Below are 56,685 nucleotides of genomic sequence, written 5' to 3'. Positions count from 1 at the left end.
GCTGCGCCTGGCTCAGGCCGACCGGGTCGCCGTACACGGCGTTGCCGACCGCGAAGACCAGCAGCACGCCGATCCCGAGGAAGGCCAGCCCGGCGAGCAGGCGCTGTCCGCGAATCGTCTCCACCAGGGAGTCGGACGCGTCGACACCGACCAGCATCAGCACGAACAGGAACAGCATCAGGATCGCGCCGGTGTAGACGATGATCTGTACGGCGAACAGGAACGGCGCGTCCTGCGCCGCGTACTGGACGGCCAGGCAGACCATCACCAGGGCCAGCAGCAGCGCCGAGTGCACCGCCTTGCGGACCAGGATCATCGCGATCGCGGCCAGCACCATGATCGGCGCCAGCATCCAGAACGCGACCTGGGTGCCGGTGACGAGTGAGGTCACTTCTCCGCACCACCCTCGGCGGGAACCGCCGCGCCGGTGAGGCCGCGGTAGTAGTCCTTGTCGGTGGTGCCGAGCAGCATCGCGTGCGGCGGCTCCTCCATGCCCGGCAGGAGCGGCGCCAGCAGGTCCTTCTTCTCGTAGATCAAGGACTCGCGGCTGCGGTCGGCCAGCTCGTACTCGTTGGTCATCGTGAGCGCCCGGGTCGGGCACGCCTCGATGCACAGGCCGCAGAGGATGCAGCGCAGGTAGTTGATCTGGTAGACGCGCCCGTACCGCTCGCCGGGCGACATGCGGCCGCCCTCCTCGTTGTCGGCACCTTCGACGTAGATGGCGTCCGCGGGGCAGGCCCACGCGCACAGCTCACAGCCGATGCACTTCTCCAGGCCGTCCGGCCAGCGGTTCAGCTGGTGCCGGCCGTGGAAGCGCGGCGCGGTCGGCTTCTTCTCGAACGGGTACTCCTCGGTGAACACCTTGCGGAACATCGTCCGGAAGGTGACTCCGAATCCCGCTACCGGATCCCAGAGGGACTCTTTGACGCTAGCCACGGCTGCCTTCCTTGCTACGACTTTCCGTCTCGCCTTGGCTCGGAGTGTTGACGAGCGGTGGGGGCACAGGGAACCCGCCGGCGAACGCGTCGAACTCCGCGTCGTCCACCTCAGGTTCGGGTTCGGTCTTCTTCTGCGGCAGGAACATCGTGATCACCGCGACCAGCGCGACGGCACCGGCCGCCAGCAGCAGCCAGTTGCGCTGGAACTCGACCTCACGGCCGACCGCGCGCACGGTGGCGACCAGCACGATCCAGCCCAGCGAGACCGGGATCAGGACCTTCCAGCCCAGCTTCATGAACTGGTCGTAGCGCAGTCGCGGCAGCGTTCCACGCAACCAGATGTAGAAGAAGATGAAGCACATCATCTTGCCGACGAACCACAGCACCGGCCAGTAGCCGGAGTTCGCGCCGTCCCAGATCGAGATCGGCCACGGCGCCCGGTACCCGCCGAGGAACAGCGTGGTCGCCAGCGCGGACACGGTCGCCATGTTGATGTACTCGGCCAGGAAGAACATCGCGTACTTCATCGACGAGTACTCGGTCAGGAAGCCGGCCACCAGCTCGCCCTCGGCCTCCGGGAGGTCGAACGGCGCCCGGTTGGTCTCGCCGACCATCGAGATCACGTAGATCACGAACGACGGGAAGAGCAGGAACGCGTACCAGCCAGGGATCGGGATGTCGGCGCCGAACAGGCTGACCGACTGGTGCGAGCCCTGCGCGGCGACGATCTCCGAGGTGGACATCGAGCCGGCGAACAGGAACACCGTCACCAGCGCCAGGCCCATCGCGACCTCGTACGAGATCATCTGGGCGCTGGAGCGCAGACCGCCGAGCAGCGAGTACGTCGAGTTGGACGACCAGCCACCGAGCACGATGCCGTAGATGCCGATCGAGGCGATCGCCATCACGTACAGCACCGAGACCGGCAGGTCGGTGATCTGCAGCCGGGTGTAGGTGTCGGTGAACGGGATCTTCACCGTCGGGCCGAACGGGATCACCGCGAAGGTCAGGAAGGCCGGGATCGAGACGATCACCGGCGCCGCGACGTAGACGAACTTGTCCACGCCCTTCGGCATCAGGTCTTCCTTGAACATCAGCTTCATACCGTCGGCCAGCGACTGGAGCAGACCGAACGGGCCGTGCACGTTCGGGCCGACCCGGTGCTGCATCCGCGCCACGACCCGGCGTTCCCACCAGATGTTGAACAGGGTGAGCACGACCAGGAAGACGAAGACCAGCAGCACCTTGATGCCGACGACCCACCAGGGGTCGTTGCCGAACCCGGCGTCCGGTACGTCGGCCGTCGCGGCGAGCGGGACGTGCATCATGAGTTCCCTCCGGCGATGGTCACGATCGAGCCGTGGTCGGCGTGCAGCGCGCGCCGTACGTGCGAGTCGGCCGAGTTCGTCGGCAGCCAGACCACGTTGTCGGTCATCGGGGTGATCACGACCGGCAGCCGGACCGAGCCGGCGTCGGTGCTGACCACCAGCTCGTCGCCGTCGGCCACGCCGACCCGGGTCGCGGTCGTCAGCGACAGCCGGGCGACCGGCGTGCGCGCGGTCGCGACCAGGTGCGGCTCACCGTCGTTGCCGCGGCTGGCGTCGATCAGCATCCGCCAGGTCGCCAGCCGGGTCGAGTCGAACGCGCCGAGCGACGGACCGGCCTGGTACGTCGGCTCCTGCGCGCGGTCGCCGTCCCAGCGGCCGAGCTCGTCGTACTCGCGCTTGGCGCCGGCCGGGGTGCTGAACCCGAGCGACAGGTCCATCTCCTGGGCCAGCGCGGCCAGCGCGCGCACGTCCGGCATCGCGGCCGGCACCTTGAGCACGACCGGGAACGGCCGCTCGCGGCCCTCCCAGTTCACGAAGGTGCCGTCCTTCTCGGCCGGCGGTACGACGGGGAAGATCACGTCGGCGTGCTCGGTGACCTGCGAGCTGCGGACCTCGAAGCTGACCACGAACGGCGCGGCCTCGAGCGCGGCCAGGGCGGCCGCCGGGTCCGGCAGGTCGTCGATCTCGACCCCCGCGACGACCAGGGCCTGCAGCGACCCGGCCGAGGCCAGGATCTCGCCGGTGTCCTTGCCTGCCGTGGTGGGCAGGTTCTCGACGCCCCACGCGGCCTGCAGGTCGACCCGGGCCTGAGCGTCGGAGACCAGCCGGCCACCGGGCAGCAGACCCGGAAGGCAGCCGGCCTCGAGCGCGCCCCGGTCACCCGCACGACGCGGGATCCAGACGAGCTGGGCGCCGGTGTCGAGCGCCAGCCGCAGCGCGGCGGACAGTGCACCCGGCACGGTCGCGAGCCGCTCGCCGACGATGATCACCGCGTCCGGACCGAGCGCCGCCTTGGCTGCCGCGCCGGTGTCGCCCTGGTTGCCCAGGTCCCCCAGTACGGCGGCCTCGGTGCCCGGCGTCGTCGAGACGACGACCCCGTCGAGCTTCTCGACCCCGCGCGACGCGAGCGCCGCGAGCGTGAACACCTTGGTGCCGCTGTTGCGCACGCCCTTGCGGAGGCGGAGGAACACCGTCGGCGCCTCCTCCTCGGGCTCGAACCCGGCGAGCACGACAGCGCCGGCCCGCTCGAGGTCGGTGAACGTCGTCCCGAGGCCCGTGCCGGCCACCGCGGCGGCCAGGAAGTCGGCCTCCTCCGGCGAGTGCGGGCGGGCCCGGAAGTCGATGTCGTTGGTGCCCAGGGCAACGCGGGCGAACTTCGAGTACGCGTAGGCGTCCTCCAGCGTCAGCCGGCCACCGGTCAGGACGGCGGCGTTGCCGCGCGCGGCGGTGAGCTTCTTGGCCGCGAAGTTCAGCGCCTCCGGCCAGGACGCCGGCCGCAGCTCGCCGTCCTCGCGGATCTGCGGGTGGGTCAGCCGGTCGCCGGTGCTCGCGTAGTTGAACGCGAACCGGTCGCGGTCGGAGATCCACTCCTCGTTGACCGCCGGGTCGTCGCCGGACAGCCGCCGCATCACCTTGCCGCGCCGGTAGTCGACCCGGATCGCCGCACCGGAGGCGTCGTGCTCGGCCACCGACGGAACCGACACCAGGTCGAACGGCCGCGAGCGGAACCGGTACGCCGCGCTGGTGAGCGCGCCGACCGGGCAGATCTGGATCGTGTTGCCGGAGAAGTAGCTCTCGAAGGGCTCCTTCTCGTAGATCCCGACCTGCTGCAGCGCGCCGCGCTCGATCAGCGCGATGAACGGGTCACCGGCGATCTGCTCGGAGAACCGGGTGCAGCGGGCGCAGAGCACGCAGCGCTCGCGGTCCAGCAGCACCTCGGCGGAGATGTTGATCGGCTTGGGGAAGGTCCGCTTGACCGCGTCGAAGCGGCTCTCGCCGTTCCCGTTGGTCATCGCCTGGTTCTGCAGGGGGCACTCGCCGCCCTTGTCGCAGACCGGGCAGTCCAGCGGGTGGTTGATCAGCAGGAACTCCATGATCCCGTGCTGGGCCTTGTCCGCGACCGGCGACGTCACCTGGGTACGCACGACCATGTTGTCGGCGACCGTGATCGTGCAGGAGGCCTGCGGCTTCGGCATCCCCCGGCCGTTGCCGGCGTCGGGGATCTCGACCAGGCACTGGCGGCAGGCGCCGACCGGGTCGAGCAGCGGGTGGTCGCAGAACCGCGGGATCTGGATCCCGGCCTTCTCCGCCGCCCGGATCAGCAGGGTGTTCTTCGGGACCTTGACCTCGATGTCGTCGATGGTCACGGTGACGAGGTCGACCTTCTCGACCTCGGCGCCCGAAGGAGGGTTGGCTTGGATGGTCATGCGCTTGCTCCAGCGGTCGCGAAGACGGTGGACGCCATCGGGTCGAACGGGCAGCCGCCGTGGGTGAAGTGCGCCAGGTACTCGTCCTTGAAGTGCTGGATCGAGCTGGTGATCGGCGCGGTCGCACCGTCGGCCAGCGCGCAGAACGAACGGCCGGTGATGTTCTCGCTCAGGTCGAGCAGGGTCTCGAGGTCGGCCTCGCTGCCCTGGCCCTTCTCCAGCCGCTCCAGGATCTGGACCAGCCACCAGGTGCCCTCACGGCACGGGGTGCACTTGCCGCACGACTCGTGCTTGTAGAACTCGGTCCAGCGCAGCACCGAGCGGACCACGCAGACGGTCTCGTCGAAGATCTGCAGCGCCTTGGTGCCGAGCATCGAGCCGGCCGCGCCGACGCCCTCGTAGTCCAGCGGGACGTCGAGGTGCTCGGAGGTCAGCAGCGGCGTGGACGAACCGCCCGGGGTCCAGAACTTCAGCTCGTGGCCCTCGCGGACGCCACCGGCCAGGTCGATCAGCTGGCGCAGCGTGATGCCGAGCGGTGCCTCGTACTGGCCGGGGCGGGTGACGTGCCCGGACAGCGAGTACAGCGTCATGCCCTTGGACTTCTCGGTGCCCATCGAGCCGAACCAGTCCACGCCGTTCTTGATGATGGCGGGAACAGAGGCGATCGACTCGACGTTGTTGATGACAGTGGGGCAGCCGTACAGACCGGCCACGGCCGGGAAGGGGGGACGCAGCCGGGGTTGACCGCGACGACCTTCGAGCGAGTCGAGCAGCGCCGTCTCCTCGCCGCAGATGTAGGCGCCCGCGCCGGCGTGCACGATGACGTCCAGGTCGTAGCCGGTGCCGAGGATGTCCGTGCCGATGAAACCGGCGGCCTTTGCCTCCTCGACGGCCTGCTGCAACCGCCGTACGACGTGCAGGACCTCACCGCGGACGTAGATGAACGCGGTCGACGCGCGGATCGCGTACGACGCGATGATCACGCCTTCCACGAGCGTGTGCGGCGAGGCCATCATCAGCGGGATGTCCTTGCAGGTGCCCGGCTCGGACTCGTCGGCGTTGACGACCAGGTACTTCGGCTTCGGGTTGTCCTGCGGGATGAACGACCACTTCATACCGGTCGGGAAGCCCGCGCCACCACGGCCGCGCAGACCGGAGTCCTTGACGGCGGTGACCACGTCGGCCGGCTGCATCCGCAGCGCGGTCCGCAACGCGTCGTACCCGCCGGAGCGCTGGTACGACGAGAGCTGCCAGGCGCGGATCTGGTCCCAGTTGTCGGACAGTACCGGGGTCAGCATGGTCAGTCCTCCTTCCGGGAGTCGGGGGTGGCCGGGGATCCGGTGCCGGACTCCTTGCCCGGCTGGTCCTCGGGCCGCGGGCCGGAGGCGGCCTCGGGCGAGACCGTCTGCTCGGCGGCCGCACCGCCACCGCCGTGGCTGCCGTTCGGGGCGGTCCAGTTGCGCTCGCGGGCCAGCCGGAGACCGGCCAGCGTCGCCTTGCCACCGGTCGGGCCCTCGTCGGCCCGGCCGTCGGGGAAGCCGGCCAGCACGCGCTCGGCTTCTTTCCAGGTGCAGATGGTGGCGCCGCGCGGCGACTTCACCTCGGTGCCCTCGCGCAGGTCGTCGACCAGCTGCGTGGCCGACTCCGGCGTCATGTCGTCGAAGAACTCCCAGTTCACCATCATCACCGGCGCGTAGTCGCACGCGGCGTTGCACTCGAGGTGCTCGAGGGTGATCTTGCCGTCCTCGGTGGTCTCGTCGTTGCCGACGTCCAGGTGGGACTTCAGCCGCTCGAAGATCAGGTCGCCGCCCATCACCGCGCACAGCGTGTTGGTGCAGACCCCGACGTGGTAGTCGCCGACCGGGCGGCGCTTGTACATCGTGTAGAAGGTGGCGACCGCGGAGACCTCGGCGCCGGTCAGCCCGAGCACGTCGGCGCAGGCCTCGATGCCTTCGGGGGTGACCCGGCCCTCGACCGACTGCACCAGGTGCAGCATCGGCAGCAGCGCGGAACGGCCGACCGGGTACCGGGCGGCCAGTTCGCGCATCTCCGCGATCGTGGTCTCAGTGATCTTCGAGTCGCCGGTGCTGTAAGGCACCTGCTTGTCGGTCGCCGTAGCGTGGTTCTCGGCCATTTAGCGGTCCACTCCACCCATCACCGGGTCAAGGCTGGCGACGGCCACGATCACGTCGGCGACCTGTGCGCCCTCGCACAGGATCGGCATCGCCTGCAGGTTTGCGAAGGACGGGTCACGGAAGTGCGCCCGGTACGGCTTGGTGCCGCCGTCGGAGACCAGGTGGCAGCCCAGCTCGCCGCGCGGCGACTCCAGTGCCACGTACGCCTGGCCGGCCGGTACCCGGAAGCCCTCGGTGACCAGCTTGAAGTGATGGATCAGTGCTTCCATCGACTCGCCCATGATGTGCTTGATGTGGTCGAGGGAGTTGCCCATCCCGTCGTTGCCGACGGCCAGCTGGCTCGGCCAGCCGATCTTCTTGTCGGCGACCATCACCGGCTCGCCCTCCATCTTGGCGAGCCGCTCGGCGCACTGCTCGACGATCCTGAGCGATTCCCACATCTCCTGCAGCCGGACCCGGAAACGGCCGTACGAGTCGGCGGTGTCCCAGGTGGGCACGTCGAAGTCGTAGGTCTCGTAGCCGCAGTACGGCTGGGTCTTGCGCAGGTCCAGGCCGTAGCCGGTGGCGCGCAGCGGCGGGCCGGAGATGCCCAGCGCCATGCAGCCGGCCAGGTCGAGGTATCCGACGTCCTGCAGCCGCGCCTTGAAGATCGGGTTGGCGTTGCAGAGCTCGGCGTACTCGGGCAGGTGCTTGTTCATCCAGGTGATGTAGTCCCGGATCTTGTCCAGGGCACCCGGCGGCAGGTCCTGCGCGACACCGCCCGGCCGGATGAACGCGTGGTTCATCCGCAGGCCGGTGATCAGCTCGAACAGGTCCAGCGTCATCTCCCGCTCGCGGAACCCGATCGTCATCACGGTCAGCGCGCCGATCTCCATCCCACCGGTGGCGATGCAGACCAGGTGGCTGCTGATCCGGTTGAGCTCCATCAGGAGCACCCGCATCACGTTGGCCTTCTCGGGGATCTGGTCCTCGATGCCGAGCAGCCACTCGACGGCCAGGCAGTACGCCGTCTCGTTGTAGAACGGCGACAGGTAGTCCATCCGGGTGCAGAACGTGACGCCCTGCGTCCAGTTGCGGAACTCCATGTTCTTCTCGATACCGGTGTGCAGGTAGCCGATGCCGCAGCGGGCCTCGGTCACCGTCTCGCCCTCGATCTCGAGGATCAGCCGGAGCACGCCGTGGGTCGAGGGGTGCTGGGGGCCCATGTTGACGACGATGCGCTCTTCGGGCTCGTCGGCCAGGCCCGCCACGACGGAGTCCCAGTCCTGACCGGTGACGGTGAAGACCTTGCCCTCGGTGGTGTCGCGAGCGTCGGCGTAGGGGTCGGTAGTGGTCATCAGTTGTAAGACCTCCGCGTGTCGGGCGGCGGGATGACGGCGCCCTTGTACTCGACGTCGATGCCGCCGAGCGGGTAGTCCTTGCGCTGCGGGTGGCCCGGCCAGTCGTCGGGCATCTGGATCCGGGTCAGCGCCGGGTGTCCGTCGAAGATGATGCCGAAGAAGTCCCAGGTCTCGCGCTCGTGCCAGTCGTTGGCCGGGTAGACACTCACGATCGACGGGATGTGCGGGTCGGTGTCCGGGCAGGACACCTCCAGCCGGATCCGCCGGTTGTGGGTGATCGAGAGCAGGTGGTAGACCGCGTGCAGCTCGCGGCCGGTCTCGTTCGGGTAGTGCACCCCGCTGACGCCGGAGCAGAACTCGAACCGCAGGCCCTCGTCGTCGCGGATGTGCTGGGCGACCTCGACCAGGCGCTCCCGGCGTACGTGCAGGGTCAGCTCGCCGCGATCGACGACGACCTTCTCCAGCGCCTGGTCGCCGACCAGGCTCTCGAGGCGCTCGGTCGCGCCGTCGAACCAGGAGCCGTACGGCTTCTCGCTGCCACCGGGCAGCGCGACCTGGCGGCGCAGGCCGCCGAAGCCGGAGGTGTCACCGGTGCCGCGGACACCGAACATGCCCTCGCGCTGGTCGACGACCTCGGCCGCCGGCGTCTGAGCGTCGCCGGCGGTGGTGGTCGCCGGCAGGTTCTCGGGTTGGGTGTCGCTCACCGGAGCAGACCCTTCAGTTCAAGCGTCGGGGACGCGGTCAGGGCAGCGGTCTCCTGCTCGGCCTGCAGCGCCTTCTTGTTCGCGCCGAGCTTGCCGTTCTGGATGTCCTCGTGCAGCTTGAGGAAGGCGTCCAGCAGCATCTCGGGCCGCGGCGGGCAGCCGGGCAGGTACATGTCGACCGGTACGACGTGGTCGACGCCCTGGACGATCGCGTAGTTGTTGAACATGCCGCCGGACGACGCGCACACGCCCATCGCCAGCACCCACTTCGGGTTCGGCATCTGGTCGTAGATCTGGCGCAGCACCGGGGCCATCTTCTGGCTCACCCGGCCGGCCACGATCATCAGGTCGGCCTGACGCGGCGAGGCCCGGAAGACCTCCATGCCGAACCGGGCGGCGTCGTAGCGCGGCGCGCCCGTCGTCATCATCTCGATCGCGCAGCAGGCCAGCCCGAAGGTTGCCGGCCACAACGAAGCCTTCCGCATGTAGCCGGACAGGCCTTCCACGGTGGTCAGCAGTACGCCGGCCGGAAGCTGTTCCTCAACACCCATAGGTCAGTCCCACTCCAGTCCGCCGCGGCGCCACACGTAGGCGTAGGCGACGAAGACGGTTGCGATGAAGATGACCATCTCGATCAACCCGAACAGTGCCATCTGGTCGAAGGCGACGGCCCACGGGTAGAGGAAGATGATCTCGATGTCGAACACGATGAACAGCATCGCGGTGATGTAGTACTTCACCGGGAAGCGGCCACCGCCGACAGGCTGCGGGGTCGGCTCGATCCCGCACTCGTAGCTGTCGAGCTTGGCCCGGTTGTAGCGCTTCGGGCCGACCACCGCGCTGGTCACCAAGGTGCCCGCCACGAAGATCGCCGCCAGTACGCCGAGCACGAGGATCGGTACGTAAGGGTGCATCGGTCGGTGCTCCCTCCTTCTTGCGTCGTCCTGCCGCCTGATTTACCTGTTGCGAGTCAGCACTGTGTTATCAGTACCGCTGTGGCTCACGTCACTCGCCCCGCCGCTTTTACGCCGCCGGGGCAACCTTTGTGAGTCCGTTGATGATCTTGTCCATCACGTCGCCGTCGCGCGGGTCGGTGAGGTTGGCCAGCAACTTCAGGGTGAACTTCATCAGCGTGGTGCGCGGCAGACCGTACTTGGTGCACAGCCGCATCACCTCCGGGTTCCCGATCAGCTTCACGAAGACCCGGCCGAGTGTGTAGTAGCCGCCGTACTCCTGCTTCAGCGCCTTCGGGTACGCCGACAGCGCGCGCTCGCGCTGGTTCGGCTGCCGGCGCAGCGCCTGGGAGGCGACCTCCGCGGCGAACGCCCCGGACTCCATCGCGTACGGGATGCCCTCGCCGTTGAACGGGTTCACCATGCCGCCGGCGTCGCCGAGCAGCATCAGGCCGAGGGTGTAGTGCGGCTGCCGGTTGAACCCCATCGGCAGCGCCGCGCCCCGGATCGGGATGGTCTGGAACTCGTCGCGGAACTGCCACTCCTCCGGCGTGTTCTTCAGCCACTGCTTGAGCAGGTCGGCGTAGTCGACCTTGCCGAAGGCGTCGGAGGTGTTCAGGATGCCGAGGCCGACGTTGACCGTGCCGTCGCCCATCCCGAAGATCCACCCGTAGCCCGGCAGCAGGTTGCGCTGGCCGGGGTTGCTCGGGTCGTCGGTCCACAGCTCCAGCCACGACTCGAGGTAGTCGTCGTCGTGGCGGGGGCTGGTGAAGTAGGTGCGCACGGCCACGCCCATCGGGCGGTCGTCGCGCTTGTGCAGGCCCATCGAGACGCTGAGCCGCGAGGAGTTGCCGTCGGCTGCCATCACCAGCGGCGCGCGGAACTCGACGTCCTCGCCCGCGCGGCGGCCGTTGTCGTCGACCGGCTTGGCGGTGACGCCGACGATGAAGCCCTTGTCGTCGAGGATCGGCGCGGTCACGTTGGTCCGCTCGCGCAGCTGGGCGCCGGCCTTGACGGCCTGGCGGGCCAGCATGTCGTCGAAGTCCATCCGGTTGCGGGTCAGCCCGTAGTTCGGGTGGCTGGCCAGGTCGGGCCAGTCCAGCTGCAGCTGGTGCCCGGCGCCCTGGATCCGCAGGCCGTAGTTCTTGATCCAGCCGGCCTCTTCGGAGATGTCGATGCCCATGTTGATCAGCTGCTTGGTCCCGCGCGGGGTGAGGCCGTCGCCGCACACCTTCTCGCGCGGGAACGCGGTCTTCTCCAGCAGCAGGACGTCGAGGCCGGCGTTGGCCAGGTGGTACGCCGCGGCCGAGCCTGCGGGCCCGGCGCCGACGACGATCACATCAGCGGTCTCGGCCTGCTGCCTGTTCGGCACGCTCTGGCTCATCTCATCCCGGCCTGGAGTTGGGGCAGTTGGTCTCCGGACCCTCGTGAATCGCTTCACGAGGTCTGGTCACCCGACAGTCTAGGACTGCCTGACGAGGACGCGAAACCGGCCCGGACTCCCTTGCCCGCAAGCGATTTAGGTCCTGATTTCCTTGCGTAATTAACTCGGCTTCACGCCCCGGTGGATGGCCACCAGACCACCGGTCAGGTTGGCCCACTGCACGTGGCTCCAGCCCGACGCCTCGATCGCCTTGGCCAGCGGCTCCTGCGGCAGCCAGGCGCGGGTCGACTCCGCCAAGTACTCGTACGCCTCGGGGTTGGACGACACCAGCCGCCCGACCACCGGCACCGCGCGCATCATGTACTCCAGGTAAGCCACTCGGAACGGTTTCCAGGTCGGGTGCGACTGCTCGAGCACGACGAGCCGCCCGCCTGGCCGCGTCACCCGGAGCATCTCCCGCAGCGCCAGCGTGACGTCGTTCACGTTCCGCAGCGCCCACGAGATCGTCACCAAATCGAAGCTCTCGTTCGCGAACGGCAGGTGCAACGCGTCGCCCGCGATCAGGTCGAGCTCGGGGTAGCGCCGCTTGCCGACCCGCAGCATGCCGACCGAGAAGTCGCAGGAGACCACCTCGGCGCCGGCCTCGCGCAGCTTGATGCTGGACGCGCCGGTCCCGGCCGCCAGGTCGAGGATCCGCATCCCCTTGCGCGGAGCAATCTCGGCCAGCGTCGCCGGCCGCCAGACCAGCTTCTCCAGGCCCATCGTCGCCACCGCGTTGGTCCGGTCGTAGCCCTCGGCCACGTTGTCGAACATCGCGGCCACGTCGTGCGGCTGTTTGGTCAGGTCTGCGCGGGTCACCGGTTCAGTGTTGCGCAGAACGCGCGACACCCGGCAGCCGGGGTTTGTCCGGTGGATCATGGCCGGGTTGTCTGGTTGATCACGGCTCGGGGAGGCACCGAAATTCGCTGGACACGGACCGGGCATACGCTTGCATGCCGTGAGGGAGCGTCAACCAGCCAGATCGGCCACCGTGACCCGGGACCGAGCCGAGCAGCGAGGAGCGTTGTCGTGAGCTTGCCTGATCCGGTCCACCCCGGTGCCGAGGTGGTCCCGCACCTGGTCGTGCGCAGCCACCCGGTCGAAGGCGTCTCGAAGCACCTGCTGGACCACCTGCCGGCCGACGGCGCCCTCGCCTGGGTCCGCCGGGGCGACGGGCAGGTCGGCTGGGGCGTCGCCGCCCGCCTCGACGTTGCCGGGAGCAACCGCTTCGCGACGGCGCAGGCGTGGTGGAAGGCGCTCACCGCGGCGGCCGTCGTACGGGACGATGTCGGCGTACCAGGGTCGGGACTGGTCTGCTTCGGGACGTTCGGTTTCACCGACGCCGACCCGGCCGGGCTGGTGGTGCCCGAGGTGGTCGTCGGGCGCCGGGGCGACACCACCTGGGTGACCACGATCTCGCCCGCCAGCTCGCTGGCCGCGCCGCCCGAGCTGACCGTGAACGAGCCCGCTCCGGTCGGCGAGATCGCGTTCGCCGACGGCGCCCGGTCCGGGACCGAGTGGTCCGCGATCGTGGCCGACGCGGTGACCAGGATCACCGGCGGCGAGGTCGACAAGGTGGTGCTGGCCCGCGACCTGATCGCGCAGTCGGACCAGCCGATCGACCTGCGCTGGCCGCTGCAGCGGCTCGCCTCGGCGTACCCGAACTGCTGGACGTTCTCGGTCGACGGCCTGATCGGTGCCACCCCCGAGCTGCTCGTCCGGCGGGAGAAGGGCCTGATCACCTCCCGCGTCCTGGCCGGCACGATCCGCCGGACCGGCGACGACGCGCACGACCTGGCGCTGGCCGCGTCGCTGGCCCGGTCGAGCAAGGACCTGGAGGAGCACGAGTTCGCCGTCCGTTCCGTCGCGGAGGCGCTCGAACCGCACTGCAAGTCGATGAACGTGCCGGAGACCCCGTTCGTCCTGCACCTCCCGAACGTGATGCATCTCGCCTCCGACGTCGCCGGCGTCGCCGCCAACGGCGCCTCGGCCCTCGGCCTCGCCGCCGCCCTGCACCCGTCGGCCGCCGTCTGCGGTACGCCGACCGACGTCGCCCGCGACCTGATCGCCGAGGTCGAAGGCATGACCCGCGGCCGCTTCAGCGGCCCCGTCGGCTGGATGGACGCCTCCGGCGACGGCGAGTGGTGCATCGCCCTACGCTGCGGCCAGGCCGACCCCGACGACCCGACGCGGATGCGGCTGTTCGCGGGCGCCGGCATCGTCGCCGGCTCCGACCCCGACGCCGAGCTCGCGGAAACCAACGCCAAACTCGTCCCGATGCGCGACGCGCTCGGGATCTGACTCTCCAGCTGACCCGTCCGGTCCGCATCCTCACCCCGGACCAAGACCGCGCGCCGCTGCGGTCGACTGACGCCTTGTTCGCTGACTGACGCCGTATTCGACGACTGGCCTGGTGTACCGGGCCAGTCGTCAAACACCGGAGCAGTCGCCACCATCTCCAGCCGACACGCCCTCCGCTCCTTGGACGGTGGCGCACGCCGGAGCCGAGCGTCGGGCCGCCTCTCACCGGCGGATCAGCGTTTTCCGCCCGGCGTAGGATTCCCGACGCGCCAGGAAGCTGACCCTTTCGTTGGGAGTCCGACTGTGAAGTTGACCAAGTTCACGCACGCCTGTGTCCGGATCGACAAGGACGGGAAGGTGCTGCTGATCGACCCGGGCACGTTCAGCGAGGACGCGGTGTTCGAGGCCGCCGACGCGATCCTGGTCACCCACGAGCACCCCGACCACCTGGACATCGAGCGGATCAAGGGACTCGACGCGCCGGTCTACACCAACGCCGGGGTCGCCTCGCAGCTCGGTGAGCTGGGCGACCGGGTGCAGGTCGTCGAGGGCGGGCAGGCGTTCGACGCCGCCGGGTTCGCGATCCGTGCCTACGGCAAGGACCACGCGATCATCCTGCCGGAGCTCGGCGTCCCCTGCCAGAACATCGGCTTCCTGGTCGACGACGCGGTCTACCACCCGGGCGACTCGTTCACCCGGCCCGACCGCCAGGTGCACACCAACCTCGTACCGGTCTCCGGTCCGTGGTTCGCGCTGCCGGCCGCCGTCGAGTACGCCCGCGCCGTCGACGCGCAGCAGACCCTCGGCATCCACGACGCCCTGCTCAGCCCGATCGGCCAGGGCATGATGCAGCGCTTCCTCGACGGCCAGGCGGATCGCCCGTACACGCTGGCCCAGCCGGGCGACTCGGTCGAGATCAACTGACATTTGTCACCACTCCTGGTGACGCCTGCACACCCCGCGGGCCGCTCGGCGCCCCAAGCTGATGGCTATGGACCAGTCAGCTGTCATCAGCGCCGAGCGGCTCACCCGCCGCTTCGGCGGCAGGCCAGGACATGACGCCGTCCGCGGCATCGATCTCGCCGTACGCCGGGGTGAGCTGTTCGCGCTGCTCGGCACCAACGGTGCCGGCAAGACCTCCGCGCTGGAGGTGCTGGCGGGTCTCGCGCTGCCGACCTCCGGAACCGTGCGGGTACTCGGCCAGGACCCGTTCCGTTCGCGCCGCCACGTCCGGTCGCGGATCGGGATCATGCTGCAGTCGCGGGGCTTCGCCGCCGACCTCACGGTCGCCGAGACCGTCAGCACGTGGGCCGGCAGCCTGACCTCTCCCCGCCCTCTGGACGAGGCCCTCGACCTGGTGGGCCTGTCGCCGCGCCGCAACGTCCGGGTCCGGCAACTGTCAGGCGGTGAGCAGCAACGGCTCGGGCTGGCGCTGGCGATCCTCGGCAAGCCCGAGGTGCTCTTCCTCGACGAGCCGACGGCCGGGCTGGATCCTGCTGCTCGCAAGCAGACCTGGGCGTTGATCTCCGACCTCCTGCTGTCCGGTACGACGGTGCTGCTGACCACGCACCAGCTGATCGAGGCCAGCGCCCTGGCCGACCGGCTGGCGATCCTGAACCACGGCCAAGTCGTCGGACTCGGAACCCCGGAGCAGCTCGCCGCCACCCGTCCCGCGCGGATCACGTTCCACCTGCCCGGGGTCCCGCTCCCCGCGCTTCCCCAAGTAGTTGCCACCATCAACGGCTCGTCGGTCACCCTGGAGACCCAGGACCTGCAGGGCACTCTGACGGAGGTCCTCGCCTGGGCCGGTCGGCACGACCTCCAGTTGCACGACCTGACCGCCCGGCCCGCCTCGCTGGAAGAGGCCTTCCTGGCCATCACCGAGGACGTGGCGGCGTGAGCACGATCGCGCGGGTCGTTGCCACCGGCAAGGCCGAGGGGCTGCTGCTGCGACGCAACGCCTTGATGGTCCTCGTCGCCGTGGCGCTCCCGGTCTTCACCGTGCTCACCGTCGCGTCGGCGGCCGAGCTGCCGTCGGAGATGGGGGCCAGTGTGGTCACTTCGGTCACCGTCGTCACCTTGGATCTGTTCGTCTACTACCAACTCGTCACCGCCTTGGTCGCGCGGCGCGAGGAGTTGGTCCTCAAGCGGCTGCGGACCGGCGAGCTGTCGGACTGGGAGATCCTGGCCGGCGCCGCGACGCCGTCGGTCGTCATTGCCTGGGCACAGATCGTCCTGGTCGCTGCCGGTGGGGCCATCTGGTTCAGACTCCACGCACCGGTCAACCTCCTGCTGGTGCTGCTCGCCGTACTACTCGGCACGCTCCTCTTCGTCCTGCTGGCAGCAGCGAGTACGGCGCTCGCTCCGACGGTCGACGCGGCGCAGGTGGTGACCGCACCGGTGATGTTCGTGACGCTGACCTTCAGCGGGCTCTACCTGCCGTTGAACGGACCACTCGAGTACGTCGGCCGCGCGCTGCCGCTGACTCCGGTGGTCGACCTGCTCCGGCTCGGCCTGTCGGGCACGACGCGGGACGGCGCGGCTGTCGGGCTCGCCGGGTCGTTCGCTCACGCCGTACCGGCTGTGCTCGTACTGCTCGGGTGGGTGGTCGTCGGAGCGTGGGCGACTCGCCGCTGGTTCCGTTGGGAGCCGCGTCGGTGACAGGCTGGCGCTCATGAGGTCGGGGCAGAGCTGGTGGAGCGAGCTGAGTCGAGCCGAGCGGTTCGACGTCAGCCTCCGGTGGCCGCTGTACGCGCTGATCGGGATGGAGCCGCTGTTCGCGCTGCTGATGTTGCTGTCGGCAGCGAAACCGGTGGAGTTCCGGCTGATCGGGTTCCTGGTGGTGGTGCTCGCGCACGCCGTGGTGGCGCTCCTCGTGCTGCGGGCCGCAATCGCCACGTACCTGGGCGGTCCACGACCGAGTCCGCGCTTGGTTGCCGCCTGCATCGGTCTGGGTGCGGTCGGCGTACTGGTGTCGCCGGACTGGGCGGTCGGGCTCGTGACGACGGGCGGGACGCTGACGCTCGCACTCACACCGGTGCTCTGGCGGTCGGTGATCTTCGTGCTGGTGGTGGGCGGTGCTGTGCTGGTCGGTCTGCTCGGCGGTGAGGTCGGTGGTGCGTTCAGCTACTTCTACGGCGTCGGCCTGCTCGCGTTCACCTGCCGGATCTCGGTGTGGATGCTGCGACTGGGCTGGGAGATCGACAAGTCCCGCGAGGTCACCGCGCAGCTCGCGGTCGCCCAGGAACGCCTGAGATTTGCCCGCGACCTGCACGACGCGCTCGGCCGCAACCTGTCGCTGGTCGCCGTACAGAGCGAGCTCGCGGCTCGGCTGGCGGAGCGCGGGGATGCTTCGGCCGCCGGCCAGATGCTCGACGTACGACGAATCGCCCACGAGTCGCTCCGCGAGATGCGCGCGGTCGTCGGCGGCTACCGAGCCACCGACCTGAGCACGGAACTGGCCGGCGCCCAGTCGGTCCTCCGCGCAGCCGGCATCACCTGCCGAGTCATCGGCAACGGCGGCACGCTCCCGCCCGCCACGCAGACTGCCTTGGCGTGGGTGGTCTTGGAGGCCACCACGAACGTCCTCCGCCACAGCAACGCGACCACCTGCAAGATCGAACTGGAAGCCGACAAGCAAGCTGTTGTACTCCGGGTGTCGAACGATGGTGTTGGTCAGGCGTCGACAACTGAAGGAACTGGACTGGCCGGGTTGCGGGAACGCTTGGCGGGAGTGGCGGGGACTTTGACTGTGGACAGGCCCTCAGGTTGGTTCGTCCTGCTGGCTCGATTGCCGAGGACAGCATGATCCGGCTCCTGCTGGCGGACGACGAGAACCTGATCCGGTCCGCATTGGCTGCGTTGCTCTCGCTGGAGGACGATCTGGAGGTCGTCGCCCAGGCCGCGTCGGCGAGCGAGGCATTGGCGATGGCGCGAATGCACCGTCCCGAGGTCGCCGTACTGGATCTGCAGATGCCGAGCCTTCCCGGTACGACGACCGGCGGGATCGGCGTCGTCGAGGCGCTGCGCGAGCACCTGCCGGAGTGTGCCGCGCTGATCGTCACCGGCCACGGCCGCCCGGGTCACCTGAAGCACGCCCTCGCCGCGGGCGCCCGCGGCTTCCTGCCGAAGACCGTCTCCGCCCAGGTCCTCGCCGACGTCATCCGCACGGTCCACACCGGCGGCCGGTACGTCGACCCGGAGCTCGCCGCCGAGGCGATCAGCTCCGGCGACAGCCCTCTCACAGCCCGCGAGGCCGACGTACTGGAGCTGGCCGCCGACGGCGCGCCCATCGAGGAGATCGCCCGCCGCGCCGCCCTCTCCCCCGGCACGGTCCGCAACTACCTGTCCTCAGCCGCCGGCAAACTCGGTACGACAAACCGCCACGAAGCGGTCCGAGTAGCCCGCACCCACGGCTGGATCTAGGGAAGGGAAGGGGTGGGATGCATACCGCCCCCGCCGCGGAGCCGGCTGCGCCGGCCCGCCCAACCCGGCTCCCACACCAGCCCGGCCGGCTCGGCCGGCTCGGCCGGCCGACGCACGCCCGCGAAGCGCGGCGCCTCGGCAGTCGCACTCCCCAGCACACACTCCGCCCCAGCTCACACGCCCCACCCGCAAAGCACAACGCCCCCGGCGGCCGGGCTCCCTTCCCCATCCACCCACCTCGCGAGCGCCCACCCGCTCCGGCTCAGCTCACCGCGTACCTCACGAAGTCCACGACCTTGCGGTAGCCGATGCGGGCGTAGAGCTTGTTGGAGGTCGGGTTGGCCAGGTCGGTGAACAGGCAGGGCTGGTGACCCTCGTCGAGCAGGTGGCGGGTGAGCGCGGCCGTCAGCGCTCCGGCGTAGCCGTTGTCGCGTTCATCCGGCGGCGTGTAGACCGACCCGATCCGCGACGCACCGAAAACGCTGCCGTTGTGCGCGGCCATGCTCACCACGCGCCCGTCGCGCTCCCACAGCCAGAGCCGGCCGAGTCTGATCCGGTCGCGGGCCCAGCGTTCCTCCTCCTCGACGCCGATGCGCCCGCTCACCGACTCGCCGAAGCCGCCGACCAACCGGGTCGCGTCGGCGAGGTCCGGCTCGGTCGCCAGCCGCGCGTGCCCTTCCGCCTCCAGCGCCTTGAAGTCGACCAGTTTGTGCAGCCGGGTCAGCCGGTCGTCGGTGAACTGCCGACCCAACTGCTGGGCAAAGGCAAGAGCTACCTCCGGCACACCCTCGACGTACTTCACCTCCGCGCCGGACTCAACCACCGCCTCGAGCACGAGCGGCAGGAACTCCTCATCGAGCCCACCGAGCATCACCCCGCGCAGCGCCGTACAGCAGACGACACCGACCACCTCGTCGCCGCGATGAACCGAGACGAACACCGGCGGCGCCGGGTCGTACAGCAGGTTGTCGACCCTCCCCTGGATGTTGCTGATCAGCACCGAGTTGAGCACCGGATCCCGTTGCAGGTAAGGGAAAGCGACCGCCTTGAAAGCCGCCGGATCTTCAGTCACCCGGACCTTCATCGGTCGAAGGCCAGATCCACGAAGTCGGTCAGCGGCTTGTACCCGGCCAGCCGGTAGATCTTGTTCGAGGTCGAGTTCGCCAGGTCGGTGAACAAGCACGCCTGGTTCCCCGCCGCGAGGATCTCGCCCGTGACGTACGCCGTCAGGGCCCCCGCGTACCCGTTGCGGCGGAACTCGTCCGGCGTGTAGACCGGCCCGACCCGGCACACCCCGAAGATCGGCAGGTGGTGGCCGACCATGCTCACCGGCGTACTGTCGTCCTCCCAGAACCACAGCGCCCCGTCGGCGATCTTCTGCTCCGCCCAGACCAGGTTGCTGCCGGGGATCTCGTCGTCGAAGTCGATCGAGATCCACTCTGCGGCCAACTGCGCCTCGTCCTCGGTCGCCGGGCGCGGTCCGCCGTCGGCCTGCAGGCGGGTCAGGTCGTCCAGCTTGTGCAGCCTCGTCCCGCGGGTCTGGGTCGCCCCGACGCCACGCAGCTCGGTCCAGCGACTCATGAACGCGTCGGTCGCCTCCCGCGCACCCGCCACCCCGGTCGCCTCCGGGACGCGCTCGGCGTAGACCTCGGCGACGGCAGCGGAGTACTGCGGGTCGAGAGCGCCGAGGTAGACCGGCCGCGATGGCGTGCGCATCGCCGCGCCGACGACCTCGCCGGTGGCGTCGTGGACCGAGACGAAGACCGAGTCGCCCTCCTCGGGCCGGTAGCTACCCTCGGCGCGCTGCTCGACGTTGCTCAGGATGATGGTGTGCAGCACGGGATCCCTTTCCAGAAAGGGAAACACCGTGGCCCTGAACTCGGCCGGATCGTCGGTCACGCGCGTGGTCATGGGCCAAACCTAGTCGTCCCCACCGACAACGGGATGCGAATTACACTGCGTCTCATGTCCACCACGCGGTTGCTGCTGCTCGGCGTCGTCCGGATCTTCCAGCCGGCCTACGGCTACCAGCTGCGCCGCGAGCTGCTCACCTGGAACGTGCAGGACTGGGCGAACATCAACCCGGGCTCGATCTACACCGGGCTGCGCACGCTCGCCAAGCACGGATTCCTGGAGGAGCTCGAGGACGGCTCCGGCCAGAAGGCCGGCCGGACGTCGTACAAGCTGACCGCGGACGGCGAGAGCGAGTACTTCTCTTTGCTGCGGCAGGCGCTGTGGACGGTCGACGGCTTCCAGCCCGGCCTGATGCAGGCGTCGCTGAGCTTCCTGTGGACGCTGAAGCGCGACGAGGTCGTCGCCGCGCTGGAGTCCCGCATCGTCCAGCTGGAGCAGAACGAGAAGGCCGCGCCGTTCCACGAGCGCCAGGTCGAGCAGGACCCCGGCACCCCGAACCACGTCGTCGAGATGTTCCGCATCAGCGTCGCCCGCGACCGCGGCGAGCTCGAGTGGACCCGCTGCTTCCGCGACCGCGTCCTCGCCGGCGAGTACTCCTTCGCCGGCGAGCCCCCCGACTGGACCCCGGGCCCAGAGGCCGCTGAACGGTGGCGCAACCTGCGCGAGCCGCCGGGCTGACCCACCGCTCCGACCGTGCCGTACGACGTACCCGGGCGGATCTCCGGCACAGGAATTCAATGTTGACTATTCAAGATTGATCAACCATCCTGGTCGGCATGATGATCGAAGCTCGCGGACTTGTCCGCACCTTCAAGACCAAGCGCGGGCCGGTGCAGGCTGTGCAGGGGGTAGATCTGGACGTGGCCGACGGGGAGATCGTCGGTTTTCTGGGGCCCAACGGGGCCGGTAAGACGACGACGATGCGGATGCTGGCGACGCTGATCACGCCGACCAGCGGGACGGCCACTGTTGCGGGGTGTGACCTGGCCAAGGACCCCGTGGGCGTGCGGCGGCGGATTGGGTACGTGCCGCAGAGTGGGTCGACGTTGCCGGAGGCTGTGGCTGGGGACGAGGTGGTCGATCACGCCCGTCTGTACGGCGTGAGCAAGGCCAAGGCGATCGCCGACGGGCAGCGGCTGTTCGAGGAGCTGGACCTGCCGGGGCTGTGGCGGCGGCAGTGCAAGACGTTGTCGGGCGGGCAGCGGCGGCGGCTCGACATCGTGATGGGGCTGATCCACGACCCGAAGCTGATCTTCCTGGACGAGCCGACGACGGGGCTCGACCCGCAGGCGCGCGCGAATCTCTGGGAGCACATCCGCGGCCTGCGGGCCCGCGGTGCCACGATCTTCCTGACCACCCACTACCTCGACGAGGCCGACGCCCTCTGCGACCGGATCCTGGTCATCGACCACGGCCGGATTGTCGGCGCCGGCGCGCCGGAAGCGCTCAAGCAGCAGGTCTCCGGCGATAGTGTCCGGCTCAGCCTCGCCGACCGTACGGACGACCGTGCCAACGCAGAGGCCGGTCGTACGCACGCGACCGACGCGGTGATCCGGATCGTTCGCGAGCTCGACGGCGCGACCTCGGTCGAGGCGGTCGCCGACGGGGTGAACTTCCGGATCCCGCGTGGCGGTTCGGTGCTGCCGGGGCTGCTCCGCCAGATCGATGCCGGGGGCATCGAGCTGGACGGCGTCGAGGTGCACCGGCCGACGCTCGACGACGTGTTCCTGACGATGACCGGGCGGTCGCTGCGCGACGACAGCCCGGCGCCGGCCGACGAGCCGGAGAAGCAGAAGGAGGTCGTGGCGTGACAGTGCTCACCGAGACCTGGATCGTGTTCCACCGGCAGATGCGGCTGTCGCTGCGCAACCCGATGTGGTCGATCCTGATGCTCAGCCAGCCGTTGATGTACCTGTTCCTGTTCGGCCCGCTGCTGAAGCCGATCACCGCGCAGATCAGCGAGGGGACGACCACCAACGCCTACCAGGTGTTCATTCCCGGCCTGATCGTGCAGCTGGGCATGTTCGGCGCGATGTTCGTCGGCTTCGGGCTGATCGCGGAGTACCGGGCCGGCGTGATCGAGGCCGACCGGGTGACGCCGGCGTCGCGGATGGCGCTGATGGCCGGGCGCGTACTGCGCGACGTCGTCGTACTGGTCGTGCAGTCGGTGCTGCTGCTGGTGGTGTCGATCCCGATGGGCCTGCGGGCGCCGTGGGGCGGGGTGCTGCTGTCGCTGGTCATCGTCGCTCTGCTCGGCGCGACGTTCGCCTCGTTGTCGTACTCGGTCGCGCTGATCACCAAGAGCGAGGACGCGCTGGCGCCGCTGCTGAACGGCATCGCGATGCCGTTGCTGCTGCTGTCCGGCATCCTGCTCCCGATGCAGATCGGCCCGACCTGGCTGCAGCGCCTGTCGGACATCAGCCCGCTGAAGCACGTGGTGAACGGCGTACGGGCGCTCTTCCGCGGCGACATCTCCAGCAGCGCGTCCCTGTGGGGGCTGTTCTGGGTGGTGCTGCTCACGGTCGTCGGCCTGGCCGTCGGTGCGCGCACATTCAAGAAGGAATCCGCCTGACAACCCCCGCCGCCCGCCTCGCGTGAGGCGGGCGGCGGGGCGTTCTTCTGCGGTTCATCGCGGCTTCTTCTGAGGCGGTTACGGTCCAGCCATGCGGGTTCCTTCGCCCTTGGTTCGTGGAGTGGTGGGGAGCTGGGTCGTAGCCGCCTCGGCGCTGGTGACGTCGGTGGTGCCGCAGTCCTCGTGGATGGCCTCGATGCCGTTGCGGGACTCGCCGGCCGGGCGGATGACCGGCCTGTCGTTCATGGTGCTCGGGCTCGGCCTGCTGGTCTGGGCCTGGCTGGAGGTCGGCCGGGAGGTCCTGGCCGGCCTCCGGCACCGCCTGATCCGGATGACCGTCCTCTGGAGCCTCCCGCTGCTGCTGGCGCCACCGCTCTTCAGCCGGGACGCGTGGAGCTACGCCGCCCAGGGCGCCCTGGTCGCCAAGGGCTTCGACCCCTACACCGTCGGCCCGGCCGCCCTGTCCGGTCGCGTGGTCGAGGCGGTCGACCCGATGTGGATGAACACTCCAGCGCCGTACGGTCCCCTTCCTCTGGCGTACGGCGGCCTGGCAGCTCACGTCACCGACAACCCGTACGTCCTCATGCTCGCCCACCGAGGCCTGGCCCTGCTGGGCATCGTGCTGATCGCCTGGGCCGTGCCGAAGATCGCCGTGGCCTGCCGGGTCGATCCCAGTGTCGCCACCTGGCTGGTGGTGGCCAACCCGATCCTCATCACCCACGGGCTCGGTGCGGCGCACAACGACGTACTCATGCTCGGCCTGGCCTGCTCCGCCTTCGCCGTAGCCCTCACCGGCCGCTGGGGCACGGCAGCTGTCATCGCGGGCACAGCTGCAGCGGTCAAAGCGCCGGGTGGCCTGGTGGTCGTCGCCATCGCTGCAGTGATGAGCCCGCTGGCCGGCAGAGCCCTCCAACGCCTGGCGAGCCTGGCCATCGCCGGTGTGGTGTCAGTGCTGACCCTGGTGACTGCCGGGGAGCTCACCGGCGTCGGCTCGGGCTGGCTCAACGCACTCGACGTGCCAGGCCTGGTGATGTCCCCACTGTCGATAGCGAACCTGATCGGCCTGGGCACGTCCGGCGTACTGGAGTGGCTGGGTGCGGACAGCGCCGCTCAGCAAGCGCTGCAGGTCATCCGGCTGCTCGGCATCCTCACGGCGCTCGGCCTGATCGCCGTACTCGGGCTGCGCTCGCACATCCACCAGGCGGCGCGTGCGGTCGGCATCGCGATGCTGGCCGTCGTACTGCTCGGGCCGACCGCGCACGACTGGTACTTCCTGTGGTGCCTGCCGTTCCTGGCCGTCGCGCGACCCGGCCGGCGGCTGATGACCGCGCTGGTCGGCGTCAGCATGGTCCTGACCGTCGCCGCACCGCTCAACTCGTCGCTGCGCGGTGCGGTCGTCCCCATCCTCGTCACGACGTCGCTGGTCCTGCTGGTCGTCGGCACCCTGCTCGGCCGGCTCCGCACGCTCCAGCCGGCTAGAGCGCCGCGTTCACCGCGGCCTGCAGGTCCTGATGCAGCGTTGTCGGCCGTGGCAGTCGCACCTCGACCACGTCCACACCCGCAACAGTCCTGACCAGCGCGGCCCGCAGTTCGTCGGCCGACGTCACCAGCGTGTACGGCGTACCGGTCGCTGCCGCCAGCGCGCCGAAGTCCGTCCCGTGCGGCGTCCCGAAGACCCGCTCGAAGTCGGTGGACCCGGCCTGCTCCAGCGTCGAGAAGATCCCGCCGCCGTTGTCGTTGACCACGACGATGCGCAGGTCGGGCCGCGCCTCGGCCGGGCCGATCACCAGCCCGGTGAAGTCGTGCAGGAACGCCAGGTCCCCGATCAGCGCGTACGTCGCTCCGGCGTTGGCCAGCGCCGCGCCGACAGCCGTCGAGATCGTCCCGTCGATCCCCGCGAGCCCGCGGTTGGCCACCGTCCGAATCGGTACGACGGGCGCCAGGTCCAGGTCGCGCACCGGGTTCGACGACGCGACCACGAGCATCCCGTCGGCGCCCACGGCCTCACCGACGATCGCGGCGATGCCAGGGCCGGTCAGCTCGCCAACGAGCACCTTGTCGATCGCAGGCCGCGCCAGCTGGTCAGCGTGCTGCCAGCGGGCCAGCCAGTCGGTGCTGTCGGCGCCGGTGACCTCCAGACCGGTCAAAACGGTCGCAGCACGTCGTACGGCGTCCGGCCAGGAGCCGGTCGGCGCGACCACTATCACCTCGACGTCATGGCGGCCCAGCAGCTTGGTGATCGGCCGGGACAGCGTCGGGTGGCCGAACACGACCACGCGCTCGATCTCGTCCGCCAGTTTGGTTGCCCCAAGCAACAACCGGTACGACGCAACGACCGACGGGCCGATCCGGGCGCGGCTCGACGGCTCCGCGAACAGCGGCCAGTTCCCCGCCTCCGCGGCGAGCCGGGCCGCCTGCGAAGCGCCGTCGCCAGCGACCACGACGGTCTTCGGCCCGGGCGAGAGCGACGACGGCTGTCCACCGGCGGCCCGCACGCTCGTCCACGGCCCGCTGGTCCGTCCGTCCAGCGGCTCCGGCCAGTCCGGTCCGTCGGTCGGCACCAGCGGCTCGGTGAAGGAGCAGTTGAGCTGGACCGGCCCGGGGTCGTTGCTGCGCACTCCAACAGCTGCAGCGACAGCGCGGGAGACCTGCGACCGCCAGTAGGCGACCTGGCCGACCTCCTGCCGCGGCACACCCATTTCGTGGAACAGCCGCACCGCACCGCCGAACACCTTCAGCTGGTCGGTCGTCTGGTTCGCACCGCTCCCCCGCAGCTCCGGCGGCCGGTCCGCGCTCAGCACGAGCAGCGGCAGCCCACTGTGCGAAGCCTCCAGTACGGCGGGGTGCAGGTTGACCACCGCCGTACCGGACGTGGTGACCACCGGCACGGGCAGACCGGTCCCCCGGATCAGTCCGATCGCCAGGAAGCCCGCCGTCCGCTCGTCGACCCGGACGTGCAGCCGGAGCCGGCCCTCGCGGTCGGCGGCGGCCAGTGCCATCGCCAGCGGCGCACTGCGCGAGCCTGGGGCGAGCACGACCTCCCGGACGCCGCACCTGATCAGCTCGTCGACGACCACGGTCGCGAACGCGGTGGACGGGTTCATCCTGCACTCCCCTTCAATGCTTCGACTCTGGCAAGCCTTGCTTCCCAGACGGCAGTGGTCTCCGGTGAGGCGGTCGCCTCGAGCAAGCGCGCGTCGTCAGGCTCGACTCGCTTCACGGGGAGGAACCCGTCAACAGCCAACAGCGGCTCGGCCACGACCTCGCCCGTGAACATCGCCACCGTCGCCAGCCCGCACGCGTACGGCAGCTCCGGCAACGCAGCAGCCAGCGCGACCCCAGCAGCGATCCCCACCGATGTCTCCAGCGCCGACGACACCACCACCGGCAGCCCGATCCGCTCAGCGATCTCCAGGCAGGCCCGGACTCCACCGATCGGCTGCACCTTCAGTACGGCGATGTCAGCCGCCTCCAGCTCGCGCACCCGCAGCGGATCCTCGGCCCTCCGGATCGACTCGTCCGCAGCAACCAGTACGTCGGTACGCCGTCGTACCAGCGCCAGGTCCTCCACGGACCAGCACGGCTGCTCGACGTACTCGAGGTCGAACCTCGACAGCTCCTTCAGCGCGGCGAGAGCCTCGTCGACCGACCAGCCCCCGTTGGCGTCGATCCGGACCCGACCGTCGGCGCCCAGCGCGTCCCGGACAGCCTCGACCCTGGCGAGGTCGTCGGCCAGCGTCTGGCCGGGCTCGGCCACCTTCACCTTCGCCGTACGGCAGCCGGAGGCCCGGACGATCTCCGCGGCTCGCTCCGGTCCCAGCGCGGGCACTGTGCAGTTCACCGGGATCTGCTGCCGCACCGGCTCGGGCCAGCCGTCGACAGCGGCCTCCTGCGCGGCGCGGAGCCAGGAGACGCAGGTGGCGTCGTCGTAGTCCAGGAACGGGCTCCACTCGGCCCAGCCGGCCGGGCCCTCGAAGAGCATGCCCTCGCGGACGGTGATCCCCCGGAACTTGTTCTTGAGGCCCAGCGAGTAGGTGATCACCGGACACCCTCCAGCAACCGCTGCCGGTCGACCTTGCCCGAGCCGAGCATCGGGAGCTCGTCCAGCCGGACCAGCTCGCGCGGGGCCCAGGTGCGCGGCAGTGTCTCGGCCACAAAATCCCTGACCTCGCCCAGCTCTGCTGTGCCGACCACGAAGGCCACTACCCGGCTGCCCCACTCCTGGTCCGGCACACCGAGTACGACGGCCTCCGCGACGTCCGGGTGCTCCAGCAGCCGCGCCTGCACAGCAGTGAGCGTCACGTTGACCCCACCGGAGATCACCACGTCGTCCACCCGGCCCACCACCTCCAGCCGCCCGTCGACGAGCCGGCCACGGTCCTGCGTCCGGAACCAGCCGTCCTGCAGCACCTCCTTGGTCAGCGCGGGCTGCAGCCGGTAGCCGGAGAACAGCGTCGGCCCCTTGATCAGGATGCGCCCGTCGTCCAGCGCCAGCTCGGTGCCGTCCAGCGGCAGGCCGGCGTACACGCAGCCGCTGCCGGTCTCGGTCATGCCGTACGCCGGGATGGCGGTCACGCCTGCAGCAGCCGCGCGGGCCTTCAGGTCGGCGCCCATCGACGCACCGCCGATCACGATCGCGTCGAAGCTCCGCAGCGCGTCGGAGGCGGTCTCCAGGTACCGGGTGAGCTGGGTGGGGACCATGGCGGTGTAGCGCCTGGCACCGGTCATCTGCCCAGCGGCCTCAGCCAGGTCCTGGGAGACCACCGGCGTCGTACCGGCCAGGAGCGAGCGGGTGAGGATCTGCAGCCCGCCGACGAAGTACGGCTTCATCGGGAGCAGCCACTGGCCCGGTCCGCCGAGCCGGTCGTGCGTGGCCGTGGCGGAGGCGACCAGGGCGTCCCTGGACAGCAGCACGCCTTTCGGCTCACCGGACGACCCCGACGTAGTCAGTACGACGGCGCAGTCGTCCTCCAGCGGCTCGTCCGGCGCGGCGGCCCGGCGTACGCGCTCGGCAGCGGCCGGGTCCGGGGGCACGGGAGCGAAGGGCTGACCGGTGCCGTCCAGCACCTCGGACAGCGCGGCAAGGACGGCCTCAGGCGTGCCAGGCACCAGACGCAGACTAGACATACTCCGCTGAGCGTAGCCCCGACGCGCGTTGGCCGATCCAACGGCTGACAGAATCCCAGCCATGGCCAACCTTTCTCAGTGGATCGAGGGTGCCCGCCCCAGGACACTGCCTGCCGCCGTCGCTCCGGTGCTCGTCGGGACCGGCGCTGCCGGCTACCTGGACGGATTCGTCTGGTGGAAGGCTCTGCTGGCCCTCGGGGTCGGTTTGGCGCTGCAGATCGGCGTGAACTACGCCAACGACTACAGCGACGGCATCCGCGGCACCGACGAGAACCGGGTCGGCCCGCTGCGGCTGGTCGGGTCCAAGGTGGCCACACCGCGCGCGGTGAAGACCGCTGCGTTCACCTGCTTCGGTGTGGGCGCTGTGCTGGGGATCGTGCTGTGTGCGACGTCCAGCTGGTGGCTGCTGGTCGCGGGAGCGGCTTCGCTGGTCGGGGCGTGGTTCTACACGGGCGGCAAGTCGCCGTACGGGTACCGCGCGCTCGGCGAGGTCAGCGTGTTCCTGTTCTTCGGGCTGGTCGCAGTGCTCGGTACGACGTACGTGCAGGCCGAGCGGCTGCACTGGACGGCCGTCGCCGGGGCCGTCGCCATCGGCTCGATCGCCTGTGCGCTGCTGGTCGCCAACAACCTGCGGGACATCCCCACGGACAGCGTCACCGGCAAGCGCACGCTGGCCGTGGTCATCGGTGCGGCGCGCTCGAGGCAGCTGTACGCCGGACTGATCGCACTGGCCTTCATCCTGGCCGCGCTGTCAGCCCTGGCGACCCCGTGGACCCTGCTGGCCCTGATCGCCCTGCCGCTGGCCGTCAAGTCGGTCCGGGTAGTCGTCAGCGACGCCGTAGGCCCAGCTTTGATCCCGGTCCTCAAGGGAACAGGTCTGACCGAGCTGGTGTACGCCGTTGGCCTCGCCGTGGGCCTCGCGCTGGGAGGCTGAGCCTCCGCCGGCCGCGCAGCGGCCTGGCGTCTCGGGGCGCGGCCTACTCTCTCCACAACCCCGTTTCCGCGAACCCCCGGAGCGTGTCCTCGTACGGGCTGATGTCGATGCTGTTGCTCCGCAGCCAGTCGTCGTCGTAGTAGGTGTTCGTGTAGCGCTCGCCGCCGTCGCACAGCAGCGTGACGATGCTCCCGCGCTGACCCATCCGGCGCATCTCGGCCGCCAGCCGCAGCGAGCCCCACAGGTTCGTCCCCGTCGAACCACCGACGAGCCGCCCGGTGACGCGCGAACAGAACCGCATCGCCGCGATCGACGCGGCGTCCGGCACCGAGATCATCCGGTCCACCACACCGGGGATGAACGACGGCTCGACCCGCGGCCGGCCGATCCCCTCGATGCGCGACGGCCGACCGGTCGCGAAGTCGCTGTCCGCGGCCTCGAACCCGGGGAAGAACGCCGAGCCCTCCGGGTCGACCACGGCGACCGACGTCTCGTGCCGCTGGTAGCGCACGTACCGCCCGATCGTCGCCGACGTACCACCCGTACCGGCACCGACGACGACCCAGGTCGGCACCGGGTGCTGCTCGAGCGCCAGCTGCCCGAAGATCGACTCGGCGATGTTGTTGTTGCCCCGCCAGTCGGTGGCCCGCTCGGCGTAGGTGAACTGGTCCATGTAGTGCCCGCCGGTCTCCTCGGCGAGCCGTTTGGCCTCGCCGTAGATCTGGCCGGATCGCTCGACGAAGTGGCAGCGCCCGCCGTAGAACTCGATCAGCTGGATCTTCTCCCGGCTGGTCGACGCCGGCATCACCGCCACGAACGGCAGCCCGAGCAGCCGCGCGAAGTACGCCTCGCTCACCGCGGTCGACCCGCTGGACGCCTCGATGACCGTCGTGCCCTCGCGGATCCACCCGTTGCACAGCGCGTACAGGAACAACGACCGCGCCAGCCGATGCTTCAAGGACCCGGTCGGGTGCACCGACTCGTCCTTCAGGTACAGGTCGACCCCGCTCATCGCCGGCATAGGGAACACGTGCAGATGCGTGTCCGCGCTCCGGTTGGCGTCCGCGTCGACCACCCTGACCGCCTCGGACACCCACGCCCGCTGCTTGTCGTCCCGCCGGTCCACTTCCTTGCACGCCAACAGCTCACTCATGGCCACAGGCTAGGGCTACTCCGACGGTCTTGAGTATTCCTACTCTCTGCAACCACCGCCCCCGGCGGCACGATCGAACCATGATTCCCCTGGGCTTCGAGTTTCACCTGACGGCGACCGAGCAGGTCGTGCTGCTCCTCGTGCTGGGCCTGCTGGCTACGGCGGCGGCACTGCCCGCGACAGCGCCGCTGGCCGCCGTGGGGGCGTTGAGAGCCCGCCGGGCCGGGCGGACCGGGACGCGGAACGGGCTCTGGTACTGGCTGTGGGGTACGGCGGTCACCTGGGGCACGATGATCGGTTGCTTCAACCTGCAACTTGGCTGGTGGTCGGTGCCTTTCGGGTGGGTGCCGGGCCTGGTGGCCGCCTGGCTGTTACGCCCCGGACCCTCGGGCCCGCTACTTTGGGAGCAAGCACGCCGACCTGTGGGGGAACGATGACCGACAACGACGAACGTCCGACCCGGCAGCGTGTGACGCTGACCGACATCAGCTCGCGGGCCTGGGAGCACCCGGCCGACCGCGGCGCCCTGGTCGCGCTGCGGCAGCTCAAGGGGTTCGACTTCGTCCTGCGGAAGATGTCCGGGCTGATCAACGAGCGCGCCTTCCGGCTGCAGTTCCTCGGCTCGGCGATCAAGGTCGACGAGCGGCAGTTCCCGAAGGTGCACCGGCTCTACACCGAGGCGGCCGCCACGCTCGACGTCCGGCAGCTGCCGGAGCTGTTCGTCACCAACAGCCCGATCTGGAACGCCGTGACGATCGGCATGGACCGGCCGTTCATCGTCGTGAACAGCGCGCTGGTGCAGGGGCTGGACGAGGAGGAGCTGCGCTTCACCCTCGGCCACGAGCTCGGCCACGCCCAGAGCGGTCACGCGCTGTACCAGTCGCTGCTGCTCTGGCTGATGCGGCTGACCGGTGCGATCAACTGGATGCCGATCGGAGCGCTCGGGATCCGGGCCATCATCGCGGCCCTGCACGAGTGGTCGCGCAAGGCCGAGCTGTCCGGCGACCGGGCCGGGCTGCTCGCCGTACAGGACCCTGCGGTCGCGCTGCGGGTGCAGATGAAGCTCGCCTCCGGCGGTCAGCTCGACCAGCTCGACACCACCGCGTTCCTGGCGCAGGGCACCGAGTACGAGAGCTCCGGCGACCTGCGCGACTCCGTGCTCAAGCTGCTGCTGCTCGAGGCGCAGACCCACCCGCTGGCCGTCAACCGCGCGACCGAGCTGCGCCGCTGGGTCGACGAGGGCGAGTACACCACGATCGTGTCCGGCGACTACCCCAAGCGCCAGGACGACGCCGACGCCTCGATGTCGCAGGAGGCGAAGAACGCCGCCAAGTCGTACTCCGACGCGTTCGCCCGCTCCCAGGACCCACTGGCCAAGTTCGTCCGCGACCTCGGCGAGGGGCTCGGCGGCGTCCGCGACTGGGTCAGCTCGAAATTCCCTCCGCGCTGAGTCCGTCGTACGCGATCATGGGCCTGTGACGGACTTGCGGGCGCTGACCCCGGACGACTGGAAAGTGTGGCGCGACCTGCGGCTGGCGGCTCTCTCCGAGGCGCCGGCCGCTTTCGGTTCCCGGTACGAGGACTGGGTGGGCGCCGAGGAGGACCGCTGGCGGGCCCGGCTGTCGGTGCCCGGCTCGTACAACGTGGTCGTGTCCCTGGACGGTACGCCGTCGGGGATGGCCGGTGGCCTGCCCGCCGACGACAACGACGTGCGCCACCTGGTGTCGATGTGGGTCGCCCCGGCGGCCCGCGGTCACGGACTCGGCGACCGGCTGATGGCCGCCGTCGAGGACTGGGCCCGCGCCGACGATGCCGTCGCCGTCGAGCTGTCAGTTGTCCAGGGCAACGACACGGCGTACGCCCTCTACCTGCGGCACGGGTACGCGCTCACCGGCAAGTCCGGCGACCTGATGCCCGACGGCGTGCACCGCGAACTGGTGCTGCGCAAGACCTTTTGACTTTTCCCGAAAGGCTTGGTCCGGCGCGTCTCGACCCGGTAAGCAAGGGGCGATGACTGACCAGGTGGACGAGGTCGCGGCAGGGTTCTTCGCGGCGCAGGAGCGGCTGCTGACCGCCTTCGAGGCGTACGACGGACAGCGGCGGTTCGACCGCCGGCCGTGGGTCCGCGACGACCTCGGCCGCGGCACCGTCGGCATCCTGGAAGGCGGCGCGGTCTTCGAGCGTGCCGCCGTGAACGTCTCGGACGTGGCCGGCACCCGCGCCCCGGAGGCGATCACCGCGACCCGACCGCAGCTGGCCGGCCAGCCGTTCCGCGCGACCGGGATCTCGCTCGTGCTGCACCCGCTCACGCCGTACGCGCCGTCGTTCCACGCCAACTTCCGGTACCTCGAGTCCGGCGACGACTGGTGGTTCGGCGGTGGGCTCGACCTGAGCCCGATGTACGGCTTCGCCGAGGACGGCCGGCACTTCCACCGCACGCTCGCCGACTGGTGCGGGCGGCACGCGGACGCGCCGTACGCGGTGTGGAAGGCCGAGTGCGACCGCTACTTCACGATCCCGCACCGCCGCGAGATGCGCGGACTCGGCGGCGTCTTCTTCGACCGCCTCACCGCACCGACCGCCGCCGAGATAGTTGCCGACGGCCTCGCGACGATCGAGCCCGCCTACCTCCCGCTGCTCGACCGCCGCTGCCGGATCCCGTACGGCGACCGCGAGCGCGCCTGGCAGCTGCACCGGCGCGGCCGGTACGTCGAGTTCAACCTCGCCTACGACCGCGGCACCCGCTTCGGGCTGCAGACCAGCGCGAACATCGAGGCCGTGCTGATCTCCCTGCCGCCGCACGCCACCTGGACCTACGACCACACCCCGGAACCAGGAACGCCCGAGGCAGCAACGCTCGAGCTGCTCCAGCCGCGGGACTGGCTCGCGTAACTGACTTGCCCGTGGCAACCAAGCGGGGAAGGCTGCTGGGTATGTCCGACTGGATCAGCACGCCCATCATCCCTGAGCTCGTCCGCGGAGCCGTCGAGCTGGAGACGACGCCGTACGGCGTCCTGCCGCACCGGCTGTCGGCCCTCGGCCGGAAGCAGAACGTCGACGGCCAGCTCGCGATGGTGGAGGCGCAGCCCGCGGGGGTGCGGCTGGTGCTTCGTACAGCGGCGACGGAGATCGAGCTCGACGTCCTGCCGACGAGGATGACGTTCGTCGGCGCGCCACCCCGCCCGGACGGGCTCTGGGACGTGCTGGTCGACGGCGAGCTCGTCGCGCAGGGGACGGCTGACGGCGGCAACGTGCTGACCATCGACCTCACCACCGGCAGCAGGGAGATCACGCCGGGACCGGTCGGGTCCGTCCGGTTCGACGGCCTGCCGGGCGGCGTCAAGGACGTCGAGATCTGGCTGCCGCACGCCGAGACCACCCAACTCGTTGCCCTTCGCACCAATGCTGCTGTCGAGCCCGCCGCGGACCACGGACGGCGTACCTGGTTGCACCACGGCAGCTCGATCAGCCACGGCTCCAACGCCGACAGCCCGACCCGGACCTGGCCCGCGGTCGCGAGCCGACTCGCCGGCGTCGAGCTGACCAGCCTCGGCTTCGGCGGCAGCGCCCTGCTCGACCCGTTCACGGCCCGCACGATGCGCGACCTGCCCGCCGACCTGATCAGCGTCAAGTTCGGCATCAACCTCGTCAACGCCGACCTGATGCGCCTGCGCGCACTCGGCCCTGCCGTGCACAACTTCCTCGACATCATCCGCGAGGGCCACCCGACCACGCCGCTGCTGGTGATCTCGTCCATCTACTGCCCGATCCAGGAACACACCCCCGGCCCGCTGGCACCGGACTTCGCCGACGGCCAGGTCGCCTTCAGGGCCACCGGCAACCCCGAAGAAGTTGCCGCTGGCAAGCTCACCCTCACCGTCGTCCGCGCCGAGCTGGCCCGCATCACCACCGCCCGCGCCGCCGACGACCCCAACCTGCACTACCTCGACGGCCTCACCCTGTACGGCGAGGCCGACCACGCCGACCTCCCCCTGCCCGACCGCCTCCACCCCGACACCGCCACCCACCAACGCATCGCCGAGCGCTTCGTCCAGCACGCCTTCACCGACGGCCCGTTCGGCGACCGAGGCTGATCACCCGGCGTACGAAGGCGGTACGGCGGGCACTGGCAGGACGTGTCAGCTCCCACGACGCCGGACGGCCACCACATCGTCGTCAACGGCCGCAAGTGGCGAGCGACCGACCCGGCGATCCCGGACGAGCTCCGCGACGAGCTCCAGCGGTCCCTGATGGCGGCCCGCCGGGCGATCGCCCAGTCCCACCGCGACGACGATCCCGAGGCCGAACGTGAGGCCCGGGCCCGCGTCCAGATCGCCAAGGTCGCCCTGGGCGAGCGCGGCGACCCCTGGTGGGAGCAGTCCGACCAGGAACGCGAGCTGCGCTGGACCGACGGCCTGCAAAAGCTCGGCACCACCGGCGACAGGGACTGAGCCCCGGCCGGTCGCGGCGGGGATGGGGTCCGCGGTCCGCCGGCGGCGACGGACCGGCGAACGCGTACCGGCGTACCGGCGGAACGACGAAGGGCCGTATCTCCCGCCCCCGGGGATACGGCCCTTCTGTCAGTGGGTGTCAGCCGATGTGGACGCCGCCGGGCTTGCCGTCGTTGGCGAGGTCCTTCGCCTTGACCGACAGACCGACCAGCGTGATCACGGCCGCGCCCAGGGCGATGAAGCCCGAGGCCAGGAACGCCCGGGTGAAGCCGTGGGTGGTGGCGACCGCGGTGAACTGGCCCTCGAGCTGCTTCAGCTGGGTCGGGGACTGCCCCGACTCGGCTGCCTTCTGCAGCCCCGGAGCGAGCTCGGCGAACCGGTCCTTGATCGCGTTGGCCGAGACCGTGCCGAGCAGCGCCAGGCCGATCGCTCCACCGATCTGCTGGACGGTGTTCAGCACCGCCGAGCCGACGCCGGAGTCCTGGGCGTCCACCCCGCTGACCGCGGTCAGCGTGAGCGGCACGAAGGTCAGCCCCATCCCGAACGACAGCAGCAGGATGAACGGCAGCAGATGACCCAGGTACGGCGAGTCGACCTCGAGCCGGCTGAAGCCGAACATGCCGGCCGCGATGAACGCGCCACCCGCACCGGCGATCCACCGCGGGTCCATCCGGGAGATCAGCGTCGAGGCGACCTGCGCCGCGACCACGATGCCGAAGCTGAACGGCAGGAACGCGAAGCCGGTCTTCAGCGCGCTGTAGCCCATCACGTTCTGGATGTAGATGCCCAGGAAGTAGAACATCGAGAACATCGCCGCACCGACGATCAGCATCACGAAGAAGCTGACCCCACGGGTCCGGTTGGACAGGATCCGGAACGGCATCAGCGCGTGCCGGGACCTGGCCTCGATCAGCAGGAAGATCGCGATCAGCACCGAGCCACCGATGATGAACGACAGCGTGACCGGGTCGCTCCAGCCCTTCTCGGCCGCGTGCGTCAGGCCGTAGACCAGGCCGGTCAGACCGACCGTGCCGGTGACGGCGCCCGGAATGTCGAACTTGCCCTTCTGCCGGGCCGACTCCCCCAGGTACCGGATCGCCAGTACGGCGACGATCAGGCCGATCGGGGTGTTGATGAAGAAGGTCCAGCGCCACGACGCCTCGGTCAGTGCCCCACCGAGGATCAGGCCGACCGCGGCACCCGCACCCGACATCGCCGCGTACACGGCCATCGCGCGGTTGCGCTCCTTGCCGGCCGGGAAGGTCGTGGTGATCAGGGCCAGCGCGTTCGGCGACGCCGCGGCGGCCGCGACCCCCTGCAGGATCCGGCTGGCGAGCAGGATCGTCTCGTTCTGCGCGACACCCCCGATGAGCGACGCGACGCCGAACAGCACCACACCGAACATGAACACCTTGCGGCGCCCGAGGATGTCACCGATCCGGCCACCGAGCAGCAGCAGGCCACCGAAGGCCAGCGCGTAGGCGTTGACCACCCACGGCAGCGAGGCGTTGCTGAAGCCGAGATCGGTCTGGATGTGCGGGAGCGCGATGTTGACGATGGTGCCGTCCAGCACCACCATCAGCTGCGCCATGCTGATCAGCGCGAGCGCGATCCCGAGGTTGCGGTGGCCGTGCGCCGCGGGCTCGGCCACGGTGTCGACCGGCCGCCCCTCTGGCGGATCAGCCTTGACGACGTCTTCGGACATAACTGGAATTCCCCTCTTGGGTGGTACTGGCTTCTGGGTCGCGGACCGGCCCCACACCGGTCAGCGCGCCTGCGACCCCCGCGCCGCAGGCAGGATCACGTGGTCGATCACCCGCAGGATCAGGTCTTCGGTCGGCTCGACCCCGAGCACGAACGCGTGGTGGATGACGAGCGCCGGCAGCGTCTGGGACAGCAGCTCGACGTCGACGTCGGCGGCGATCTCCCCCCGCTCGACGGCCCGCTGGTAGACCCGGCCGGTCAGGCCGAGCCGCGGCTTCAGGAAGCGTTCCTTGAACGCCAGCTGCAGGTCGTCGTCGCGGTGCAGCGCGGTCAGCAGACCGGCCATCACCGACATCGGCATCTCGTCGGTGAACCCGCCCTCGTTGCACGACAGCGCGATCAGGTCGCCGCGCAGGCTGCCGGTGTCGACCTCTTCCGGGATCGGGCACCCCTTGGCCCGGCTGATCGCGTCGACGACCAGCTCGGCCTTGCTCGTCCAGCGCCGGTAGAGCGTCGCCTTGCTGGCCTTGGCGGCGGTCGCCACCGCGTCCATCGTCAGCCGGTCGTAGCCCAGCTCCGCGACCAGCTCGACGGTCGCGTCGAGGATCTCGTCCTCACGCCCACCCTCGACCCGCGGACGCTGGCGGGGTCCGGCCTCGGATACTTCGGTCATGTTCACCCTGTGTGATCGGAAAGCGACAGATAGAACGAAACGGTTTCGTTTCATCCACCACGTTACGACTCATGTGAAGGAATGCACAAGCGATTTTCGCGGAAACTCCTCAGTGGCCTGGGTCACTCTGCGTACCACTGACTCAGCTGGTACGACCAACGAAAGACCCCGCCGACCACCAGGTCGACGGGGTCTTCGGAACCCGTGAGTCAGTCCTTGTCCTCGGCCTTCCGGGCCTCTTCGAGCCGCTCCGTCATCCGCGTCGCGCGGGTCTCGATCCGCGCGGCCAGCCGGTCCCGCCAGGCCCGCAGCACGAAGATCGACAGGATCGACGAGACGACGAGCGCCAGCAGCAGCAACGGGAACACCGACAGCCAACTGCTCAGCGCGAACCACAGCACCGCGAACGAGGCGGCGAACAGCGCCAGCCGCAGCCCGGTGTAGACGGCGAACTCCTTCATCTCACACCCCGGCGTACGAGTGCAGCCCGCTGACCAGCAGGTTCACCCCGACGAAGTTGAAGATGAAGACGAACCAGCCGACGATCGCGATCGTCGCGGCCCGGCGGCCGCGCCAGCCGGCCGTCGCGCGGGCGTGCAGGTAGGCGGCGTACACGACCCAGGTGACCAGCGACCAGACCTCTTTGGGGTCCCAGCCCCAGTACCGGCCCCAGGCGTACTCGGCCCAGATCGGACCGGCGACGAGCACGCCGAACGTCCACAGCGGGAAGGCGAACGCGAGCACCTTGTACGCCGTACCGTCCATCGCCTCGGCGCTCGGCAGGCGGCGCAGCGACGCCGACATCGTGCCGCCGTCGAGGACCTTGCGCTCGGCGCGGGCCTTGACCAGGTAGAGGATCGAGACCAGGCCGCCGATCGTGAACGCGCCGCCGGAGATCGCCGCGGCGGCCACGTGGATCACCAGCCAGTACGAGTGCAGCGCCGGGACGAGCGGGCCGGCCGGGGTGTAGAGCGCGAGCGTCGCGAGGCCGAGCACCGCGGCGACGACGAGCGTGACGCCGAGGCCGAGCCACTGCAGCTTGTACCGGTGCACGAAGAGCAGGTACACCGCGGCGACCGCGAGCGAGGCCGTGATGGAGAACTCGTACATGTTGCCCCACGGCACCCGCTCGGCCGCGAGGCCGCGGGTCAGCACGCCGGCGAGGTGCAGCACGAACGCCAGGTAGGTCAGCAGCAACCCGACCCGACTGGCAGCCTCGGCTCTGGTGGACCGGGGGATGGAGGAGCCGGCGCCGCCCGGAGGCGTGCCGGCCGCGCCGGCCGCCGAACCGCCGGCCGCGGCGGAGCCGCCGGCCGTCGCGCCGCTCGTCGTGGTGGAGGCACCGACCGAGACCGAGGCCATCGCCGCGGCCTGTTCTGTGGTTGCCGCGACGACCACGGCCCGGCCCGCGGCCCACTCCATCGCGTGCGAGACCATCGCGACGGCGTAGATGACGGTGGCCGTCGGGATGACCAGGTTGGAGACTTGCGCGAAGGTCTCCGGGCTCATGGCTGCTCCTGCGAGGTCGGGCCGGCGGGGCTGTGTTCAGGGGACTTCAGGGCTTGTGCGATGGCCTGGATCTCGTCTCCGAGCCCCCGCTCGGGGCCGCGGTCCAAGCCGGCGACCTCGACCACGGTACGCCCGTCCTCGGTGCGCACCCGCACCCAGGTCCGGCGCGGGTGCACGAACAGCGACCCCATCAGGCCGAGGATCGCCAGCAGGATGCCGGCCAGTGCCAGGTTCATCCCCGGAGTGTGGCTGACCTGCAGCTTCACCCACCGGTCGTAGGAGTCGAAGGTGAACGAGCCGCGGCCGTCCGGCAGGTCGATGCTCTGGCCGGGCGCGAGCTGGAAGCGCAGCTTGTCGCCCTTGCCGTTGTCGAACTGGGTCAGCTTCGACTTGTCGAGCTGATAGACCGACTGCGGCTTGCCCTCCTCGGTGCTCGGGCGGCCGTAGTACGCCGTCATCGCGAGCGCCGGGTTGAGCGCGTCGGGGAAGACCGAGACCGGGCCGCGCTGGTCGATCACCGCGGTCGGCAGGAAGAACCCTTCGAAGCCGAGCTGCTCGGGCCGACCGTCCGGAGCCTTGATCACGCCGAACGACGAGAAGTTGCTGTCCTGCGGCAGGAACGGCGCCGGCCCGGAGAAGGCGATCTGCCCCTGGCCGTCGCGCACGGTCACCCGCGGCGCGTACCCGTGGCCGAGCAGGTGGACGCTGGTGCCCTCGACCTTGAGCGGGTGGTTCACCCGCAGGTCGTACGACTTCTCCGGCGACTGCGGCGTCTCCTGGTAGGACAGGTCCGCGTTGAACTCCCGCGCGGCGCCGCGCTGCGGGCCGTCCTCCTGGAACTTGACGTCGAAGTCCTTGACCTTCAGTGAGAACGGCGGCAGGTCTTCGGCGCCGAAGGCGCGGCCGGGGGTGAAGTCGTCGTACTGGGCGACCGCATTGGAAAAGCCTTCGCCACCGACCACGACCAGGACGGTGCCGCGGTAACCGAGCAGCGCGCCCCAGGCGACGCCGACCAGGGCCAGGATCAGCGAGAAGTGGAACAGCAGGTTGCCGGCCTCGCGCAGGTAGCCGCGCTCGGCGCCGAGCGCGCCGTCGTACGTCTCGATCCGGAACCGCCGCTTGCGCAGCTCCTGGCCGGCCAGCTCGAGCAGCGGCCGCTCGTCGTCGGCGTCCAGCGTGAACTTCTCGTACTGCGGCAGGCGGTGCAGGTTGCGCGGCGGCTTCGGCGGGCGGGCCCGCAGGGCCTTCAGGTAGACCTTCAGGCGCGGGACCACGCAGCCGATCAGCGAGATGAACAGCAGCAGGTAGATCGCCGAGAACCAGGGTGACTTGTAGACGTCGAACAGGCCGAGCTTGTCGTAGAACGGGCCGAGCTTCGGGTGCTGCTCGAAGAAGTCCGAGACCTTGACCGGGTCGATCGAGATCTGCGGGATCAGCGACCCCGGGACCGCGCCGAGCGCGAGCAGGAACAGCAGGATCAGCGCGGTCTTCATCGAGGTGAGCTGGCGCCAGGTCCAGCGCAGCCAGCCGACCAGGCCCATCGACGGCGGGTCCTGGCGCTCCGGCGGCTTGCCCCCGGACATGGTGGCTTCGGGCTCGGCCTGCTCCTTGACGTCGCTCACCTCAGACCGCCGATCCGAAGTTGGCGACCCACTGGCGAAGATCGGCGGTCATCGTGTCCCACACTCCTGTCAGCAGCAGGAGACCCACCGCGATCATCAGTACGCCGCCGATCCGGATCACCAGCAGCTGGTGCTTGCGGACCCAGGCGACCGCGCCGAGCATCCGGCGGAAGGCCAGCGCCGCGACGATGAACGGGATCCCCAGCCCGAGGCTGAAGACCAGCGCGAGCGCCGCGCCGCGCCCGGTGCTGCCCTCGGTGGCGGCCAGGTTCATCACCGTGCCGAGCGTCGGGCCGATGCAGGGCGTCCAGCCGAAGCCGAACAGTACGCCGAGCAGCGGCGCCGCCGCGATCCCGACGGCCGGCACCCGGTGCACCCGGACGTCGCGCTGCAGGAAGCCGAACCCGCCCAGGAAGATCAGGCCCAGGACGACGGTCGCGCCGCCGAGCACCCGGGTGATCAGCGTCTGGTGGTCGAGCAACGCGTTGCCGATGGCCCCGAACAGCACGCCGGTCAGGATGAACACCGCCGAGAACCCGGCCACGAACAGGCTCGTCCCGGCCAGCATCCGCCCGCGCTGATTCGAGCCCAGCTCGGCGGCGGACAGACCGGTGACGTACGAGAGGTAGCCCGGCAGCAGCGGGACGACGCACGGCGAGAAGAACGAGATCGCGCCGGCCAGCACCGCGATCGGCAGCGCCACCACCATCGAGCCCGTCATCGACTGGGCGAACCAGTCGCCCATCAGCCGGCGTCTTTTACCATGCCGAGAAGCGTTTGGGTGGTGACCGAACCGATCACCCGCGACGCCACCTTGCCGTCCTTGTCGATCACCAGCGTGCTCGGGATCGAGCTGGGCGAGATCTGCCCGCGGAAGCCGAGCAGCTGCTTGCCGCTCGGGTCGTACAGGCTCGGGAACCCGACGCCGAACTCCTGCACGAACTTCTTCGCCGGTGCCTTGTCCAGGTCGCGGGTGTTCAGCCCGATGAACTCGACGCCCGCTCCGAGCTGCTTGTGCGCGGCGACCAGGTCGGGCGCCTCCTTGCGGCACGGCGGGCACCACGAGCCCCACACGTTCAGTACGACGACCTTGCCCTTGTGGTCGGCCAGCTTCCAGGCCTTGTCGTCCAGCGTGGTGCCGCTGAAGTCGGGCGCCGGCTTGCGGTCGGCCGCGGCGAAGCTGGAGACGTTGCCGTTGCCGCTGACGAAGCCGGTCTGGCCGCTGCGGTTCTCGTTGGTCGACTCACCCGAGCTGCAGGCGGTCGCCAGCAGCGCGACCGCGGCGACCACTACCGCCGTACGGCGCATCAGGCACCGCCCACGAACTTCTTCGGGTGCTTGACCGGCAGCAGGTCCTTGGCCGGTTCGGCGTACCCGACCGAGACGATCTGGTCGCCGTGGAAGGTGAAGCTGGTCAGGCTCGCCAGGCTGCACTGCCGCTTGCGCGGGTCGTGCAGCATCCGGCGGTTCTCGATCGCGGACCGGACGATCCAGATCGGCAGCTGGTGGGACACGATCAGCGCCTCGTGCCCGGCGGCCTTCTGCCGGGCGGTCTCGATCGCGTCGCGCATCCGGCGGACGAGCTGGTTGTACGGCTCGCCCCAGGACGGCTTCCACGGGTTGCGCAGCAGCCACCACGCGCTGGGCTGCCGCAGGGCGCCGTCGCCGACGCCGAACTTCTTGCCCTCGAACAGGTTCGCGGCCTCGATCACCCGCTCGTCGATGTCCGGCGTCAGCCCGAACGTGGCGGCGATCGGCTCCATCGTCTCCTGGGCGCGCTCCAGCGGCGAGCTGACCAGGTGCACGATGTCGCGGCCGGCCACGTGCTCGGCGACCCGCTCGGCCATCTTCCGGCCGAGCTCGGACAGGTGGTAGTCGGGGATCCGGCCGTAGAGCACGCCGGCCGGGTTGTGCACCTCGCCGTGTCGCATCAGGTGCACGACCGTTGTCTCGGTCACCGTGGCCCCTTCATTGAATCCAGCACAGCCTTCAGATCTTCTGTACGGCGGCCGCCGCGCGAGCGGCCGGAGCGAGTGCGGTCTCGAGCCGCGACAGGGCGTCGTCGTCGATCGCGGCACTCACGAACCACGCCTCGAACGCACTCGGCGGCAGGTAGACACCGGCGTCCAGCATGGCATGGAAGAAAGCAGCGAACCGTGGCAGCACCTGCGCTCCGGCACCGGCGAAGTCGCGGATCGGACCACTTGCCTCCTCCGACTCCACGAAGAAGACGCTGAAGAGGTTCCCGGCGGACTGGATGACGTACGGCACACCTTCCTTGTCCAGCGCCGTACCGACCAGGCGCTGGATGGTGGCCGAGGTCTCGTCGAGCTTGGCGTAGACCTCGTCGGTTGCCAGCCGCAACGTGGCCAGACCGGCCGCCGTGGCGACCGGGTTCCCCGACAGCGTGCCCGCCTGGTAGACCGAGCCCTCGGGAGCCAGGTGCGACATCACGTCCGCGCGGCCGCCGAAGGCCGCCGCCGGGAAGCCACCGCCCATCACCTTGCCGAAGGTCATCAGGTCGGGCTGGACGCCGTCCACGCCGTACCAGCCGGAGCGGGTGATCCGGAAGCCGGTCATCACCTCGTCGGAGATGAACAGGGCACCGTTGGCCTTGCAGATCTTGGCCAGGAACGCGTTGAAATTGTCCTGCGGCGGGACGACGCCCATGTTGCCGGGCGAGGCCTCGGTGATCACGGCGGCGATCTGGTCGCCGTACTGGGCGAAGGCCGCGCTGACCGCGGCCTGGTCGTTGTACGGCAACACGATCGTGTCGGCGGTGGTCGCCTCGGTGACGCCGGGCGTGCCCGGGATGCCGAGGGTGATCACGCCGGAGCCGGCCTGGGCCAGCAGCGCGTCGACGTGACCGTGGTAGCAGCCGGCGAACTTGACGATCTTGTCCCGGCCGGTGAACCCACGGGCCAGCCGCAGCGCCGACATCGTCGCCTCGGTGCCGGACGAGACCAGCCGGACCTTGTCGACCGGCGTCCGTCCGACGATCTCCTGGGCGAGCAACACCTCGGTCTCGGTCGGCGTCCCGAACGAGGTCCCGCGGGAGACCGCGGCCTGGACCGCGGCGATCACCTCGGGGTGCGCGTGGCCGAGCAGCATCGGGCCCCAGGAGCAGACCAGGTCGAGGTAGGTGTTGCCGTCGACATCGGTGATGTGACATCCGTCACCCGAAGTCATGAAGCGTGGGACTCCGCCGACGGCACGGAACGCGCGGACCGGGGAGTTCACGCCTCCGGGCGTGACCGCGGTGGCTTGGTCGAACAGAGCGGCGGAACGAGCGGTGTGGTCTGACACGGCGGCCATTCTCCCCGACCGACCGGGCGGTCGAGCGGGCGGGCGGCGCCCCGGGGGTTCCGCTGAGCGTTGTTACGCGCCAGTATGGGTACCCGGTCACCGCTCGTGCACTGTCCGCGCCCGTTTCGTAACCCACGCACGGGACAGGCGTTAGACCAGGTGAACGCGGTAGATCGGGACCGACGAAGAGACGTGTCCGCAGCGTGGGGCTGGGCAGGTCGATGAGTCACGGAGGGGATCATCGATGGCGAAGGGCAAGCGCCGCGCCACTGCGAGCGGGTGGCGTCAGGTGGCGCCGCTGGTTCCGTTGGCGTTGTTCGCGAGCGCGTTCACCGTCAGCGCGACCGACGACCCGTCGGTCGCGACCGCCGCGCTGGACCAGGGCCTCGGCCCGAACGTCCCGGTCGTCGTACCGAAGCAACCGATCAGCAACCCGGCCAACGTGCCGGTCCCGGGCTCGGTCGGCAACGGGGTGGACAAGACCGAGGAACCGACGCAGGTGGTCTCCGGGCTGTCCCGCAACGGGATCCCGACCTCCGCCCTGAAGGCGTACTCGCGGGCCCAGCAGGTGCTCGCGCAGGCCGACCCGACGTGCCACCTGCCGTGGACGCTGGTGGCCGCGATCGGCCGGGTCGAGTCCAACCACGGCCGCTTCGGCGGGAACGCACTGACCACCAGCGGCGTCGCCACCCCGGGCATCTACGGCCCGCGGCTCGACGGCGTGAACACCGCGCGGATCTCCGACTCCGACGCCGGCCGGCTCGACGGTGACGGCGCGTTCGACCGCGCGGTCGGGCCGATGCAGTTCATCCCGGCCACCTGGCAGGCGATGGGCGTCGACGGTGACGGCGACGGCGTGAAGAACCCGCAGGACATCGACGACGCGGCGATGTCGACCGCGGTCTACCTGTGCTCCGGCGGGGTCGACCTGACCCAGGCCGGCGACCTGAACCAGGCCGTCCTGCGTTACAACCACTCCCAGGCCTACGTCGACCTGGTCGTCAGCATCGCCAAGGCGTACGCCGGTGGCAGCTGGATCGTGGTGGGCAACGGCACCGAGGACGACGACCAGGGCGTGGTCCGCGCCGACGGCAAGACCGGCGACGACACCATCGACGCCCCGGCCGATCAGGACCTCCCGAAGGCGATCGACCTCCCGGTCTACCCGCCCGGCAAGCCCGGCAGCACGACGAAGCCGACGCCGGAGGACGGTGGCCAGGACAAGCCGACCACCAAGCCGACGCCGGGCAAGCCGTCCAGCAAGCCCACCCCGGGCAAGCCGACGACCAAACCGACCCCGGGCAAGCCGACCCCGACCAAGCCGAGCACCCCGCCGCCGAGCAAGCCGAACGCCGTGGCCACGCTGCAGACCGCGGCCGGGCTGGTCGTCGGGACCGTCGGCAGCACGCTGTCCGAGCTGACCAAGGCCGCGCAGTACTGCCAGGGCGAGCTCTCCAAGGTCACCATCACCCACCCGACGCAGCAGCAGCTGCAGAAGTGCGTGACCGCCTTCCAGACCGGCGGTACGGCCGCGGTCGACCAAGTGATCCGCAACCTGTTGTCCCTGCTCGGACTGCTCGGCGTCCTCGGTGGAGGACTGCTCGGCAGCTGACCACCCCCTAGACGGCGCGCCGCCCCCACCCCTCCCTTGGCGCGCCCCCGGCGACGCCACGAAGCACATCCCCCCCAGCTTCGTGGCGTCGCCTCTTTACTGGTCAAGCGCTTACTTGAGACTTCCTCACTTTGCTGCCCAGGGCTTCTCGATCGTCTGGCTGATCTTGTTGCCCAGCAGATCCGTCGAGGTGACCCGGAGCTTGGCGACCTGGCCGGACGGCACCGTGGTGACGACCTTTCCGCTCAGACCACTCGGCCACAGACGCAGCGACTGCCAGCGCTTGCCGTCCACGCTGACCTCGGCCGTCGTACGGAAGATGCCGAGGCCACGGGCTCCCGGCTGGTAGCCGGGCTTCAGCTCCAGCTGGCGGCCGGACAGCTTGTAGTCGACCTGGACCAGCGGCAGCACCTCGCGCCCCTTCACCTGCCCCGAGCGGAACCGCCACTCGGTCTGCGTCGCCGTCGACGTCTTCGCCCAGCTGTCCGGGTCCCGGCGTACGTCGAGACTCAGCTCGTACCAGGCAGTCGTCGCCGGTACGGCGAACTGCGCGACCGACCAGTCCTTCCGACCGATCTCCTTCCCGCCGCTGGTGAGCTTCAGCAGGGTCTGGTCCCGCGAGTCGCTCCACCCGTACGTCGTCCGGTCGCCGTTCACGTGCTGCGGAACCGCGATCCGCAGCGCGTTGTCGAACCGCGCCGCCGGCAGGCCCTCGGCCTCGCTGCCGGCCGCGTCCGGGATCGCCGGCCGCGCGATCGGCGCCCACACCTCGCGGGAGACCCGCTCGTTCGGCCGGTAGCTCCTGGCCAGGCTGTACTCGATACCGGTAAAGCCGAACAGTCCGCCCCTGGTCTCCTCTTCCCAGGTGGTTCCGGGCTGGTCCGACGCCAGGTAGTCGGTGCGCGTCATCGGACCGGTCACCGCCCGGGAGGACCCGAGCCCGGAGGTCACTCCGGGGAGGTGCGCCGTGCGCTCGTCGCGGTGCCCGATGTCCGCGGTGTTGCGGTTGTAGTTCGTGGTCAGCACGGCCGGACGCAGCTTGGCGAAGTCGTAGGTCAGCGGACCCTTGACCTGCTGCGGCGCGACCGCGAGCTCGTAGCGGTAGGAGCTGTCCCGCAGACCGTTCAGCTTCAACTGCACCGGCCGCTGCTTCAGGAGCTGCAGCAACCGCGTGCCGTCCTCCTGCCGGAACTGGTAGAGCGGCACGCCGTGGTCCTCGATGGCGCTCCAGAACCCCGGCTGGTCGTTGTACATGAAGACTGCCTTGGCCCCGGCCTCTCGCGCCGCGACGAGCTGCGGTTCGAGCTGGTGGATGTCACCCCAGCGGATCAGGGCGATCTTGCCCCGCGCGTCCCGCAGCTCCTCCGGCGTACCGTTGCCGGCGTCGACCAGAGGCAGCGTCTCCTGCCCGACGTAGACCGTGTCGAAGCTGCTCCCGGTCGGGAACGGCAGCCGGTACCCACCGGCGCCGAGCACGTCGGCGGTCAGCATCGGCTGCACCAGGTCCCAGCGCTGGATCGCCCGGAAGGACCCGTCCTTCACCTTGCCGAACTCACCGACGTACACGTTGCCGGTCACCTGGCGGTCGAAGCTGAACCCGGAGACCGCCTCACGGCTGCCGGCCGTGCGGTGCCAGGCGATCCCGACCGTCGACAGATCGGTCCGCTGCGGTGTCTTCACCGTCACCGGGTGGGCCTTGCGTGCGTCGAAGACGAACGTCCGGTCACCGCTGATCTGCTCCTGCGGGGAACCGAGCAGGGCGACCCCGTCGAGCCAGCCGCCCATGCCGACGTCCTTGTCCATCACGTAGGCCATCACGGCGTACCGGCCGGTCGGCACGCCCAGGGTCCGCTGCCCGGTCTGCTCGAAGACGATCGCCTGGACGTCACCGGTGTCGAGGTTCCAGAGCTGCACCCCGCTGTTCGCGGCGCCGTTCGGCGAGGCCGGCTTGCCCTCCCGGTCGATGCCCTTCACCGTCACCTGGTGCAGCCGTCCGCCGGCAGCGAAGCCCAGGCCGGTCCGGTACGACGTACCGCCGGACCGGGCGACCAGCTCACCCGTGTAATTGGCCGGGCCGGTCTTCGCCAGGTCGAGCCGGACGGTCGCCGAGGCGGAACCTCCGGCCGGTACGACGAGCTTGCTCGGGCTGACGGTGACCGCTGCCTTGACCTCGGCGGGCGACTTGGCCTCGACCGACAGGTCGAGCGTAACCGGCATGCCCGACGTGTTGCTGTAGGCAACTTTTCGGTCGACCGGCTTCGGCGCGGTCCCGGTCCAGGACACGTTGCCGAAGAAGAGGTTGACGGTGTCGGCCAGGATCTTCGGGTCCATCGCCCGCGGAATGTCGATCCGTCCCAGCCCCTGCGCCGCCGTCGGCACGCCCTTGCTCGGAACGGCCGTCGTGGCCAGCGCCGCCTTCAGCTGGTCGCCGGTCCAGTCCGGGTGCCGCTGCGCGAGGATCGCGGCCGCGCCGGCGACGTGCGGGGTCGCCATCGACGTACCGCTCATGGCCGTGTAGTACTGGTCGACCACGTGCCCCTGCTCGGACCCGGCCGCGCGCGCCGCCACGATCTCGACGCCGGGCGCGGTCACCTCCGGCTTGAGCGCGCCGTCACCGAGGCGCGGGCCACGGCTGGAGAACGGCGCGAGCTTGTCGTCGCGGTCCACCGCGCCGACGGTCAACGCCTCCGCCGCCGCTCCCGGCGTACCGATCGATTCCTCGGTCCCGGCGTTGCCCGCGGCAATGACGAACAGAGCACCGCTGGACTTCGACAACCGGTCGACCGCCGCGCTCATCGGGTCGGTGCCGTCGGACGGCAGACCGCCGAGGCTCATGCTGACCACCTTGGCGCCCTGCTCGACGGCCCACTCCATCCCGGCGATCGCCTCGGAGTCGAGCCCGCCGCCGCTGTTGTCGAGGACCTTGCCGATCAGGAGCTCCGCGCCGGGCGCGACGCCCTTGCGCTTCCCGCCGGACGCCGTACCGAGGCCGGCGACCGTCGAGGCGACGTGCGTCCCGTGCCCGTGGCCGTCCTGGACCGGCTGGTCCGGGACGAAGCTGGCCTCACCGACGACCTTCTTCTTCAGATCGGGATGGGCGGCGTCGTACCCGGTGTCCAGCACGGCGACCTTGACCCCACGTCCGTCGTACGACGAACGCCAGGCGGCCGGCGCCCCGATCTGCGCGGTCGAGCGGTCGAGCGTCGCGTGCGTGCGGCCGTCGAGCCAGATCTTGCCGACGCCGCTCGCGCTGCTCAGGGTCTGGTTGCCCGCGAGCCCCTGCCAGAACTCCTTGGCCTGGGCCTTCTCGATCGACACCGCGGTGGTGCCGACGCTGGCCAGCGTCATCCGCTGGGTGCTGCCCTCGGGGGCGGCCGGGGCGCTGGCGCCGCTGAGCAGGACGGGGAGCTTGGCGGTGCTCGCGTCGTCGTACCCCTGCTCGGCGAGCAGGCTGAGGTTGAACAGGCGGCGATCCAGCTGGCCGCCCGTGAACAGCGCGTACGCCGAGGCCGGGACGACCGTGGTCTCACCGTCGAAGTTGCCGAAGTAGTAGTTGGAGCCGTCGACCAGCCGGCCCGACTGGCTGCCGTCGGCGGAGGTGGTCAGCTCGGCGACGTCGCCGGTGACGAGGGTGATCCTGTGCGTCGACGCGCCCGGCGTCGCGGACCCGGTGGTGCCGGGTGGGGGGTTCGGTGGGGCACCGGCCGCCTGTGGGACTGCCTGCGCCGGGATCGGGACGGCGATCGCCAGGGTGCCGACGATCATCGAACTGAGCATGCCGGTCGATCTTCGTGACCACCGCATGATGGGGCTCCTCACCGGGGCCCGACGGGCGCGGGGCCCCCGATCGTGAGCCTGGCAGTTGCCTTCGGCCACGGTCCATCGGTAACCCTGACGGTTACCCGCCATGGCTGGTACCAGTCACCCGACCCCGTACGCCCCAGCCCCTCCCCCTCCCCGGTTGGGCCCCCACCCCCAACCGCAACCAAACCGAGACCCCGCACCCCAGAGGCCATTCGTGGGTTAACCCATGAAATGGACCGTTGGCCCGCCGAATTTCGGTGGGCCAACGGTCCAGTCGGTGGGTTGACCCACCAAATGCGCGAAGGGTGAGCGCGAGGTCAGGCGAAGCGCTTCGCGACGCGCTCGACGCGGTCGACCAGGTCCAGGTCGTAGGCGACGCCGGGCACGTAGAAGATCACGTAGTCGGCGCCGGCCTCGAGGGCGGCCTCGACCTTGAGGGCGATCTCGTCCTCGGTCGCGATCGTGTTGTCGTTGCTGAACTTGTCCCAGTTCTGCGGACCGCGGGCCTTCTCGGTCGCCTTCTTCGGGTCGTCGCCGGCGTCGATCGGGAACACGTTCAGCCCGGTCGACTTGGTGATCTCGTCGTAGTCGCGGCCGAGCTTCTCGCAGTGACCGCGCAGAACGGCGGCCTTCTCCTTGATCACCTCGGGGTTGCCGCCGCCGATGTTCGCGGCGTCGGCGTACTGGGCGACCAGCTTCAGCGTGACCTGCGGGCCGCCGCCGCCGATCCAGAACTTCGGCCGCGTGTTGCCGGCGCCCTTGGGCAGGTTGATCGGGCCGTCGATCGAGTAGTGCTTGCCGTTGTAGACCGGCTTGTCCTCGGTCCACATCTTCCAGATGATCTCGGTGGCCTCACGGAACGCGGCCATCCGCGGCTTCACGTCGGTCCACTCGTAGCCGTAGGCCTTCCACTCGTGCTCGTACCAGCCCGCGCCGATCCCGGCGTACAGGCGGCCGTGGCTGGCCACGTCGACGGTGGAGGCGATCTTGGCGTACAGCGCGGGGTTGCGGTACCCGTTGCAGCCGACCATCTGGCCGATGTTCACCCGCTTGGTGTCGCGGGCCAGCGCGGCGATCGCCGACCAGCACTCGAACGTGGTGTTGTCGCTCGGCTCCGGCACCGTGTGGAAGTGGTCGAACAGCCAGATCGAGTCCCACGACCCCTCGTCGGCCCGCTTCGCGACGTTCGTCATCGCCTCCCACTGCTCGACCGGGTCGGCGATCTCGGTCAGGTCCATCTTCCAGCCCTGCGGAACAAAAATCCCGAAACGTGAAGTCATACCCCCATCCTTTCCCGGCCCACTGAACCGGTCCACCACCTGACGGACGGGATTCCTTCTCAGTTCCAGCACCGTAGCTTCTCAATCAGCCCTGTTCGATCCATTCCAACCCACAGCCGGCGCGCGACGTCGTACGGGATCATGGACAAGTTCGACCAGCTCTTCGCCGCCGCCCAGCCGCTGATCACTGCCGGTCACCACGGCGTGGACACTCCCCCGATCGAGAACGGCGAACGCTGGCCAGTCAGCGCCGTCTTCTGCCCCGACCCAGCCGACCCGGTCACCCAGCGTCTCGATTCGTTGACCCTCGACGCCGCCTCCGCCGCCGGCCCCGACCACCTCCAGACCGGCCGCCTGGGCTCCGCCCACCTCACCATCCGGGCCCTGGAGCGCTACCGCGAGGTCGTCACCCCTGACGACTCGCTGATCCAGCGCTACACCACCGCCCTCCGCACCGCCGCCACCCACATCCCTCCGGTCACCTTCGCCCTCACCGGCGTGATCCTCACCCGAGGCACCGTCATGGTCTGCGCCCAGGCCCTGGACCCCCACGCCGACCACCTCCAGAAGCTCTTCGCCGAGGCTCTGGGCCCCGACGGCTGGCTCGAAGGCACCGAGCAACGCGACATCTGGTACCTCAACCTCCTCCACTTCGCCGGCCCCGTCCCGACCCCGTCAGCCCTCATCACCTGGGCCACCACCCACCGCCACACCCCTCTCGGCCACCTCACCATCAACACCGCCGAACTCGTCCGCTTCCGCCACACCCCGGGGGCCCGCCCGTACATGCGCCCGGAAACCCTGGCCGTCGTACCGCTCTTACACGACTGACGGCGTACGAGCGTGTGGTCTTGGCGGGTGAGAGCGCTCTAGTTCCGGAACCGGTGGGGTCTTGACCGGGGGTTCGGGAGGGCTGAGCATCAGCGCGACACGGGTGTGAGGCGCCTGTGCGGAGAGTCAGGGAGTCGCCCATGCCCAGGTGGCCAGGTATTCGTGTTCGGCGTCGGACGGTGGGGGTGACAGTTCTCGCGGTGGTGGCGGGGCTGTTGCCGTTGGGAGTGGCGTCGCAGGCCGCGGCGGATGATCCGGTGCCGACTGTACTGGCGGCCTTCGAAGGGGCTGAGCCGTTTGCTTCGCCGCCCGGCCCGGGGATCTTCGGGTTCGGCAGCGATGCCGACGACTCGCCGACGATGGTGCTGCAGGACCGGGACGACGCCCCGGCCGGGGACAAGGTCCTGCACGGGTCCTACGGCATCAGTGGCTACGGCGGGTTCAGCCACAACATCACCTTCGACCAGAACCCGGGGAACTGGTCGGCGTACAAGGGGATCCGGTTCTGGTGGTACGGGCAGAACACCGCGCCGCTGCCGCCGGGGTCGGGCAAGCGGATCTTCTTCGAGATCAAGGACGGTGGCGCGAACGCCGAGGCGTCGGAGCTGTGGAACACCAGCTTCACCGACGACTGGCAGGGCTGGCACCTGGTCGAGATCCCGTTCAGCGACCTGGCCTACCGCGGCGACTACCAGCCGGTCGGTGGGATCGACCAGATCCTCAACCTGACCCAGATGTGGGGTTACGCGTTCACGATGCCGGTCGGGACTCCTGGTGAGTTCGCGATCGACCAGATCGAGGTCTACGGCAAGGCCGACCCGGCGCTCAAGGCGAGCGTGGTCACCGACGCCGGCGTCTACCCGGTCAAGGAGGGCGGCACCGCTGCCGTCGAGGTGTCCGTCGCCACGACCGGGAGCACCCCGCTGGAGGAGCCGGTCACGGTCGAGTACCGCAGTGGAACCGGTACGGCGGGCGCCGACGACTACAACCCGGTCTCCGGCGCGTTCACGTTCCCGGCCGGTACGCCGTCCGGTACGTCGCACACCGTCCAGGTCGTGACCCGCAAGGACCGGTCGGCCGAGGCCGCCGAGACGATCCCGGTCGAGCTGACCGTGACCGGCGCGAAGCCGCCGGCGACCCAGCCGGTCGTCGTGGTCAACGCGCACGACCTGCCGTACCTGAACGCCAAGCTCCCGGTGAAGACGCGGGTCGACGACCTGCTCAGCAGGATGTCCCTGGCCGAGAAGGTCGGCCAGATGACTCAGGCGGAGCGCAACGCGGTCCGGACCAAGTCCGACATCGCGACGTACGCGCTCGGCTCGCTGCTGTCCGGCGGCGGCTCGGTACCGGCCCCGAACACCCCGGCCTCCTGGGCCGCGATGATCGACAGCTTCCAGCTGAACGCGCAGGCCACCCGCCTGCAGATCCCGCTGATCTACGGCGTCGACGCGGTGCACGGGCACAACAACGTGATCGGCGCGACGATCCTGCCGCACAACATCGCGATCGGCGCCACCCGCGACCCGGACCTGTCCCGGCGGACGGGTGAGGTCGCCGCGACCGAGGTCCGCGCGACCGGCATCCCGTGGGACTTCGCGCCGTGCGTCTGCGTGGTGCGCGACGACCGCTGGGGCCGTTCGTACGAGGGCTTCGGCGAGGACCCGGCGCTGGTCAAGGCGATGGCGACCGTGATCACCGGCATGCAGGGCAAGGCCGACGGCAGCCAGCTGAAGCAGAACAACCACGTGCTCGCGAGCGCGAAGCACTACGTCGGCGACGGCGGTACGACGTACGGATCGTCGACGACCGGCTCGTACACGATCGACCAGGGCGTCACCGAGGTGACCCAGCAGCAGCTCGAGGCGATCCACCTCGACCCGTTCAAGACGTCGGTCGACCTCGGCGTCGGGACCGTGATGCCGTCGTACTCGAGTGTGGACATCATCGGTGACGACAAGGGTCCGGTGAAGATGCACGGCAACGCCGAGCTGATCAACGGCGTGCTGAAGAACCGGATGGGTTTCGACGGTTTCGTGATCTCCGACTGGCAGGCGATCGACCAGCTGCCGGGCGACTACGCCAGCGACATCCGGACCTCGATCAACGCCGGGCTGGACATGATCATGGTGCCGACCCGGTACCAGGAGTTCACCCAGGGCCTGACCACCGAGGTGACCGAGGGCCGGGTCGCGCAGACCCGGGTCGACGACGCCGTACGGCGGATCCTGGAGCAGAAGTTCAAGCTCGGCCTGTTCGAGAAGCCGTACGCCGACACGAGCAAGCTGGCCGAGGTCGGTGGCGCGAAGCACCGCGCGGTCGGGCGTGAGGCGGCGGCCAAGTCGCAGGTGCTGCTGAAGAACGACGGCAACGTGCTGCCGCTGAAGTCGTCGGCGAAGGTCTACGTTGCCGGCAGCAACGCCAACGACCTGGGCAACCAGCTCGGCGGCTGGAGCATCAGCTGGCAGGGCGGATCCGGTACGACGACGACCGGTACGACGATCCTGGACGGCATCCAGCAGAACGTGCCGACGGCAACGTTCAGCCAGGACGCGTCGGCGCCGCTCGAAGGCCACGACGTCGGGGTCGTGGTGGTCGGCGAACGCCCGTACGCCGAAGGAATCGGTGACGTCGGCAACGGTCACGACCTGCTGCTCAGCGACGCCGACAAGGCCGCGGTCGCCAAGGTGTGCGCGGCGATGAAGTGCGCGGTCCTGGTCGTGTCCGGCCGGCCGCAGGTGGTCGCGGACCAGCTCGGCGAGATCGACGCGCTGGTGGCCTCCTGGCTGCCGGGCACCGAGGGCGCGGGCGTCGCCGACGTACTGTTCGGCAAGCAGCCGTTCAGCGGGCGGCTCCCGGTGACCTGGCCGAAGGCGGAGACGCAGCAGCCGATCAACGTCGGCGACGCGTCGTACGACCCGCAGTACCCGTACGGCTGGGGTCTGACCACCCAGGCGGCGGCCCGGAAGAAGTTGCTCGACGCAAAGACTGCCCTGCTGCGCAAGGGACTGCTCGACCCGAACGTGCTGATCGCCGCGATCTCGATCGACGTCGCCCTGCACGTGAAGGACTGGTCCGGGCCGCAGGCAACGACCGCGCTGGCGGCGCTGACCGCGGCCGGCAAGGCGCTGCAACGCAGCCGGGTGGACGGGTTCGCCGAGGACGACGCGGTGGTCGCCGCGGCGCGCTGGATCGCGCAGGACGAGATCGGGCAGAACCTGGACGCCTCGGTGTCCAAGCTCACCGCGGACGCCGAGCACCTCGCGCTGACCGGTGATCTGAGTGGTGCGATCGCCAAGCTCGCGGCGGCGTACAAGCTGAAGTAGCGCACGGCGGTGGGGCCCGTGCGCACTCGCACGGGCCCCACCGCTGTTCATTCAGACCGAGACCAGCTCACGTTCCGGCTGCTCGTCGGCCGTTGCCTTGACCATCTTGTTCGGCCACCAGGCCTTCCGGCCGAGCAGGACCAGGATGGCCGGCAGCATCACGATCCGGATCAGCGTCGCGTCGACCAGTACGGCGACCGCCAGGCCGACCCCCATCTGCTTCATCTCGATCATGCCGAGCGTCGCGAAGAGCGCGAACACCGAGACCATCACCGCGGCCGCGCTCGTCACCACACCGGCCGACTCGGTGATACCCCGCCGAACCGCCTCGGCCGGCGTCAGCCCGTCCTGCACGGCCTCGCGGATCCGGCCGAGCACGAACACGTGGTAGTCCATCGACAGCCCGACCAGGATCACGAACAGGAACAGCGGGATCCACGAGACCACGAAGCCCGGCGAGGTGAAGTCGAGCAGACCTTCGGCCCAGGTGTGCTGGAAGACCAGCGACAGCGCCCCGAAGCAGACCGCGACCGAGGCCAGGTTGAGCAGCGTCGTGACGATCGCGATCGCCGGGCTGCGGAACGTGAACAGCATCATCAGCAGTGTCAGCCCGAGCACGAACGCGATCACGAACGGCAGCTTGTCGCGCTGGTTCGCGCCGTAGTCGACGTCGGCCGCGGACTCACCGCCGACCGCCCACGTTGCCCCCGGCACCGACTCGAAGGCGTTCGGGACGAGCGTGCTCCGGAGCTGGTCGAGCGCGACCTTGGCGTCGTCGCTCGTGTCCGGCCGGACCGAGACGAGCGTCAGGACGGCGGTGTCGCCCGCGGTCCGGACCGCCGGACCAGGCGGTACGACGAACTGCCCGCCGGCGACCGCCGACCGCTGCAGCGCGGCCAGCGCCGCGACCGGCGGCTTGCCGTCGGCCTTCGCGACGACGTCGTACGCCATGCCCTCGGAGGGGAAGTTCGCCTGCAGCTGCTGCATCGTCTTCACCTCGGGGATGCTGGCCGGCAGGGTGTTCAGGCCACCCGGCTCGGTCTTCATGCCGAGCGCCGGTACGGCGAGCGCAACGACGGCGGCGACCGAGATCAGCAGCGCGGCCTTCGGGAAGCGCAGGACCGGGGCGACCAGGCGACGGCTGATGCCGCCGGGACCGATGCGCCGGGTGAGCCGCCAGATCAGCGGGACCCGCGGGCGGTCGACGCGGTGGCCGAGCTTGGCGAGCAGGGCGGGCAGGACGGTGAGCGAGCCGAGCACCGCGACGGCGACCACGACGATGGTGGCGGTGGCCATCGAGGAGAAGACCGGGTCCTGGGCGACGTACAGGCCGGCCATCGAGACGATGACGGCGAGGCCGGAGACAACCACCGAGTGTCCCGACGTGGCCGCGGCGATCTCGACGGCGTCGACGGTGTTGTGGCCGCGACGGCGTTCCTCGCGTTCGCGCTTCAGGTAGAAGAGGGAGTAGTCGACGCCGACGGCCATGCCGATCAGCAGGACGACGTTGGCGACCGAGCCGCCGTCGGGGAACAGGTAGGACAGCGGCGCGTAGAAGCCGAGGGCCGCGCCGACGGCGGAGAACGCCAGCAGGACAGGGATTCCGGCCGCGATCAGCGCCCCGAAGACGAGCAGCATCAGCACGAAGGTGATCGGCAGGCTGAGCTTCTCGGCCTTGGCCAGGTCGCTGCCGACCTGCTTCCAGATCCCGGCGTCGAGGGACGCGTTGCCGGTCTGCTGGATGGTCAGGCCCTGGTGGGCCTGCTGTACGTCGGCTGTGGTGTCGACGAGCTTCTCGACGTTGTCGGACGCGTCGTCCGGGCTGCCCTTCAGCTCGATCGGGAGCAGCGCGGCCTTGCCGTTCTCGGCCCAGACCGGTGCACCGACGGTGTCGACGGAATCGAGGGCGGTCAACTTCTGCTGGAGCTGCGTCAGAGCGGTGGTCGCCTCGGCGCGGTTCAGCGGCCCGTCGGGATCGGTGACCAGCACGGTCTCGGTCGGTCTGCCGTCGAGCCCGGCCTGCTGGAGCAGTTCGGACGCCTGACCGGACTGCCCGACCCAGGTGTCGGCGGCCTTGGTCGTCTGCTTCGGAACCATCACGGACAACCCGACCGCGACGGCGACGAGAATCAGCCACAGGCCGATCGCCCGCCATGGATGGGTCGCACTCCACCGCGCGGCGCGCACGGTCACTGATCCCCTGCTCATATTGCTGCCCTCTCGCCAACCCCGCCCGGGCTCTCTGCCCGCCTGCTGACGAGCCTGACGGGAAACCCTCGGGTTCTCAGGAGACGCAGACCCCCCGGGTGGGTGGAGGAAAGTCCACCCCCACCAGTGAAGGAGAGGTCAGGCAGTCGCAGCCGGAGCGCGGGAGCGTAGGCGGCGGAGCATGCGCGGGTCTTCGAAGCCCACGAGCCGTGACGCCGACTCGACGGTGGTGCCGTGGGCTATCAGGTGCTCGGCTCGTTCCAGCCTCAGGAGTTGCTGGTAGCGCAGCGGGGTGAGGCCCGTGGCGGTGGTGAAGACCCGGGTGAGAGTGCGTTCACTGACCCCCGCGGATCGGGCGAGCTCGGACAGCGGCAGCCTTTCGGCGTACCGGCTGTCGATGACGTCCTGGACGCGATGAGCGAGATCGCTCAGGTGACCCCGGTGCCGCAACATCGCGCTGTCCTGCAGCTCGTCGCCGTTGCGGCGGGCGTAGACGACCATCTCGCGCGCGACCCGCGCCGCCGCGACCGCGCCGTGCTCGACGGCGACCAGGTGCAGCGCGAGATCGATCCCGCTCGCGATGCCCGCCGACGTGATCACCCGTTCGTCCATCACGTACAGCACGTCCCGCACGATGCTCGCCTTCGGGTACCGCGCCGCGAGCTCCTCGGTCAGGTCGTGGTGCGTCG

Annotated in this window: 51 protein-coding genes (2 of these 51 running past the window's edge); 20 read left to right on the top strand and 31 right to left on the bottom strand. The window is 69.9% G+C overall.

The window, feature by feature from the left end:
- The 12 genes from ACLQ2O_RS07320 to ACLQ2O_RS07265 form a co-directional block, all read right to left on the bottom strand.
- Positions 1–391, bottom strand: partial view of an NADH-quinone oxidoreductase subunit J gene (locus tag ACLQ2O_RS07320; protein WP_425828517.1) — the beginning only. Its footprint begins 455 nt before the window's first position; the window shows 391 of its 846 coding nt (coding positions 1–391); the start codon lies at positions 389–391; its stop codon lies beyond the left edge, outside the window.
- Positions 388–936, bottom strand: coding sequence for an NADH-quinone oxidoreductase subunit NuoI (nuoI, locus tag ACLQ2O_RS07315; protein ID WP_425828515.1), 549 nt, complete (start codon positions 934–936; stop codon positions 388–390). Before nuoI ends, ACLQ2O_RS07320 begins: the two co-directional genes overlap by 4 nt.
- Positions 929–2,266 (bottom strand): NADH-quinone oxidoreductase subunit NuoH, encoded by a 1,338-nt coding sequence (nuoH, locus tag ACLQ2O_RS07310; RefSeq protein WP_425828513.1) that lies wholly within the window; start codon positions 2,264–2,266, stop codon positions 929–931. The genes nuoI and nuoH overlap by 8 nt, the downstream gene beginning before the upstream one ends.
- Positions 2,263–4,692, bottom strand: coding sequence for an NADH-quinone oxidoreductase subunit G (locus ACLQ2O_RS07305; RefSeq protein WP_425828511.1), 2,430 nt, complete (start codon positions 4,690–4,692; stop codon positions 2,263–2,265). The genes nuoH and ACLQ2O_RS07305 overlap by 4 nt, the downstream gene beginning before the upstream one ends.
- Complete coding sequence (gene nuoF / locus ACLQ2O_RS07300; protein ID WP_425828509.1) at positions 4,689–5,990, bottom strand: NADH-quinone oxidoreductase subunit NuoF; 1,302 nt, start codon at positions 5,988–5,990, stop codon at positions 4,689–4,691. Before nuoF ends, ACLQ2O_RS07305 begins: the two co-directional genes overlap by 4 nt.
- A gap of 2 nt (positions 5,991–5,992) precedes the next feature.
- Positions 5,993–6,826: an NADH-quinone oxidoreductase subunit NuoE gene (gene nuoE, locus ACLQ2O_RS07295; protein ID WP_425828507.1), complete on the bottom strand. Its 834-nt coding sequence runs from the start codon at positions 6,824–6,826 to the stop codon at positions 5,993–5,995.
- Positions 6,827–8,164, bottom strand: coding sequence for an NADH-quinone oxidoreductase subunit D (locus ACLQ2O_RS07290; protein WP_425828505.1), 1,338 nt, complete (start codon positions 8,162–8,164; stop codon positions 6,827–6,829).
- The gene (locus tag ACLQ2O_RS07285) at positions 8,164–8,871 is read right to left on the bottom strand and encodes an NADH-quinone oxidoreductase subunit C (protein ID WP_425828503.1); all 708 of its coding nucleotides are present in this window, start codon (positions 8,869–8,871) and stop codon (positions 8,164–8,166) included. Before ACLQ2O_RS07285 ends, ACLQ2O_RS07290 begins: the two co-directional genes overlap by 1 nt.
- On the bottom strand, positions 8,868–9,422 hold the full coding sequence (locus ACLQ2O_RS07280) for a NuoB/complex I 20 kDa subunit family protein (protein WP_425828501.1): 555 nt from the start codon (positions 9,420–9,422) through the stop codon (positions 8,868–8,870). The genes ACLQ2O_RS07285 and ACLQ2O_RS07280 overlap by 4 nt, the downstream gene beginning before the upstream one ends.
- A gap of 3 nt (positions 9,423–9,425) precedes the next feature.
- On the bottom strand, positions 9,426–9,785 hold the full coding sequence (locus tag ACLQ2O_RS07275) for an NADH-quinone oxidoreductase subunit A (protein WP_184799103.1): 360 nt from the start codon (positions 9,783–9,785) through the stop codon (positions 9,426–9,428).
- 109 nt (positions 9,786–9,894) lie between these two features.
- Positions 9,895–11,208, bottom strand: coding sequence for a geranylgeranyl reductase family protein (locus tag ACLQ2O_RS07270; RefSeq protein ID WP_425828499.1), 1,314 nt, complete (start codon positions 11,206–11,208; stop codon positions 9,895–9,897).
- 159 nt (positions 11,209–11,367) lie between these two features.
- Positions 11,368–12,066, bottom strand: coding sequence for a demethylmenaquinone methyltransferase (locus ACLQ2O_RS07265; protein WP_425828497.1), 699 nt, complete (start codon positions 12,064–12,066; stop codon positions 11,368–11,370).
- 210 nt (positions 12,067–12,276) lie between these two features.
- Here ACLQ2O_RS07265 and ACLQ2O_RS07260 point away from each other — a divergent pair, with 210 nt between their 5' ends.
- The 6 genes from ACLQ2O_RS07260 (at position 12,277) to ACLQ2O_RS07235 (ending at position 17,973) form a co-directional block, all read left to right on the top strand.
- The gene (locus tag ACLQ2O_RS07260; RefSeq protein ID WP_425828495.1) at positions 12,277–13,548 is read left to right on the top strand and encodes an isochorismate synthase; all 1,272 of its coding nucleotides are present in this window, start codon (positions 12,277–12,279) and stop codon (positions 13,546–13,548) included.
- A 303-nt stretch (positions 13,549–13,851) separates the two neighbouring features.
- On the top strand, positions 13,852–14,472 hold the full coding sequence (locus ACLQ2O_RS07255) for an MBL fold metallo-hydrolase (protein WP_425828493.1): 621 nt from the start codon (positions 13,852–13,854) through the stop codon (positions 14,470–14,472).
- 67 nt (positions 14,473–14,539) lie between these two features.
- A complete protein-coding gene (locus tag ACLQ2O_RS07250) occupies positions 14,540–15,448 on the top strand; it encodes an ABC transporter ATP-binding protein (protein ID WP_425828491.1) in 909 nt (302 codons plus the stop codon).
- Positions 15,445–16,209: an ABC transporter permease gene (locus tag ACLQ2O_RS07245; protein ID WP_425828489.1), complete on the top strand. Its 765-nt coding sequence runs from the start codon at positions 15,445–15,447 to the stop codon at positions 16,207–16,209. Before ACLQ2O_RS07250 ends, ACLQ2O_RS07245 begins: the two co-directional genes overlap by 4 nt.
- 13 nt (positions 16,210–16,222) lie before the next feature.
- The gene (locus tag ACLQ2O_RS07240; protein ID WP_425828487.1) at positions 16,223–17,356 is read left to right on the top strand and encodes a sensor histidine kinase; all 1,134 of its coding nucleotides are present in this window, start codon (positions 16,223–16,225) and stop codon (positions 17,354–17,356) included.
- Complete coding sequence (locus tag ACLQ2O_RS07235) at positions 17,353–17,973, top strand: response regulator (protein ID WP_425828486.1); 621 nt, start codon at positions 17,353–17,355, stop codon at positions 17,971–17,973. The genes ACLQ2O_RS07240 and ACLQ2O_RS07235 overlap by 4 nt, the downstream gene beginning before the upstream one ends.
- 262 nt (positions 17,974–18,235) lie before the next feature.
- Here ACLQ2O_RS07235 and ACLQ2O_RS07230 read toward each other — a convergent pair whose 3' ends face one another.
- The gene (locus ACLQ2O_RS07230) at positions 18,236–19,045 is read right to left on the bottom strand and encodes a GNAT family N-acetyltransferase (RefSeq protein WP_425828484.1); all 810 of its coding nucleotides are present in this window, start codon (positions 19,043–19,045) and stop codon (positions 18,236–18,238) included.
- A gap of 8 nt (positions 19,046–19,053) precedes the next feature.
- A complete protein-coding gene (locus tag ACLQ2O_RS07225) occupies positions 19,054–19,884 on the bottom strand; it encodes a GNAT family N-acetyltransferase (protein WP_425828482.1) in 831 nt (276 codons plus the stop codon).
- Positions 19,885–19,938: 54 nt separating this feature from the next.
- Between ACLQ2O_RS07225 and ACLQ2O_RS07220 the strand changes: the two genes are divergently transcribed.
- From ACLQ2O_RS07220 to mptB, 4 genes are all read left to right on the top strand, one after another.
- On the top strand, positions 19,939–20,565 hold the full coding sequence (locus tag ACLQ2O_RS07220) for a PadR family transcriptional regulator (RefSeq protein ID WP_425828480.1): 627 nt from the start codon (positions 19,939–19,941) through the stop codon (positions 20,563–20,565).
- Between the two features lie 98 nt (positions 20,566–20,663).
- Complete coding sequence (locus tag ACLQ2O_RS07215; RefSeq protein WP_425828478.1) at positions 20,664–21,698, top strand: ATP-binding cassette domain-containing protein; 1,035 nt, start codon at positions 20,664–20,666, stop codon at positions 21,696–21,698.
- Entirely contained in the window at positions 21,695–22,459 is a 765-nt protein-coding gene (locus ACLQ2O_RS07210; RefSeq protein ID WP_425828476.1) for an ABC transporter permease, read from the top strand. Before ACLQ2O_RS07215 ends, ACLQ2O_RS07210 begins: the two co-directional genes overlap by 4 nt.
- A gap of 91 nt (positions 22,460–22,550) precedes the next feature.
- On the top strand, positions 22,551–24,032 hold the full coding sequence (gene mptB / locus ACLQ2O_RS07205) for a polyprenol phosphomannose-dependent alpha 1,6 mannosyltransferase MptB (protein ID WP_425828474.1): 1,482 nt from the start codon (positions 22,551–22,553) through the stop codon (positions 24,030–24,032).
- Here the strand turns inward: mptB and menD are convergent.
- Genes menD through menE form a run of 3 tightly spaced genes read right to left on the bottom strand, consistent with a single transcriptional unit; the run spans position 23,935 to position 27,568 of the window.
- Entirely contained in the window at positions 23,935–25,563 is a 1,629-nt protein-coding gene (menD, locus tag ACLQ2O_RS07200; RefSeq protein WP_425828472.1) for a 2-succinyl-5-enolpyruvyl-6-hydroxy-3-cyclohexene-1-carboxylic-acid synthase, read from the bottom strand. The genes mptB and menD overlap by 98 nt on opposite strands.
- Entirely contained in the window at positions 25,560–26,501 is a 942-nt protein-coding gene (locus ACLQ2O_RS07195) for an o-succinylbenzoate synthase (RefSeq protein WP_425828470.1), read from the bottom strand. The genes menD and ACLQ2O_RS07195 overlap by 4 nt, the downstream gene beginning before the upstream one ends.
- The gene (menE, locus tag ACLQ2O_RS07190; protein WP_425828468.1) at positions 26,498–27,568 is read right to left on the bottom strand and encodes an o-succinylbenzoate--CoA ligase; all 1,071 of its coding nucleotides are present in this window, start codon (positions 27,566–27,568) and stop codon (positions 26,498–26,500) included. Before menE ends, ACLQ2O_RS07195 begins: the two co-directional genes overlap by 4 nt.
- 79 nt (positions 27,569–27,647) lie before the next feature.
- On the opposite strand from menE, the gene ACLQ2O_RS07185 reads away from it, so the two are divergent.
- On the top strand, positions 27,648–28,520 hold the full coding sequence (locus tag ACLQ2O_RS07185; RefSeq protein WP_425828466.1) for a 1,4-dihydroxy-2-naphthoate polyprenyltransferase: 873 nt from the start codon (positions 27,648–27,650) through the stop codon (positions 28,518–28,520).
- A gap of 43 nt (positions 28,521–28,563) precedes the next feature.
- Here ACLQ2O_RS07185 and ACLQ2O_RS07180 read toward each other — a convergent pair whose 3' ends face one another.
- Positions 28,564–29,673: a PLP-dependent cysteine synthase family protein gene (locus ACLQ2O_RS07180; protein WP_425828464.1), complete on the bottom strand. Its 1,110-nt coding sequence runs from the start codon at positions 29,671–29,673 to the stop codon at positions 28,564–28,566.
- Positions 29,674–29,753: 80 nt separating this feature from the next.
- On the opposite strand from ACLQ2O_RS07180, the gene ACLQ2O_RS07175 reads away from it, so the two are divergent.
- The 6 genes from ACLQ2O_RS07175 to ACLQ2O_RS07150 are packed head-to-tail and all read left to right on the top strand — an operon-like array spanning position 29,754 to position 34,124.
- On the top strand, positions 29,754–30,110 hold the full coding sequence (locus tag ACLQ2O_RS07175) for a hypothetical protein (RefSeq protein ID WP_425828462.1): 357 nt from the start codon (positions 29,754–29,756) through the stop codon (positions 30,108–30,110).
- Entirely contained in the window at positions 30,107–31,123 is a 1,017-nt protein-coding gene (locus ACLQ2O_RS07170; RefSeq protein ID WP_425828460.1) for a M48 family metallopeptidase, read from the top strand. Before ACLQ2O_RS07175 ends, ACLQ2O_RS07170 begins: the two co-directional genes overlap by 4 nt.
- 25 nt (positions 31,124–31,148) lie before the next feature.
- Entirely contained in the window at positions 31,149–31,631 is a 483-nt protein-coding gene (locus ACLQ2O_RS07165) for a GNAT family N-acetyltransferase (RefSeq protein ID WP_425828458.1), read from the top strand.
- Positions 31,632–31,683: 52 nt separating this feature from the next.
- Entirely contained in the window at positions 31,684–32,565 is an 882-nt protein-coding gene (gene hemF / locus ACLQ2O_RS07160; protein WP_425828456.1) for an oxygen-dependent coproporphyrinogen oxidase, read from the top strand.
- 41 nt (positions 32,566–32,606) lie between these two features.
- Positions 32,607–33,767, top strand: coding sequence for an SGNH/GDSL hydrolase family protein (locus ACLQ2O_RS07155; RefSeq protein WP_425828454.1), 1,161 nt, complete (start codon positions 32,607–32,609; stop codon positions 33,765–33,767).
- A 42-nt stretch (positions 33,768–33,809) separates the two neighbouring features.
- Positions 33,810–34,124: a hypothetical protein gene (locus tag ACLQ2O_RS07150; RefSeq protein ID WP_425828452.1), complete on the top strand. Its 315-nt coding sequence runs from the start codon at positions 33,810–33,812 to the stop codon at positions 34,122–34,124.
- A 139-nt stretch (positions 34,125–34,263) separates the two neighbouring features.
- Here ACLQ2O_RS07150 and ACLQ2O_RS07145 read toward each other — a convergent pair whose 3' ends face one another.
- The 9 genes from ACLQ2O_RS07145 to hemL form a co-directional block, all read right to left on the bottom strand.
- The gene (locus ACLQ2O_RS07145; RefSeq protein ID WP_425828450.1) at positions 34,264–35,829 is read right to left on the bottom strand and encodes an MFS transporter; all 1,566 of its coding nucleotides are present in this window, start codon (positions 35,827–35,829) and stop codon (positions 34,264–34,266) included.
- 60 nt (positions 35,830–35,889) lie between these two features.
- Complete coding sequence (locus ACLQ2O_RS07140) at positions 35,890–36,501, bottom strand: TetR/AcrR family transcriptional regulator C-terminal ligand-binding domain-containing protein (protein WP_425828448.1); 612 nt, start codon at positions 36,499–36,501, stop codon at positions 35,890–35,892.
- Between the two features lie 209 nt (positions 36,502–36,710).
- Positions 36,711–36,962 carry a DUF4229 domain-containing protein gene (locus tag ACLQ2O_RS07135; protein WP_425828446.1) on the bottom strand — a complete coding sequence of 84 codons (252 nt, stop codon included), beginning with the start codon at positions 36,960–36,962 and terminating at the stop codon, positions 36,711–36,713.
- A 1-nt stretch (position 36,963) separates the two neighbouring features.
- Entirely contained in the window at positions 36,964–38,010 is a 1,047-nt protein-coding gene (gene ccsB, locus ACLQ2O_RS07130; RefSeq protein WP_425828444.1) for a c-type cytochrome biogenesis protein CcsB, read from the bottom strand.
- Entirely contained in the window at positions 38,007–39,632 is a 1,626-nt protein-coding gene (resB, locus tag ACLQ2O_RS07125; RefSeq protein ID WP_425828442.1) for a cytochrome c biogenesis protein ResB, read from the bottom strand. The genes ccsB and resB overlap by 4 nt, the downstream gene beginning before the upstream one ends.
- 1 nt (position 39,633) lies before the next feature.
- On the bottom strand, positions 39,634–40,377 hold the full coding sequence (locus ACLQ2O_RS07120; RefSeq protein ID WP_425828440.1) for a cytochrome c biogenesis CcdA family protein: 744 nt from the start codon (positions 40,375–40,377) through the stop codon (positions 39,634–39,636).
- Positions 40,377–40,940, bottom strand: a complete 564-nt coding sequence (locus ACLQ2O_RS07115) for a TlpA family protein disulfide reductase (RefSeq protein WP_425828438.1) — start codon at positions 40,938–40,940, stop codon at positions 40,377–40,379. The genes ACLQ2O_RS07120 and ACLQ2O_RS07115 overlap by 1 nt, the downstream gene beginning before the upstream one ends.
- Complete coding sequence (locus ACLQ2O_RS07110) at positions 40,940–41,563, bottom strand: histidine phosphatase family protein (RefSeq protein WP_425829090.1); 624 nt, start codon at positions 41,561–41,563, stop codon at positions 40,940–40,942. Before ACLQ2O_RS07110 ends, ACLQ2O_RS07115 begins: the two co-directional genes overlap by 1 nt.
- Before the next feature lie 58 nt (positions 41,564–41,621).
- Complete coding sequence (hemL, locus tag ACLQ2O_RS07105; RefSeq protein ID WP_425828436.1) at positions 41,622–42,947, bottom strand: glutamate-1-semialdehyde 2,1-aminomutase; 1,326 nt, start codon at positions 42,945–42,947, stop codon at positions 41,622–41,624.
- A 235-nt stretch (positions 42,948–43,182) separates the two neighbouring features.
- Between hemL and ACLQ2O_RS07100 the strand changes: the two genes are divergently transcribed.
- A complete protein-coding gene (locus tag ACLQ2O_RS07100) occupies positions 43,183–44,550 on the top strand; it encodes a lytic transglycosylase domain-containing protein (protein WP_425828434.1) in 1,368 nt (455 codons plus the stop codon).
- A 126-nt stretch (positions 44,551–44,676) separates the two neighbouring features.
- Here the strand turns inward: ACLQ2O_RS07100 and ACLQ2O_RS07095 are convergent, their stop codons facing one another.
- A complete protein-coding gene (locus ACLQ2O_RS07095) occupies positions 44,677–48,315 on the bottom strand; it encodes a S8 family serine peptidase (protein ID WP_425828432.1) in 3,639 nt (1,212 codons plus the stop codon).
- A gap of 356 nt (positions 48,316–48,671) precedes the next feature.
- Positions 48,672–49,634, bottom strand: a complete 963-nt coding sequence (locus ACLQ2O_RS07090; protein ID WP_425828430.1) for an LLM class F420-dependent oxidoreductase — start codon at positions 49,632–49,634, stop codon at positions 48,672–48,674.
- A 141-nt stretch (positions 49,635–49,775) separates the two neighbouring features.
- Here ACLQ2O_RS07090 and ACLQ2O_RS07085 point away from each other — a divergent pair, with 141 nt between their 5' ends.
- On the top strand, positions 49,776–50,465 hold the full coding sequence (locus ACLQ2O_RS07085; RefSeq protein ID WP_425828428.1) for a hypothetical protein: 690 nt from the start codon (positions 49,776–49,778) through the stop codon (positions 50,463–50,465).
- A 257-nt stretch (positions 50,466–50,722) separates the two neighbouring features.
- The gene (locus ACLQ2O_RS07080; protein ID WP_425828426.1) at positions 50,723–53,788 is read left to right on the top strand and encodes a glycoside hydrolase family 3 N-terminal domain-containing protein; all 3,066 of its coding nucleotides are present in this window, start codon (positions 50,723–50,725) and stop codon (positions 53,786–53,788) included.
- Between the two features lie 51 nt (positions 53,789–53,839).
- Here the strand turns inward: ACLQ2O_RS07080 and ACLQ2O_RS07075 are convergent, their stop codons facing one another.
- On the bottom strand, positions 53,840–55,996 hold the full coding sequence (locus ACLQ2O_RS07075; RefSeq protein ID WP_425828424.1) for an MMPL family transporter: 2,157 nt from the start codon (positions 55,994–55,996) through the stop codon (positions 53,840–53,842).
- 138 nt (positions 55,997–56,134) lie between these two features.
- A protein-coding gene (locus ACLQ2O_RS07070; RefSeq protein WP_425828422.1) for a GlxA family transcriptional regulator crosses the window boundary here: on the bottom strand, positions 56,135–56,685 show its 3' portion. The gene runs 370 nt beyond the window's last position; 551 of the gene's 921 nt are visible here — the last part of the coding sequence; the start codon falls outside the window, past its right edge — the gene reads right to left on this strand; its stop codon occupies positions 56,135–56,137.

This window comes from Kribbella sp. DT2, assembly GCF_049844575.1.
Lineage (GTDB): Bacteria > Actinomycetota > Actinomycetes > Propionibacteriales > Kribbellaceae > Kribbella.
This window is presented reverse-complemented; position numbering and strand designations above follow the sequence as displayed.

Excerpts from the sequence above, each read along its gene's own strand:
- nuoH (WP_425828513.1), bottom strand. The coding sequence starts at position 2,266 with ATGATGCACGTCCCGCTCGCCGCGACGGCCGACGTACCGGACGCCGGG.
- ACLQ2O_RS07305 (WP_425828511.1), bottom strand. The coding sequence starts at position 4,692 with ATGACCATCCAAGCCAACCCTCCTTCGGGCGCCGAGGTCGAGAAGGTC.
- nuoF (WP_425828509.1), bottom strand. The coding sequence starts at position 5,990 with ATGCTGACCCCGGTACTGTCCGACAACTGGGACCAGATCCGCGCCTGG.
- nuoE (WP_425828507.1), bottom strand. The coding sequence starts at position 6,826 with ATGGCCGAGAACCACGCTACGGCGACCGACAAGCAGGTGCCTTACAGC.
- ACLQ2O_RS07290 (WP_425828505.1), bottom strand. The coding sequence starts at position 8,164 with ATGACCACTACCGACCCCTACGCCGACGCTCGCGACACCACCGAGGGC.
- ACLQ2O_RS07280 (WP_425828501.1), bottom strand. The coding sequence starts at position 9,422 with ATGGGTGTTGAGGAACAGCTTCCGGCCGGCGTACTGCTGACCACCGTG.
- ACLQ2O_RS07275 (WP_184799103.1), bottom strand. The coding sequence starts at position 9,785 with ATGCACCCTTACGTACCGATCCTCGTGCTCGGCGTACTGGCGGCGATC.
- ACLQ2O_RS07270 (WP_425828499.1), bottom strand. The coding sequence starts at position 11,208 with ATGAGCCAGAGCGTGCCGAACAGGCAGCAGGCCGAGACCGCTGATGTG.
- ACLQ2O_RS07250 (WP_425828491.1), top strand. The coding sequence starts at position 14,540 with ATGGACCAGTCAGCTGTCATCAGCGCCGAGCGGCTCACCCGCCGCTTC.
- ACLQ2O_RS07240 (WP_425828487.1), top strand. The coding sequence starts at position 16,223 with ATGAGGTCGGGGCAGAGCTGGTGGAGCGAGCTGAGTCGAGCCGAGCGG.
- ACLQ2O_RS07235 (WP_425828486.1), top strand. The coding sequence starts at position 17,353 with ATGATCCGGCTCCTGCTGGCGGACGACGAGAACCTGATCCGGTCCGCA.
- ACLQ2O_RS07225 (WP_425828482.1), bottom strand. The coding sequence starts at position 19,884 with ATGACCACGCGCGTGACCGACGATCCGGCCGAGTTCAGGGCCACGGTG.
- ACLQ2O_RS07220 (WP_425828480.1), top strand. The coding sequence starts at position 19,939 with ATGTCCACCACGCGGTTGCTGCTGCTCGGCGTCGTCCGGATCTTCCAG.
- ACLQ2O_RS07215 (WP_425828478.1), top strand. The coding sequence starts at position 20,664 with ATGATGATCGAAGCTCGCGGACTTGTCCGCACCTTCAAGACCAAGCGC.
- mptB (WP_425828474.1), top strand. The coding sequence starts at position 22,551 with ATGCGGGTTCCTTCGCCCTTGGTTCGTGGAGTGGTGGGGAGCTGGGTC.
- menD (WP_425828472.1), bottom strand. The coding sequence starts at position 25,563 with ATGAACCCGTCCACCGCGTTCGCGACCGTGGTCGTCGACGAGCTGATC.
- ACLQ2O_RS07185 (WP_425828466.1), top strand. The coding sequence starts at position 27,648 with ATGGCCAACCTTTCTCAGTGGATCGAGGGTGCCCGCCCCAGGACACTG.
- ACLQ2O_RS07180 (WP_425828464.1), bottom strand. The coding sequence starts at position 29,673 with ATGAGTGAGCTGTTGGCGTGCAAGGAAGTGGACCGGCGGGACGACAAG.
- ACLQ2O_RS07175 (WP_425828462.1), top strand. The coding sequence starts at position 29,754 with ATGATTCCCCTGGGCTTCGAGTTTCACCTGACGGCGACCGAGCAGGTC.
- ACLQ2O_RS07170 (WP_425828460.1), top strand. The coding sequence starts at position 30,107 with ATGACCGACAACGACGAACGTCCGACCCGGCAGCGTGTGACGCTGACC.
- hemF (WP_425828456.1), top strand. The coding sequence starts at position 31,684 with ATGACTGACCAGGTGGACGAGGTCGCGGCAGGGTTCTTCGCGGCGCAG.
- ACLQ2O_RS07155 (WP_425828454.1), top strand. The coding sequence starts at position 32,607 with ATGTCCGACTGGATCAGCACGCCCATCATCCCTGAGCTCGTCCGCGGA.
- ACLQ2O_RS07145 (WP_425828450.1), bottom strand. The coding sequence starts at position 35,829 with ATGTCCGAAGACGTCGTCAAGGCTGATCCGCCAGAGGGGCGGCCGGTC.
- ACLQ2O_RS07140 (WP_425828448.1), bottom strand. The coding sequence starts at position 36,501 with ATGACCGAAGTATCCGAGGCCGGACCCCGCCAGCGTCCGCGGGTCGAG.
- ACLQ2O_RS07135 (WP_425828446.1), bottom strand. The coding sequence starts at position 36,962 with ATGAAGGAGTTCGCCGTCTACACCGGGCTGCGGCTGGCGCTGTTCGCC.
- ccsB (WP_425828444.1), bottom strand. The coding sequence starts at position 38,010 with ATGAGCCCGGAGACCTTCGCGCAAGTCTCCAACCTGGTCATCCCGACG.
- ACLQ2O_RS07120 (WP_425828440.1), bottom strand. The coding sequence starts at position 40,377 with ATGGGCGACTGGTTCGCCCAGTCGATGACGGGCTCGATGGTGGTGGCG.
- ACLQ2O_RS07115 (WP_425828438.1), bottom strand. The coding sequence starts at position 40,940 with ATGCGCCGTACGGCGGTAGTGGTCGCCGCGGTCGCGCTGCTGGCGACC.
- ACLQ2O_RS07110 (WP_425829090.1), bottom strand. The coding sequence starts at position 41,563 with ATGCGACACGGCGAGGTGCACAACCCGGCCGGCGTGCTCTACGGCCGG.
- hemL (WP_425828436.1), bottom strand. The coding sequence starts at position 42,947 with ATGGCCGCCGTGTCAGACCACACCGCTCGTTCCGCCGCTCTGTTCGAC.
- ACLQ2O_RS07100 (WP_425828434.1), top strand. The coding sequence starts at position 43,183 with ATGGCGAAGGGCAAGCGCCGCGCCACTGCGAGCGGGTGGCGTCAGGTG.
- ACLQ2O_RS07095 (WP_425828432.1), bottom strand. The coding sequence starts at position 48,315 with ATGATCGTCGGCACCCTGGCGATCGCCGTCCCGATCCCGGCGCAGGCA.
- ACLQ2O_RS07090 (WP_425828430.1), bottom strand. The coding sequence starts at position 49,634 with ATGACTTCACGTTTCGGGATTTTTGTTCCGCAGGGCTGGAAGATGGAC.
- ACLQ2O_RS07085 (WP_425828428.1), top strand. The coding sequence starts at position 49,776 with ATGGACAAGTTCGACCAGCTCTTCGCCGCCGCCCAGCCGCTGATCACT.
- ACLQ2O_RS07075 (WP_425828424.1), bottom strand. The coding sequence starts at position 55,996 with ATGAGCAGGGGATCAGTGACCGTGCGCGCCGCGCGGTGGAGTGCGACC.